General features: G+C 61.0%; 56 protein-coding genes and 1 pseudogene (2 of these 57 cut by a window edge). 32 read left to right on the top strand and 25 right to left on the bottom strand.

The annotated features are described in order from the left end of the window. On the bottom strand, positions 1-412 hold the start of the coding sequence (locus AC6I6U_RS04790; protein WP_497880897.1) for an ATP-binding cassette domain-containing protein. The gene continues 1,499 nt to the left of window position 1, outside the view; 412 of the gene's 1,911 nt are visible here — the first part of the coding sequence; the start codon lies at positions 410-412; its stop codon lies off the left edge, out of view. Between the two features lie 50 nt (positions 413-462). Here AC6I6U_RS04790 and AC6I6U_RS04785 point away from each other — a divergent pair, with 50 nt between their 5' ends. Then, a complete protein-coding gene (locus AC6I6U_RS04785) occupies positions 463-927 on the top strand; it encodes a TIGR02444 family protein (RefSeq protein ID WP_497880896.1) in 465 nt (154 codons plus the stop codon). Here AC6I6U_RS04785 and AC6I6U_RS04780 read toward each other — a convergent pair. Beyond that, positions 924-2,093 (bottom strand): AlgP family protein, encoded by a 1,170-nt coding sequence (locus tag AC6I6U_RS04780; protein ID WP_497880895.1) that lies wholly within the window; start codon positions 2,091-2,093, stop codon positions 924-926. The genes AC6I6U_RS04785 and AC6I6U_RS04780 overlap by 4 nt on opposite strands. Positions 2,094-2,285: 192 nt before the next feature. Between AC6I6U_RS04780 and AC6I6U_RS04775 the strand changes: the two genes are divergently transcribed. Beyond that, positions 2,286-2,951, top strand: coding sequence for an FKBP-type peptidyl-prolyl cis-trans isomerase (locus AC6I6U_RS04775; RefSeq protein ID WP_497880894.1), 666 nt, complete (start codon positions 2,286-2,288; stop codon positions 2,949-2,951). Between the two features lie 63 nt (positions 2,952-3,014). On the opposite strand, the gene rsd is transcribed toward AC6I6U_RS04775, so the two are convergent. The 8 genes from rsd to AC6I6U_RS04735 form a co-directional block, all read right to left on the bottom strand. After that, a complete protein-coding gene (gene rsd, locus AC6I6U_RS04770) occupies positions 3,015-3,473 on the bottom strand; it encodes a sigma D regulator (RefSeq protein WP_497880893.1) in 459 nt (152 codons plus the stop codon). 194 nt (positions 3,474-3,667) lie between these two features. Beyond that, positions 3,668-4,180, bottom strand: coding sequence for a disulfide bond formation protein B (locus AC6I6U_RS04765; RefSeq protein ID WP_497880892.1), 513 nt, complete (start codon positions 4,178-4,180; stop codon positions 3,668-3,670). Between the two features lie 225 nt (positions 4,181-4,405). Further along, positions 4,406-5,644: a heme biosynthesis HemY N-terminal domain-containing protein gene (locus AC6I6U_RS04760; RefSeq protein ID WP_497880891.1), complete on the bottom strand. Its 1,239-nt coding sequence runs from the start codon at positions 5,642-5,644 to the stop codon at positions 4,406-4,408. Continuing rightward, complete coding sequence (locus AC6I6U_RS04755) at positions 5,641-6,768, bottom strand: uroporphyrinogen-III C-methyltransferase (protein ID WP_497880890.1); 1,128 nt, start codon at positions 6,766-6,768, stop codon at positions 5,641-5,643. Before AC6I6U_RS04755 ends, AC6I6U_RS04760 begins: the two co-directional genes overlap by 4 nt. Before the next feature lie 17 nt (positions 6,769-6,785). Continuing rightward, positions 6,786-7,553 carry a uroporphyrinogen-III synthase gene (locus tag AC6I6U_RS04750; RefSeq protein ID WP_497880889.1) on the bottom strand — a complete coding sequence of 256 codons (768 nt, stop codon included), beginning with the start codon at positions 7,551-7,553 and terminating at the stop codon, positions 6,786-6,788. After that, the gene (gene hemC / locus AC6I6U_RS04745; protein ID WP_497880888.1) at positions 7,550-8,491 is read right to left on the bottom strand and encodes a hydroxymethylbilane synthase; all 942 of its coding nucleotides are present in this window, start codon (positions 8,489-8,491) and stop codon (positions 7,550-7,552) included. Before hemC ends, AC6I6U_RS04750 begins: the two co-directional genes overlap by 4 nt. A 138-nt stretch (positions 8,492-8,629) precedes the next feature. Beyond that, positions 8,630-9,376, bottom strand: a complete 747-nt coding sequence (locus AC6I6U_RS04740; RefSeq protein ID WP_497880887.1) for a LytR/AlgR family response regulator transcription factor — start codon at positions 9,374-9,376, stop codon at positions 8,630-8,632. Continuing rightward, a complete protein-coding gene (locus AC6I6U_RS04735) occupies positions 9,373-10,455 on the bottom strand; it encodes a sensor histidine kinase (RefSeq protein ID WP_497880886.1) in 1,083 nt (360 codons plus the stop codon). The genes AC6I6U_RS04740 and AC6I6U_RS04735 overlap by 4 nt, the downstream gene beginning before the upstream one ends. Positions 10,456-10,615: 160 nt before the next feature. Between AC6I6U_RS04735 and argH the strand changes: the two genes are divergently transcribed. Then, the gene (gene argH / locus AC6I6U_RS04730; protein ID WP_497880885.1) at positions 10,616-12,010 is read left to right on the top strand and encodes an argininosuccinate lyase; all 1,395 of its coding nucleotides are present in this window, start codon (positions 10,616-10,618) and stop codon (positions 12,008-12,010) included. Positions 12,011-12,231: 221 nt separating this feature from the next. Here argH and AC6I6U_RS04725 read toward each other — a convergent pair whose 3' ends face one another. After that, positions 12,232-12,891, bottom strand: coding sequence for a glutathione S-transferase family protein (locus AC6I6U_RS04725; RefSeq protein WP_497880884.1), 660 nt, complete (start codon positions 12,889-12,891; stop codon positions 12,232-12,234). A 126-nt stretch (positions 12,892-13,017) separates the two neighbouring features. Between AC6I6U_RS04725 and AC6I6U_RS04720 the strand changes: the two genes are divergently transcribed. The 3 genes from AC6I6U_RS04720 (at position 13,018) to AC6I6U_RS04710 (ending at position 16,670) form a co-directional block, all read left to right on the top strand. Continuing rightward, complete coding sequence (locus tag AC6I6U_RS04720) at positions 13,018-13,302, top strand: hypothetical protein (RefSeq protein WP_497880883.1); 285 nt, start codon at positions 13,018-13,020, stop codon at positions 13,300-13,302. A gap of 107 nt (positions 13,303-13,409) precedes the next feature. Continuing rightward, positions 13,410-13,655, top strand: coding sequence for a TIGR02647 family protein (locus AC6I6U_RS04715; RefSeq protein WP_497880882.1), 246 nt, complete (start codon positions 13,410-13,412; stop codon positions 13,653-13,655). 168 nt (positions 13,656-13,823) lie between these two features. Then, entirely contained in the window at positions 13,824-16,670 is a 2,847-nt protein-coding gene (locus tag AC6I6U_RS04710) for a class I adenylate cyclase (RefSeq protein WP_497880881.1), read from the top strand. 6 nt (positions 16,671-16,676) lie between these two features. Here AC6I6U_RS04710 and rnk read toward each other — a convergent pair whose 3' ends face one another. The 3 genes from rnk to cyaY all read right to left on the bottom strand — a co-directional run bounded on the left by rnk (position 16,677) and on the right by cyaY (position 17,789). Then, on the bottom strand, positions 16,677-17,090 hold the full coding sequence (gene rnk / locus AC6I6U_RS04705) for a nucleoside diphosphate kinase regulator (RefSeq protein ID WP_497880880.1): 414 nt from the start codon (positions 17,088-17,090) through the stop codon (positions 16,677-16,679). 142 nt (positions 17,091-17,232) lie between these two features. After that, positions 17,233-17,454, bottom strand: a complete 222-nt coding sequence (locus AC6I6U_RS04700) for a DUF1289 domain-containing protein (RefSeq protein ID WP_497882985.1) — start codon at positions 17,452-17,454, stop codon at positions 17,233-17,235. 2 nt (positions 17,455-17,456) lie between these two features. Next, on the bottom strand, positions 17,457-17,789 hold the full coding sequence (cyaY, locus tag AC6I6U_RS04695; protein WP_497880879.1) for an iron donor protein CyaY: 333 nt from the start codon (positions 17,787-17,789) through the stop codon (positions 17,457-17,459). Between the two features lie 200 nt (positions 17,790-17,989). Here cyaY and lptM point away from each other — a divergent pair, with 200 nt between their 5' ends. From lptM to AC6I6U_RS04665, 6 genes are read left to right on the top strand one after another with little or no spacing between them, the layout of a single operon-like run. Next, on the top strand, positions 17,990-18,154 hold the full coding sequence (gene lptM, locus AC6I6U_RS04690; RefSeq protein ID WP_010445633.1) for an LPS translocon maturation chaperone LptM: 165 nt from the start codon (positions 17,990-17,992) through the stop codon (positions 18,152-18,154). Between the two features lie 9 nt (positions 18,155-18,163). Next, complete coding sequence (lysA, locus tag AC6I6U_RS04685; RefSeq protein ID WP_497880878.1) at positions 18,164-19,411, top strand: diaminopimelate decarboxylase; 1,248 nt, start codon at positions 18,164-18,166, stop codon at positions 19,409-19,411. Between the two features lie 4 nt (positions 19,412-19,415). Then, positions 19,416-20,246, top strand: coding sequence for a diaminopimelate epimerase (gene dapF, locus AC6I6U_RS04680; RefSeq protein WP_497880877.1), 831 nt, complete (start codon positions 19,416-19,418; stop codon positions 20,244-20,246). A gap of 13 nt (positions 20,247-20,259) precedes the next feature. Beyond that, positions 20,260-20,985 (top strand): DUF484 family protein, encoded by a 726-nt coding sequence (locus AC6I6U_RS04675; RefSeq protein ID WP_497880876.1) that lies wholly within the window; start codon positions 20,260-20,262, stop codon positions 20,983-20,985. A 2-nt stretch (positions 20,986-20,987) separates the two neighbouring features. Further along, positions 20,988-21,887, top strand: coding sequence for a tyrosine recombinase XerC (xerC, locus tag AC6I6U_RS04670; RefSeq protein WP_497880875.1), 900 nt, complete (start codon positions 20,988-20,990; stop codon positions 21,885-21,887). Continuing rightward, on the top strand, positions 21,884-22,585 hold the full coding sequence (locus AC6I6U_RS04665; protein WP_497880874.1) for an HAD family hydrolase: 702 nt from the start codon (positions 21,884-21,886) through the stop codon (positions 22,583-22,585). The genes xerC and AC6I6U_RS04665 overlap by 4 nt, the downstream gene beginning before the upstream one ends. Before the next feature lie 397 nt (positions 22,586-22,982). Here the strand turns inward: AC6I6U_RS04665 and sutA are convergent, their stop codons facing one another. From sutA to glnK, 4 genes are all read right to left on the bottom strand, one after another. Continuing rightward, complete coding sequence (gene sutA, locus AC6I6U_RS04660; protein ID WP_186688647.1) at positions 22,983-23,312, bottom strand: dormancy-specific transcriptional regulator SutA; 330 nt, start codon at positions 23,310-23,312, stop codon at positions 22,983-22,985. Between the two features lie 102 nt (positions 23,313-23,414). Next, positions 23,415-23,840 (bottom strand): secondary thiamine-phosphate synthase enzyme YjbQ, encoded by a 426-nt coding sequence (locus tag AC6I6U_RS04655; protein ID WP_497880873.1) that lies wholly within the window; start codon positions 23,838-23,840, stop codon positions 23,415-23,417. Positions 23,841-24,053: 213 nt separating this feature from the next. Further along, the gene (locus tag AC6I6U_RS04650; RefSeq protein ID WP_497880872.1) at positions 24,054-25,394 is read right to left on the bottom strand and encodes an ammonium transporter; all 1,341 of its coding nucleotides are present in this window, start codon (positions 25,392-25,394) and stop codon (positions 24,054-24,056) included. Positions 25,395-25,430: 36 nt separating this feature from the next. Further along, positions 25,431-25,769, bottom strand: coding sequence for a P-II family nitrogen regulator (gene glnK, locus AC6I6U_RS04645; RefSeq protein WP_002555808.1), 339 nt, complete (start codon positions 25,767-25,769; stop codon positions 25,431-25,433). Between the two features lie 415 nt (positions 25,770-26,184). Between glnK and AC6I6U_RS04640 the strand changes: the two genes are divergently transcribed. Beyond that, on the top strand, positions 26,185-26,445 hold the full coding sequence (locus AC6I6U_RS04640) for an accessory factor UbiK family protein (RefSeq protein WP_017901766.1): 261 nt from the start codon (positions 26,185-26,187) through the stop codon (positions 26,443-26,445). A gap of 39 nt (positions 26,446-26,484) precedes the next feature. On the opposite strand, the gene AC6I6U_RS04635 is transcribed toward AC6I6U_RS04640, so the two are convergent. Next, positions 26,485-27,348, bottom strand: a complete 864-nt coding sequence (locus tag AC6I6U_RS04635) for a methyl-accepting chemotaxis protein (protein ID WP_497882984.1) — start codon at positions 27,346-27,348, stop codon at positions 26,485-26,487. Next, positions 27,343-28,125: pseudogene (locus AC6I6U_RS04630) on the bottom strand (MCP four helix bundle domain-containing protein); the annotation flags it as partial. The pseudogene AC6I6U_RS04630 and the gene AC6I6U_RS04635, both read right to left, overlap by 6 nt. A gap of 526 nt (positions 28,126-28,651) precedes the next feature. Between AC6I6U_RS04630 and AC6I6U_RS04625 the strand changes: the two are divergent. The 5 genes from AC6I6U_RS04625 to AC6I6U_RS04605 all read left to right on the top strand — a co-directional run bounded on the left by AC6I6U_RS04625 (position 28,652) and on the right by AC6I6U_RS04605 (position 35,020). Further along, positions 28,652-30,022 carry a cytochrome c gene (locus tag AC6I6U_RS04625; protein WP_497880871.1) on the top strand — a complete coding sequence of 457 codons (1,371 nt, stop codon included), beginning with the start codon at positions 28,652-28,654 and terminating at the stop codon, positions 30,020-30,022. 15 nt (positions 30,023-30,037) lie between these two features. After that, complete coding sequence (locus AC6I6U_RS04620; protein WP_497880870.1) at positions 30,038-30,559, top strand: sugar dehydrogenase complex small subunit; 522 nt, start codon at positions 30,038-30,040, stop codon at positions 30,557-30,559. Then, complete coding sequence (locus tag AC6I6U_RS04615; protein WP_497880869.1) at positions 30,556-32,202, top strand: GMC family oxidoreductase; 1,647 nt, start codon at positions 30,556-30,558, stop codon at positions 32,200-32,202. The genes AC6I6U_RS04620 and AC6I6U_RS04615 overlap by 4 nt, the downstream gene beginning before the upstream one ends. 276 nt (positions 32,203-32,478) lie before the next feature. Further along, positions 32,479-33,123 carry a hydrolase gene (locus AC6I6U_RS04610; protein ID WP_497880868.1) on the top strand — a complete coding sequence of 215 codons (645 nt, stop codon included), beginning with the start codon at positions 32,479-32,481 and terminating at the stop codon, positions 33,121-33,123. A 76-nt stretch (positions 33,124-33,199) separates the two neighbouring features. Further along, on the top strand, positions 33,200-35,020 hold the full coding sequence (locus tag AC6I6U_RS04605) for a monovalent cation:proton antiporter-2 (CPA2) family protein (protein WP_497880867.1): 1,821 nt from the start codon (positions 33,200-33,202) through the stop codon (positions 35,018-35,020). Here the strand turns inward: AC6I6U_RS04605 and AC6I6U_RS04600 are convergent. Together AC6I6U_RS04600 and AC6I6U_RS04595 are read right to left on the bottom strand one after the other, a co-directional pair. Further along, entirely contained in the window at positions 35,007-36,041 is a 1,035-nt protein-coding gene (locus AC6I6U_RS04600) for a helix-turn-helix transcriptional regulator (RefSeq protein ID WP_497880866.1), read from the bottom strand. The genes AC6I6U_RS04605 and AC6I6U_RS04600 overlap by 14 nt on opposite strands. Before the next feature lie 7 nt (positions 36,042-36,048). Further along, positions 36,049-37,071, bottom strand: coding sequence for an AraC family transcriptional regulator (locus AC6I6U_RS04595; RefSeq protein ID WP_497880865.1), 1,023 nt, complete (start codon positions 37,069-37,071; stop codon positions 36,049-36,051). 330 nt (positions 37,072-37,401) lie between these two features. Between AC6I6U_RS04595 and AC6I6U_RS04590 the strand changes: the two genes are divergently transcribed. From AC6I6U_RS04590 to AC6I6U_RS04530, 13 genes are all read left to right on the top strand, one after another. Then, positions 37,402-38,214, top strand: a complete 813-nt coding sequence (locus tag AC6I6U_RS04590; RefSeq protein ID WP_497880864.1) for an EAL domain-containing protein — start codon at positions 37,402-37,404, stop codon at positions 38,212-38,214. A gap of 83 nt (positions 38,215-38,297) precedes the next feature. Further along, entirely contained in the window at positions 38,298-39,908 is a 1,611-nt protein-coding gene (locus AC6I6U_RS04585; RefSeq protein WP_497880863.1) for a methyl-accepting chemotaxis protein, read from the top strand. 1,452 nt (positions 39,909-41,360) lie between these two features. Then, positions 41,361-42,434, top strand: coding sequence for an ATPase (locus AC6I6U_RS04580; RefSeq protein WP_497880862.1), 1,074 nt, complete (start codon positions 41,361-41,363; stop codon positions 42,432-42,434). A gap of 20 nt (positions 42,435-42,454) precedes the next feature. After that, positions 42,455-43,018, top strand: coding sequence for a MarR family transcriptional regulator (locus AC6I6U_RS04575; RefSeq protein WP_497880861.1), 564 nt, complete (start codon positions 42,455-42,457; stop codon positions 43,016-43,018). Positions 43,019-43,106: 88 nt separating this feature from the next. Next, complete coding sequence (locus AC6I6U_RS04570) at positions 43,107-43,508, top strand: YegP family protein (protein WP_497882983.1); 402 nt, start codon at positions 43,107-43,109, stop codon at positions 43,506-43,508. A 190-nt stretch (positions 43,509-43,698) separates the two neighbouring features. Further along, positions 43,699-44,787 (top strand): multiubiquitin domain-containing protein, encoded by a 1,089-nt coding sequence (locus tag AC6I6U_RS04565; RefSeq protein ID WP_497880860.1) that lies wholly within the window; start codon positions 43,699-43,701, stop codon positions 44,785-44,787. After that, on the top strand, positions 44,784-46,160 hold the full coding sequence (locus AC6I6U_RS04560) for a ThiF family adenylyltransferase (protein ID WP_497880859.1): 1,377 nt from the start codon (positions 44,784-44,786) through the stop codon (positions 46,158-46,160). The genes AC6I6U_RS04565 and AC6I6U_RS04560 overlap by 4 nt, the downstream gene beginning before the upstream one ends. Beyond that, positions 46,160-46,501 carry a ubiquitination-like system serine protease family protein gene (locus AC6I6U_RS04555; protein ID WP_419737262.1) on the top strand — a complete coding sequence of 114 codons (342 nt, stop codon included), beginning with the start codon at positions 46,160-46,162 and terminating at the stop codon, positions 46,499-46,501. Before AC6I6U_RS04560 ends, AC6I6U_RS04555 begins: the two co-directional genes overlap by 1 nt. 55 nt (positions 46,502-46,556) lie before the next feature. Further along, positions 46,557-47,114 (top strand): DUF6037 family protein, encoded by a 558-nt coding sequence (locus AC6I6U_RS04550; protein WP_497880858.1) that lies wholly within the window; start codon positions 46,557-46,559, stop codon positions 47,112-47,114. 282 nt (positions 47,115-47,396) lie between these two features. Then, positions 47,397-47,999 (top strand): hypothetical protein, encoded by a 603-nt coding sequence (locus AC6I6U_RS04545; RefSeq protein ID WP_497880857.1) that lies wholly within the window; start codon positions 47,397-47,399, stop codon positions 47,997-47,999. A gap of 387 nt (positions 48,000-48,386) precedes the next feature. Next, positions 48,387-48,848 (top strand): BRO-N domain-containing protein, encoded by a 462-nt coding sequence (locus AC6I6U_RS04540; RefSeq protein ID WP_497880856.1) that lies wholly within the window; start codon positions 48,387-48,389, stop codon positions 48,846-48,848. Then, complete coding sequence (locus tag AC6I6U_RS04535; RefSeq protein WP_497880855.1) at positions 48,814-49,050, top strand: YjaZ family protein; 237 nt, start codon at positions 48,814-48,816, stop codon at positions 49,048-49,050. Before AC6I6U_RS04540 ends, AC6I6U_RS04535 begins: the two co-directional genes overlap by 35 nt. Positions 49,051-49,393: 343 nt before the next feature. Continuing rightward, positions 49,394-50,887 (top strand): YifB family Mg chelatase-like AAA ATPase, encoded by a 1,494-nt coding sequence (locus AC6I6U_RS04530; protein WP_497880854.1) that lies wholly within the window; start codon positions 49,394-49,396, stop codon positions 50,885-50,887. Positions 50,888-51,043: 156 nt separating this feature from the next. On the opposite strand, the gene AC6I6U_RS04525 is transcribed toward AC6I6U_RS04530, so the two are convergent. Together AC6I6U_RS04525 and AC6I6U_RS04520 are read right to left on the bottom strand one after the other, a co-directional pair. Then, positions 51,044-53,020, bottom strand: a complete 1,977-nt coding sequence (locus AC6I6U_RS04525) for a methyl-accepting chemotaxis protein (protein WP_497880853.1) — start codon at positions 53,018-53,020, stop codon at positions 51,044-51,046. A gap of 184 nt (positions 53,021-53,204) precedes the next feature. Beyond that, positions 53,205-54,125 carry a LysR substrate-binding domain-containing protein gene (locus AC6I6U_RS04520; protein WP_497880852.1) on the bottom strand — a complete coding sequence of 307 codons (921 nt, stop codon included), beginning with the start codon at positions 54,123-54,125 and terminating at the stop codon, positions 53,205-53,207. A gap of 159 nt (positions 54,126-54,284) precedes the next feature. Between AC6I6U_RS04520 and AC6I6U_RS04515 the strand changes: the two genes are divergently transcribed. Next, positions 54,285-55,685, top strand: a complete 1,401-nt coding sequence (locus AC6I6U_RS04515) for a NorM family multidrug efflux MATE transporter (RefSeq protein ID WP_497880851.1) — start codon at positions 54,285-54,287, stop codon at positions 55,683-55,685. A 63-nt stretch (positions 55,686-55,748) separates the two neighbouring features. Here the strand turns inward: AC6I6U_RS04515 and AC6I6U_RS04510 are convergent, their stop codons facing one another. Beyond that, positions 55,749-56,000: the 3' end of a putative bifunctional diguanylate cyclase/phosphodiesterase gene (locus tag AC6I6U_RS04510; RefSeq protein ID WP_497880850.1), read on the bottom strand. 1,419 nt of this gene lie beyond the right edge of the window; the window shows 252 of its 1,671 coding nt (coding positions 1,420-1,671); the start codon falls outside the window, past its right edge; the stop codon is at positions 55,749-55,751.

Raw genomic sequence — 56,000 nt, 5'->3', positions numbered from 1 at the left:
ACCCGAGACCAGCCAACAGCTTGCGGGCTCGGGCATCGGCGGTGTAGCCATCGGCGCTGTCGAGTTCCGAATGCAGGCGGGCCAGGGCGGCGCCGTCATGGGCCGCTTCAGCGGCTGCGAGGTCGCGCTGCACCTGGCGCAGGCGCACGTCGCCGTCAAGCACATAGTCGACCGCCAGGCGTTCGAGGGTATCGACCTCCTGGCGCATGTGGGCGATACGCCAATCGGCCGGCAGGAAGCAGTCACCCGAGTCCGGGTGCAGCTCACCCCGCAACAGGGCGAACAGGCTCGATTTGCCGGCGCCGTTGGCACCGATCAGGCCGGCTTTCTGGCCGGCGTGCAGGGTCAGCTCGGCGTCTTCTAGCAGACGTTGCGGGCCACGCTGTAAAGTCAGGTTCTGAAGTCGAATCATAATGGCGGCGGAGTCTACCAGCTTCCCTCGCAACTGGCGCGGATCTCACCATGCATGCTGACCTGTGGACGTTTTCCCTGGATATTTACGCCAAGCCTGACGTGGAGCAGGCCTGCCTGACACTGCAAGAACAGGGGGCGAATGTCTGCCTGCTGCTCTGCGCGGCGTGGCTCGGAGCCCGTGGCGTCGAGTGCACGCCTGAGCGGCTGGCGAGCCTGCGTCAGGTCGCGCAACCCTGGCACGAACAGGTGGTGCAGCCACTACGGCAACTGCGCGGTCAATGGCGGGCCATGGCCTTGCAGGACAGCGAATTGAAAGTGTTGCGGGACAAGGTCAAGGCGCTCGAATTGGAGGCTGAGCAGCAATCGCTGCGGCGTCTTGAGGCGTTGAGTCGGGATTGGCCACGTGATGCTGCCGACGACCTGGCAATGTGGCTGGAAGGTACGGCCAGCGAGGCCGCCCGCCTGTGCCACGACGCGCTGCATAAGCTGCGCGTCGTGGTGAGCCAGGCTTAGGAAGCGCTGGTAGGGGTGCTGCTGGCGGCCGGGGTGGTCGCTGGGGCAGCAGGGGCTGCGGCTGGAGCAGTGGAAGCAGCTGGAGCCGAAACAGGTGCGGCTGGAGCGGCTGCCGAAGTTGCCGGCTTGGCGGCAGCAGCAGGTTTGGCTGCAGCAGGTTTCGCGGCTGGCTTGGCCGCTGGTTTCGCGGCAGCAGGTTTGGCTACGGACGGTTTGGCTGCAGGCTTGGCAGCAGCAGGTTTAGCAGCGGCTGGTTTCGCAGCTGGCTTGGCGGCAGCAGTCTTGGCAGCGGCTGGTTTCGCAGCTGGTTTGGCGGCAGCAGGTTTAGCAGCGGCTGGTTTCGCAGCTGGCTTGGCGGCAGCGGGTTTAGCAGCGGCCGGTTTGGCTGCTGGCTTGGCGGCAGCAGTTTTAGCAGCAGCTGGTTTGGCAGCAGCAGTTTTAGCAGCGGCTGGTTTCGCAGCTGGCTTGGCCGCAGCGGGTTTAGCAGAGGCCGGTTTGGCTGCTGGCTTGGCGGCAGCAGTCTTGGCAGCGGCTGGTTTGGCAGCCGGCTTGGCGGCAGCAGTCTTGGCAGCGGCTGGTTTGGCAGCCGGCTTGGCGGCAGCGGTCTTGGCAGCGGCTGGTTTCACAGCTGGCTTGGCGGCAGCAGTTTTAGCAGCGGCTGGTTTCGCAGCTGGCTTGGCGGCAGCGGTCTTGGCAGCGGCTGGTTTCGCAGCAGGTTTTGCGGCTGGCTTGGCGACCGCTTTGGCGGGTGCAGCTGGCTTGGCCTCACGGGTCGACAGTGCCTTGGTCACCGCTTCCTTCACACGGCCAATGCCTTGCGCCAACTTCAGGCTTTCCTGTGCATCGCGCTTGAGTTGCAGGATATAGGCACGAGTTTCCGACTGGCTGGTTTTCAGCTTGTCGAGCAGCTCTTCCAGCTCACCGACAGCAGCCTTGGCCTTGGCTTGCGCCTTGGCTTTGCCGGCAGTGGCGGCGTCCTGCAATTTGGTGCGGGACTTGTGCAGTTTTTCCTGGGCCTTGCCGCGTTGTTTTTCCAGTTTGGCGAGCAGTTTTTCAGCATCAGCCAGGGCTTGGGAACAAGCGTTTTCCAAATGTTCGAGCAGGCTGCCCGACAAGTTTTGAAGTAAGTGCAACGGAGTATTTACAGGCTTCTTGGTGGCCGACATGGTTTACCTCCTGGCTGACGTGAGTGCGGCTCATACTAGACCTTCTGTGACTACCGCCGCTAGGGCATGTTGACAGTATTGAGGGGCCGACGTTGCATGCGACAAAAAATGTTGTAGAGGTTCACTCGCAGAGACGAACAAGCAGCGTGCGGCACTGGCATAATCCGTCCGGTCTCAGGTCGGAGAGTTCCCATGTCGCGTTACCTAATGTTGTCGCTGTGTCTTGTCCTGCCACTGGCCCACGGCGCACCGGAAGAAAAAGCCGACGACGCCCATGACCTTGCCTACAGCCTCGGCGCCAGCCTTGGCGAACGCTTGCGCCAGGAGGTGCCGGACCTGCAGCTCAAGGCACTGGTCGACGGTTTGCAGCAGGCCTACCAGGGCAAGCCCCTGGCCCTCAAGAGTGAGCGGATCGAACAGATCCTCGCCGCTCACGAAGCGCAGAACGCCGAGCCCCCAGCGCAACCACAAAGCGAGATCGCCCTCGAGGCCGAGAGGAAATTCCTCGCTGAAGAAAAAGCCAAGCCGGGTGTGCGCGAGTTGGCCGACGGCATCCTGGTGACCGAATTGAAAACGGGCACCGGCGAAAAGGTCGCGGCCAATGGCCGAGTACAGGTGCGTTATGTGGGGCATCTGCCCAATGGGACGATCTTCGACCAGAACAATCAGCCGCAGTGGTTTCGCCTGGACAGCGTGATCAATGGCTGGCGCAGCGCCCTGCCCCAGATGCAGGTCGGAGCCCAATGGCGCCTGGTGCTGCCATCCGCCCAAGCCTATGGCGCGGACGGTGCCGGTGACTTGATCGCCCCCTACACCCCGCTGGTATTCGATATCGAACTGCTCGGCGTCGCCAACTGAACCCCAGCCGAAACGAAAAACGGTGCGCCATGCGCACCGTTTTCATGAGGAGCCCGCTAGCGCTCAAGCCTGGGCGACAACCTCTTCCTTGTGCGCATTGTGCAGCACTTCGATGAGGCAATCTTCAAGCTCGAAGCGCTCATGCAACAGGCCGCCAAGCTCCTTGAATTTTTCCGCCACGCACTTGCCGGCGTCACACAGATCGTTGAACGCCAGCAGCTTTTCGGTGATCACGTCGATACGCGGGTAGATCGTATCGGCCAGCTTCAATCCGCGCTGGTCGCCAAAGGCCTTGGCTTCGCTGGTGAGCTGCTCATAGATTTCGAAGTGCCCCGCCGACACATAGTCCACCAGGACTCCGCAGAATTCCTGCAGTGGCTGGCGACTGTCCGCCAGGGCGCCGGGCTCGGCTCCGAGAGCATCGTAGGCCCGCACGAGTTCGTGACGATCCTGCAACCAGCGATCGATCAGCAGGTGCACTCCACCCCAACGTTCCTGAGCATTCTGACAACTTTCGAGCATGGTGATTTCTTCCCTTCAGGGTCATGCCGCCCGATACCTCGCTTCCGCCGAGGCTCCTGACTTGGCCAAACAGGGCAACCTGGTTTGCGATAATGCGTGCGGGCCAGATTATGCCCGCACGACAGCTGCTTCAAGGTACGCAGGTGATAAAGTTCATACAAGCGTTTAATCCCCAGGGGCGACTGCCGGTCGCTTCAGGCGCGTCGCCTGGCCCCGACAACCGGGCCGACTATCTGACAGATCGCCACCAGGCTCATGCCGACAAAGGCCAGCAGGCTCCATTCGGGAATGCTCAGGTCAAACAGCGTCCAGTGGATTTGCGCGCATTCGGCCGTGGCCCGAAACATCAGTTGCAGTGCCTTGAATGGAGAAACCTGCTGCATCAGGCACTGCAGGCCAGGTTGGCAGATCATGAGTTCCTCCGGGGGTACCTGCTGCAACAGGACCTGGCGGGTCGCTGTGGCCGCCCCCGCCAGGGCGAACAACAATCCCAGCCCGCCATACACCCGGCGACCGATACGCGCCGGTCCGTGCAGCGCACCGAGCAGGCTCACCAGGCAGAAGCCGGCGAGAAACAACCGCTGGGCCACGCACAAGGAACAGGGCTCCAATCCGACCTGATACTCCAGGTACAACGACGCCCCCATGACCGGGACCGCTGCCAGTAAAGCCAGGGAGAACAGAGAGCGTGAGCGGGCCAAGAACATGGCTTTTCCGTAACAGGAGAGACAGGCAGTTACGGTAGAGGAAAGGCTGCGGCCCTTTCAAGGCGAGCCAGAGCAGATAATTCCTCAAGCCTGTAAGGAATTACCAATAGGAATCCGACGAAATCATTACGTGATAAGTAGGATTTCGGTATCAAGGCATTACAGGGAAATGGATCTGGAGCCCGGGACGGGTGCCTGCCACAGGCTCCCGCCCTTTTCTGGCCGCTAGGCGCTGGCCGGAGCCGGCAACGGTCGCGCGAGCAGACGTTCGTCGAGCAGCCCGAGCCCTTCCTGGAACAGCTGGTTGCTGCGGTCGGTATCACCCAACTGGGCCAGCAGCCGGGCGAGTTCGGCACAGGCTTCCGGATTGCGTTGCACCCGCAGGCTGCTTTCCAGGTAATCCCGGGCCTTGCCCCACAGGCTGCTCTGCAGGCACAGGCGGCCCAGCGTCAACAGCAGGCTGGCATCGGCCGGATGATCCTTGAGCCAGCCCTCGGCAGCCTGTAACTGACGCACCGGATCACGTCCGCGCACCAGCCCGTACAACCGCGCCAGATGGCTGTCGTACTGGCGCTTGAGCGCCGTACGCAACGCCTCCTCGGCCTCGCCATCCGCCCCCAGCTGGCGCAGTTGCTCGGCATAGGCCAGGACCAGTTGTGGTTCCTGCCGCTGGGCCGAGGACAACTGTTGCCAGGCGCGTTCGAGGGATTGCAGCCCAGCCTCGCCATCCTGTTCGCGACGTACCGCCAAACCAAGGTTTTCACCCCAGGCCCGCCGCTCCAGCTCCGCCAGTTCGGCTGGCGGCAGCGCCTTGTCCTTGCGCAGTTCCGGCAGCAGCCGAACCACCGCCGACCAATCGCCCCGCTGCTGGTGCAGGCGCTGCAATTGACGCAGCACCTGGACGCTGTGGGGATGCAGGTCATGCATGGCCTGCAGGGTACTCAAGGCACCTTCGGTATCGCCACGGTCCACTTGCAACTGCGCGTGACTCAGGGCGATCGCCAGCTCGGCCTGCGGCTGACGGGTCAGGGCACGCTCAAGCAAGCTGTCGCACTCGTCATACTTGCCCTGCTCGTTGGCCGCGCGGGCCGCGCCCAGGTAGTAGAGCAAGGGCTGGCGTTCTGCCTCGGCGGCCCGGTGCAGATGCTTCTGCGCGCTGGCCCAGCGGCCTTCGGCGAGGTCCATCTGGCCTTGTTCGATCGCCAACTGAACCCGCCGGCTGCGGTTGCGCCGGGACCAGGGATTGGCCGCAGAACTGGACGCCGTGACCAGGCCCACCAGGAACTTCAGCAGCCGGTAGACCAGCCACAGCAACAACAGCACCGCGAGGAATGCCCACAGGCTGGATTCGTAACGGAAGCTGTCGTAGGCAATCAATACGTAGCCGGCGTGCCGGTAGATCGCGTAACCCACCAGACCTGCCACGGCGGCGACCAGCAGTGCAATCGCGATGAAGCGCTTCATCGGCTGGTCTCCTGCGCCGGACTCGCCTCGTCGCGCACCGGCGTCTCGGTTTCCACATGCCGACGCTCAAGGTAGGCCTGGACTGCACCGAGGGTCGCGGCGAGGTCGGGAGTCAGCACGGTCACCGGCTTCTTGCTCAACTCGCTGAGTTGCTCGACCATGACCTTGCTCTGCGGGTTGTCCGCATTAAAGCTGCCGGTCAACACGTCACGAGCCTCGGTCAGGGCCTGGGTATACACCTCGGACTGTCCGTTCAGCGCGGCCCATTGTGCCTGTTCCAGCGCCAGGCTCAGGGCCAGGCGGACCTGGGTCAGGCTCTGCCCGGCCAGCAATGGACGAATGTTCTTGTTGGCGTTGAAGTCGATGCGGATGTAGCGCGAGATCTCATCCCACCACTGGGCCCAGCGGCTGGCCCCGTCGCCGTCGGAAGTCAGGCCCAGCAACGAATCGCCGCGATCCTTGTATTCCGGTGCCAGCTCATTGAGCTGGGTGACCTGGTCACGCAGCGCACCCAATTGCAGGAACAACCCGGTGCGGTCCGGCTGCTGGGTACTGCGCAACGCCGCCAGGCTCTTGGCCAGTTGTTCGCGGGCGGCAAACGAACCTGGATCGTTCTGCTCACGCAGGATTTCGTCCGCGCCCTGCACCAGCGCCAGTGCACTGGTCACGTCCTGCAAGGCGGACAGGCGCAGCGTCGCCAGGCGCAGCAGGTGCTCGGCCTCGGCCAGGCGCCAGTCCTTGCGGCTGGCTCCCAGCACGCTTTCCAGACGCTGGCTCAGCCGCTGCTGGTCCCCCTGCAACTGCGCCACCAGGCGACGCCGATCCTCCAGTTCGGAGGCCCCGGGCAGCTGGTCCAGGCGCGTCATCAATTGCTGCTCGCTGAGTTTGAGCGACTGCGCCTGGTTGCCCAGGTCCTGCAGTTGTCCGCTCTGTTGCTGGTGATTGGCCTGCAGGTTGCGCACCTGCCAGACGCCCCAGCCACCGGCTGCCACACCGGCGGCACCCAGCAGCAAGGCGAGGATCGCCAGGCCGTTGCCACGGCGCTCGACAGGCGCCGCCGGCGGTTTGGCCGGCGTCTCGGGCGCCGGTTGAGCTTGTTCTTTTGGCAAGGCTGTTTCGCTCACGTGTCCATCCTTTGCATTCAGAAAGCGGGTACAGGGTGCTCCTGTAGCGCCGCCAGCAAGGCCGTGGCACTGGCACCACGACAATCCACAACATATTCCGCCCCGGCAGTGCGAGCCATCTGCGCCACCCGGGGACTGGGAACAAACAACGGCAGGCGGGCCAATTCAGGCCAATTCGCCCCCGCCACCTGCCGCAGGTGTTCAAAACCCTGCCCACTGCTGACCACCAGCCCGTTCAGGCGTTCCGCATGGATCTGCCGGGCCAGGGTGCCGTCGGCGTACTCGGGCAGGAGACGGCGGTACAATTCCAGATAGTCGACACTAGCACCTTGGGCGCGTAAACGCTCGGCCAGCAACTCTCGCCCACCCTCGCCACGCAGGATCAGCACGCGCGGCTCGGGCTGGGCCAACGCCTCCTGCAAGGCCGGCAGCTCCAGCAAGGCTTCACTATCGTCACCCTCGGCCGGGTAGTACACGCGCAGGCCATAGTCGTCCAGCAGGCCCGCCGTTGCGGCGCCCACGGTAAACCAGCGCAGCATCGGCGGCTGCGGCCAGTAGCGATCGACCAGGTCCAGGCCCAGGCGCGCAGCCGGCTTGCTGACGACGATGGCCGCCGAATAGTAAGGCAGTTCGAGAATCTTGCTCAGCTCGGCCCCTTCAATGGCCAGCGGCTGGATCTCCAGCAATGGCAGGGCGCTGCTGAAGACCCCGGCTTCGGCCAATGTCGCCGACAGCGCAGCCGACTCCTCCGCCGGCCGCGTCAGCAGCAGACGCCAGCCGCTCATTCGCCGTCGGCCTCGCCATAGACCGCCTTGAGAATGGCGTCGGCGCCCTGCCCCAGCAGGTCTTCAGCAACCCGAACCCCCAGGGCCTCGGCGTCCGCCCGTGGCGCGCGGGCCTCTGCGCTCAGCAACAGGCCGCCAGCGGGTTGGCCGACCAGGCCACGCAGCCAGACCTGCTCGCCTTCCAGCACTGCGTAGCAGGCGATCGGCACCTGGCAGCCGCCATTGAGGTGCTTGTTCAAGGCGCGCTCGGCCGTGACCCGCACGGACGTGTCCGCATGATGCAAGGGTGCGAGCAGCGCATGGATCTCGCTGTCGGCGCTACGGCACTCGATGCCTACGGCGCCCTGACCGCCCGCTGGCAGGCTGTCCTCGATGCTGATGGCCGAGGTGATGCGGTCTTCGAAACCGAGGCGAATCAGCCCCGCCGCGGCCAGGATGATCGCGTCGTACTCGCCGGCGTCGAGCTTGGCCAGGCGAGTATTGACGTTGCCGCGCAGGAAGCGGATCTGCAGATCGGGCCGGCGGGTCAGCAGTTGTGCCTGGCGACGCAGGCTCGACGTGCCGACCACGGCTCCGGCCGGCAGGGCATCCAGGCTGGCATGGGTATTGGAAACGAAGGCATCGCGGGGGTCTTCGCGCTCGCAGATGCAGAACAGGCCGAGCCCCTCGGGAAAGTCCATCGGCACGTCCTTCATCGAGTGCACGGCGATATCCGCCTCGTTCTCGAGCAGGGCGGTTTCCAGCTCCTTGACGAACAGGCCCTTGCCGCCGATTTTCGAGAGGGGCGAGTCGAGCAGCTTGTCGCCACGGCTGACCATCGGCACCAGGGTCACCTGCAACCCCGGATGAGCCTGTTCCAGGCGGGCCTTGACGTATTCGGCCTGCCACAGGGCGAGCGCGCTCTTACGGGTAGCGATGCGGATTTCGCGAGAAGACATGGATCGGTCCGTACTGAATAGATACGGCAGATAATAACAGTTCGGCCCAGCCAGCTTTGACTTGTATCAGGAAGTCCGCAGCCTCCCTGGCCTGGAACAGTGGACGGGCGAACCACGGGGCCTGTTGCAAGCCCCGGGTCAAAGCTGCTGCATCATCTTGCGCACACCGGCGACATGCCGCCGGCTGACGATCAACGCATCGCCATTGAGCCCCTTGAGGAACAGCTGGAAGTGCCCCAGCGGCGTACGTTGCAGGCGCTCGATCCGGTCACGGGCCACCAGCGCGTTGCGGTGGATACGCACGAAGCGCTCGCCGAACTCGTCTTCCAGGGCCTTGAGCGGCTCATCGAGCAGCACCTCGCCCCCCTCGTGGCGCAGGGTCACGTACTTGTGGTCGGCGATGAAGTAGATGACCTGGCCGATCGGAATCAACTCGATCCCCTTGCGGGTCCGGGCGCTGATATGGGTCCGCGGCCCGGTACCGCTCTCCGCCGCCGGCCGGGTCAGTGCGGCCAGTTGCACACGATTGGGTCGCTCGGCCTTCTTCAAGGCCTCGAGCAGGTGTTCGGGACGCACCGGCTTGACCAGGTAGCCCACGGCGCTGACCTGGAACGCGTCCAGGGCGAACTCGTCATGGGCTGTGCAGAACACCACCGCGGGCGGGGTTTCGCGTTCGCACAGGCGCGCAGCCACCTGCAGGCCATCCAGGCCCGGCATGCGGATATCGAGCAAGACGATATCCGGCTTGAGGCTGTCGATCAGGGCCAATGCCTCTTCGCCATTGGTGGCGCTGGGCTCCAGTACACTGTAACCCTCGAGTTCGCCAACCAGACGGGTCAGGCGTTCGCGGGCCAGGGGTTCGTCATCAACGATCAGGACATTCATATTGCGCTGGATTCCTGAGTGAGTCTCGCACAAGGATAGCGTAGACAGGTGAAGTGACGGCCGTCACGGCGGTCCACGCTAAGACTAGCGCGAGGCCCAAAAAGTGCCGCAAGTCGAGCACCAATGTTCACCAGTGCCAGGTGAGTACCGCTGGACACCTGCTGCACGGCAGCGTCGTCATAGGGATTGCTGATACACAATACGAACTCTCCCTCTTCATAGTCGGCTTCGACCCTGACCACCCCACCTTCGACACGCGGGGCGATGCCGTGGATCAGGGCGTTTTCCAGTAAAGGTTGCAAGGTCAGTTGCGGGATCGGCAAATCCTCCGGAATTGTGCCGACCCTCCAGTCCAACTGTAGACGGTTGCCAAGACGATAGCGTTCGATCGACAAATATCGTTGCGCCAATTCCAGTTCTTCGCGCCAGGTCACCAGGTTTCCCGGCTTCGCCAGGCTGGCCCGGAACAGGTCGGACAGGTCCAGTACCGCCTGCTCGGCCTGGCGCGGATCACTGGCCACCAGGCTGGCGATGCTGTTCAGGCTGTTGAACAGGAAGTGTGGCCGAATCCGCGCCTGCAACGCCTCCAGCCGCGCCTGCAACTCTGCCTGCTGCTGGCGACGCCACTGACTCTGCAGGTAAAAATAGCGCAGCATCAGCGCCGACATGATGAGACTGATCAGCGCATGGCGCAGATAGCGACCGGCACTGCCGCTGTCGGCCTGGGTGGTCACGAGTGAGAAGTACTCGGTCAGGGCGGTGCAAATCAGCGTCAGGCCGACCACCAGGGCACAACACAACACCCCGGCCACCCCCGGCCGCAAGCGCGCCAGCCAGGCCCGGGCGGCGCACAGTACCGCTGCCGACAACAGCACGATCCACTGCACATACAGCGACGTCAGCGCCAGGCGTATCCAGTCGAAACCGGCGGGCATCGGTTCACTGAGTACCAGCACCAACACCAGCAGCTCGGCCAATACCACCAGCACCAGCAGTGCTTCTGGCAGGCAGAGCTCCGGCAGGAAGAATTCCGGTGTCACGGGCGCATCACGCCCGGTGTTCGTTCGTGAGTTCGACATGCCACCAGTGTCGACGTCTGTGCTGTCGGCGACAAGCCATGCGACCGATTCGGTCGAAATAAAAACCGCACGACCGGCGTCAGCCCCAGCCGGAGCAACCCTGCTATGATCGGCAACAATTTTTCCGGCAATCCATCTTCAGCAGATCACGAGCGAATTCATGAGCACCGACAAGACCAATCAGTCCTGGGGCGGCCGTTTCAGCGAGCCGGTCGACGCCTTCGTCGCCCGCTTCACCGCCTCCGTCACGTTCGACCAGCGCCTCTACCGCCACGACATCATGGGCTCGATCGCCCATGCGACGATGCTGGCCAAGGTCGGTGTGCTGACCGATGCCGAGCGCGACAGCATCATCGACGGACTGACCACCATCCAGGGCGAAATCGAGGCCGGCAATTTCGACTGGCGCATCGACCTGGAAGACGTGCACATGAACATCGAGGCGCGCCTGACCGACCGCATCGGCATCACCGGCAAGAAGCTGCACACCGGGCGTAGCCGCAACGACCAGGTCGCCACCGACATCCGCCTGTGGCTGCGGGACGAGATCGACCTGATTCTGGCGCAAATCACCCGCCTGCAACAGGGCCTGCTGGAACAGGCCGAACGCGAGGCCGGCAGCATCATGCCCGGCTTCACCCACCTGCAGACCGCCCAGCCGGTGACCTTCGGCCACCATCTGCTGGCCTGGTTCGAAATGCTCAGCCGTGACTACGAGCGCCTGGTCGACTGCCGCAAGCGCACCAACCGCATGCCCCTGGGCAGCGCCGCACTGGCAGGCACCACCTACCCGATCGACCGCGAGTACACCGCGCAGTTGCTGGGCTTCGAGGCCGTTGGCGGCAACTCCCTGGACAACGTCTCGGATCGTGACTTCGCCATCGAGTTCTGCTCGGCGGCCAGCATCGCGATGATGCACCTGTCGCGTTTCTCCGAAGAGCTGGTGCTGTGGACCAGCGCCCAGTTCCAGTTCATCGACCTGCCGGACCGCTTCTGCACCGGCAGCTCGATCATGCCCCAGAAGAAAAACCCCGACGTGCCGGAGCTGGTTCGCGGCAAGACCGGCCGGGTGTTCGGTTCGCTGACCGGCCTGCTGACCCTGATGAAAGGCCAGCCACTGGCCTACAACAAGGACAACCAGGAAGACAAGGAACCGCTGTTCGACGCTGCCGACACCCTGCGTGATTCGCTGCGCGCGTTCGCCGACATGATCCCGGCGATCAAGCCCAGGCACGCGGTGATGCGCGAAGCGGCCCTGCGCGGCTTCTCCACCGCCACCGACCTGGCGGACTACCTGGTACGCCGTGGCCTGCCGTTCCGTGACTGCCACGAGATCGTCGGCCATGCGGTGAAGTACGGCGTGGAAACCGGCAAGGACCTGGCGGAAATGAGCCTGGAAGAACTGCGCCAGTTCAGCGACCAAATCGAGCAGGACGTGTTCGCCGTGCTGACCCTGGAAGGCTCGGTCAACGCCCGTGACCACATCGGCGGCACCGCCCCGGCCCAGGTCAAGGCAGCGGTCGCCCGCGGCCAGGCCCTGCTCGCCAGCCGCTGACCCGCATCAGGGCCTGTGGCGACACAGGCCTTTTAATGCCGAGCCAATTCGTGGCGAGCGGGCTTGCCCGCGCTGGGCTGCGCGGCAGCCCCAATTCCTGCAATCGTGGATTTTCAGGAAAAATGCGTTCGCCGGGGCTGGGGCCGCTTTGCGCCCCAGCGCGGGCAAGCCCGCTCACCACAAGTAGCCGGGCAAGGCTCTTCAGCCGGTAAACTGCACGGCTATTTCTTCGCCGCAATCATCGCCAGGAACGCCGGCATCGCCGCCTCCTTGTCCGCCGCGATCCGCCTGGCGTGCTCGCTCTGCTGCAACCGCTCCAGCAACACCTTCGCCTCCGGCATGTCCGCCAGCAGGTCGATGCCGAACAGCTTGCCACCCACCGCACAGGCCAGGTCGACGCTGTAGAGGAAATACAGGTCCGCCACACTGAACTCGCTGCCCGCCACATAAGGCGCGAACTTGCCATGGCGCTTGAGCGCGGCAAAGCCGAGCAGCAATTCACCACGGGTCTTTTCCTTGATCGCCTCCGGTACCGGCGTGCCGAAGAACGCCTCGGCAAAACAGGCCCGCGCCGGCAGTTCGATGTACAACTCGATTTCCTTGGCCAGCGCCAGCACCTGCGCCCGCTGGAACGGCTCACGCGGCAGCAGCGGCTTGCCGCCCTGGGTGTCTTCCAGGTACTCGAGAATCACCGTGGTTTCGTTGATGTAGCCCTGCTCCACCCCCAGCACCGGTACTTTCCCGCGCGGGCTGATCAACAGGGCTTCCGGGCTTTGTCCGGGGTAGAAGGCGACTTCCTCGAAGGGCAGTCCTTTTTCCAGCAGGGCCAGCTTGACCATGTTGTAGTAGTTGCTGACCGAAAATCCATAAAGCTTGAGCATCACAGAGCCTCCAGGCCGTGCGGGGGGTTGGCGCAGGCATTTATAGTGCACTGGATAAAAATTAACCAGCAGCATGATCCCGCCCAATGCGGGTAGACTGGCGATCTTTCCCCCAAGGAGCCTGCCATGAGCGAGCCAAGCGATATCGACAACGACGACGAAGCGTTCGCCGAGACCACCCTGGTCCAGGCCATCGAGAACCAGATCGAGAGCGACAACCCGCCGGCCGCCAAGGCCACCTTCAACAAGCTGACCCTGGTCGGCTACGAGCGCGACGAGATTCTCAACCTGATGGCCCACGTGCTGGCGGTAGAGATCGATGCAATGCTCGACGAAGACCGTCCGTTCGACAGTGAGTGGTACGAAACGGCCCTGCGCAAATTGCCCGAGCTGCCACCCGAGAAGGAATGAGTTTCCCGTCTACACTGAAAACGCCTGGACACTGGACAGGCCGGGCAAGTGGGATCACCTTAGTAGTGCTGTCGCCCGATAATAATTCCTGAAAGTCTGGAGTCCTTATGTCGTATACCCCTGAGTTGGTTGCCGAACTGGAAATCCTTGCACTGTTCAACCTGGGGAGTTCCCAGGAGGGCCTGAAAATTCATCAGACTGCCGCCCCATCCGCCATTGCCGCCGCCAGACGCCTGTTCGACAAGGAACTGATCACCCAGGTCGATGGTGGCTACCTGACCAGCCTGGGCCGCGATGCTGCCGAGCACGCCCAGGGCCTGCTGACCATCCTGAGCGTCAAGGAAGCTGCCTGACCCTGCACAACGCCCACGCGGTCCTCGTCCGAATGGACTGCGCGGGCTCGTCATGACCAGCGATTTGGCAATCTGGTATCCATCGACAAATTCAGCTTAAAGCGGCGCCCGCTTAGCCTGTAAACTGCAATCCTTCAGATATTTCCTACTGTTGAGCGCCGCAAGCTGATGACGCGCACCCATGAAATACGCCCTAACCTGGACGAGGGCATCGACCGCCAGGTGCTCAACCAACTGCGTTCACGCTTCCTCAAGCTCAACCAGGGCCGCATGGAGCGTGCGCTGGAAGGCCTGTCGCCGCGCCAACAGGTGGTGCTGAACGTACTGCCGCTGTTCTTTCACGTTAATCACCCGCTGCTGCCCGGCTACGTTTCGGGCAGCACCCCGGCCGGCCTGTCGAACTACGAACCGAACGACTCGGCCCTGGCCGAAGCCCAGCGCCTGACCCGTTCCTTTTCCTACAAGACCCGCCCCGGCAGCCTGCCGCGCCCCATCCACGGCCTGTTCCTGATGGGCAGCCTGGGCACCCTGGCCCAGGCCGACCAGAGCGACATGGACTTCTGGGTCTGCCACGCCAGCGACCTGAGCCAGGGCGAATTGGCCGAACTGCGCAAGAAATGCCAGTTGCTCGAAGCCTGGGCCGCCAGCCAGGGCGCCGAGGCGCACTTCTTCCTGATCGACCCGGCGCGCTTCGTCCGCGGCGAGCGCGATGCGCAATTGAGCTCGGAAGACTGCGGCACCACCCAGCACTACCTGCTGCTGGACGAGTTCTATCGCACTGCCATCTGGCTCGCCGGGCGCACGCCGCTGTGGTGGCTGGTACCGGTGTACGAAGAATCGCGCTACGACCAGTACACCCACACCCTGCTGTCCAAGCGTTTCATCCGCGCCGACGAGTGCCTGGACCTCGGCCACCTGGCGCACATTCCACCGGGAGAATTCATCGGCGCCGGACTCTGGCAATTGTTCAAGGGCATCGAGTCGCCCTACAAGTCGGTGCTCAAGCTGCTGCTGACCGAGGTCTATGCCAGCGAGCACCCACAGGTCGAATGCCTGAGCCTGCGTTTCAAGCAGGCGGTGTTCGCCAACCGGCTGGACCTGGACGAGCTGGACCCCTATATCGTGGTCTACCGCCGGATCGAGGAATACCTCAAGGCCCGCAACGAACCGGAGCGCCTGGAACTGGTGCGACGCAGCCTGTACCTGAAGGTCAACCGCAAGCTCACCGGCGGCAATACGCGCAACAGCAGTTGGCAGCGCCTGCTGCTGGTCCGCCTGGCCGGTGAATGGGGCTGGGATCGCCGGCAATTGACGTTGCTCGACAGCCGCAGCCAGTGGAAAGTCCGCCAGGTCAGCGCCGAACGCCGCGCGCTGGTCAATGAACTGAACTACAGCTACCGCTTCCTGACCCAGTTCGCCCGTACCGAGCAGGCGGTCAGCCTGATCAACAAGCGCGACCTCAATGTACTCGGTCGCCGGCTCTACGCGGCCTTCGAACGCAAGGCCGGCAAGATCGAATTCATCAACCCCGGCATCGCCCCGGACCTGGCCGAAGACACCCTCACCCTGGTCCAGTCGCCCAACCGCAAGGAGCCGGGACAGACCCACTGGGGACTGTACAACGGCAGCCTGGGTGCCCAGGAATGGGAGCATTTCGCCCCATTCAAGCGCAGCCGCGAACTGCTCGAACTGCTCACCTGGTGCCATCGCAACGGGGTGATCGACAGCAGCACCCGCCTGGCCCTGCACCCCGGCAGCAGCGACCTGACCGAATTCGAACTGTTCAACCTGCTCGGCAGCCTGCAACAGGTGATCGCCCTGCCGCTGAACAGCGTCGACGAAGAGCAGTTGCTGCGCCCCAGCATCCCGAGCGAGGTGTTGCTGCTGGTCAACGTCGGCGTCGACCCGCTCAAGCATCACCGAGACCTGAATATCCTGATGACCACCGAGCGCACCGACTCCCTGAGTTATGCCGGTGTCCGGGAAAACCTGGTCCTGACACTCGACCAGGTCACGCTCAACAGCTGGAACGAGGTACTGATCAGCCGCTACGACGGCGCACACGCGCTGCTCGACTGCATTCGCGACTACCTCAACAACCTGCCCCTGGGCCGTGACATGCCACGACTGCGGGTGCGTTGCTTCTGCCACAACCGTGCGCAATTCATCGCCCAGCGCGTCGAGGAAGTGCTCAACACCGCCCAGGAACTGCTGCTCGGCAACCTCAATCATCGTTATCTGGTCCAGGTCCAGCAGCACTACCATGTACTGGAACTGGTGCCCGGCCATGTCAACCACATCGCCCTGGACAGTATCGCGATGCTGCTCGATTACCTGAGTACCGACCTGTCGGCCTACAGCCCGCTGCATCTGGACCTGCGGGCCATGGAAGAACACGACCTGGCCCTGATACTGCCGATGGGCCAGCCCGAATGCGTGCAGGTGTTCTACCGGATCAACGAAGACCAGGCCGACCTGTATGTGCTGGATGAATTCAATGCGCTGTGGCAGCAGCGCCTGCCATTCCACGACGAACAGAGCCTGCTGGTGCCGCTGCAACGTTTCCTGCGGTCGATTCTCTATCGTCGCGAAGCCTTGATGCCGATGGACTCGACAGCCTCGTCCAGGGCACTGGAAACCCTGTACTACCAGTTGCTGCCCTCGGCACCCGGCCGGGCCCGGCGGGTCGAGTCCCGGCCAGCGCCGCAGACGCCGGTCAACAAGCCGTTCTACGACGTCCAGGCGATCGTCGGCAAGGCCGGCCCGGACGAAGTCCAGGTCACCCTGTACTGCAACCAGCGGGAATTCTCCGAACTGGAATATGGCAACCAGCTTTACACCGCGGTTGCCCGGGAGATCGTCGACCAGCGGCGCGAAATCGAGCGCTACCGCTGCTATATAACCGACCTGGACCTCAGCGGCCTGGTTGGCGAGGGCTCCGGCTCGACCAATCTGCACCTGCGCTACAAGGCCGAACTGGAAAGCTCGCTGAATATCGCGCTGGACCTGGCCTGAAGCCGGTCAGAGGTGATAGTCGCCAGCGGCTTCCGGCTGGTATTCGACGTCGAGCAGGGCCAGTTTCAGGGTCTTGCCACCCGGCGCAGGCCAGTTGATGTGCTGGCCGACCTGCAGGCCGAGCAAGGCGCTGCCGACGGGCGCGAGAATCGAGATCTTGCCTTCGTCGGCATTCGCGTCCTGCGGGTAGACCAGGGTCAGCCGGTAGTCCTTGCCGCTGCCTTCCTCGCGGCAATGAACCCGCGAGTTCATGGTCACGACACCGGCCGGCACTTCTTCGTGGCCCACGACGCTTTCCGCGCGGTCCAGTTCGGCCTGCAGCGCGACGACACCCGGCAGCGAGTCATCGAGGCTATCGATCAGGCGCTCCAGACGCTGCACGTCGAGGCGGGTAAGAATGATGGAAGGTGCGGTGCTCATGATCCAGGCAGACTCCTTTTTTCTGCACGATAAAAGCAAAACCCCGCCACTAATAAGGCGGGGTTCTCATTCCCCACGTCAGTGCGGGGCATAGCCGGACACTACCACAGCAGCGCAAATACACAAGCCGCCCTGGAGCGGTTCAGGCCTGGGCCCTGCGCGTGCTGGCCTGCTCGCAGATCACCCGCCGACGCGCATCATCCGCCGAGCGCCATTCGCGGATGTCCTCGACATGCCGAAAACAGCCGATACAAACTTTCTGCTCATCGAGCCGGCAAAGGCTCACGCAAGGCGAAGGCACGGCCGGACTGACGTTGCTGTACAGCGGTTTTGGAGGCCTGGCGGGCGCGGCGGGCTGCGTCACCATCAGATCTCGTCGAAGTCCAGCTTGACGCCGGCCTGCTCCCAGGTCGCGCGGGCGACGATTTCGCTGAGCAACTCTTCGCTCTTGTCGCAAACCCAGCGGCTGCTCTCCGGGTCATAGTCGAAATGGTATCCACCCGAACGCGCGGCCACCCACAGCTGGCGCAGGGGCTCCTGGCGGCTGAAAATCAGCTGGCTGCCACCCTCGAACTTCACGGTCAACACACCGGCGGAGTTTTCCAGGTCCACATCCAGGTCACTCTCGTCGAAAACGTCCTCCAGGTTTTGCTGGGTACTGTCGACAAGATCGTGAAAACGGGCTTCATTCAAACTCATTGTGCGAACCTCGAAAAATGCGTGTCACTCCAGGCGACCGAAGATACGGCTGCTGCGGGACGTTTGCAAAGCATAACCAGCCCGTGGCGACGAGACATCACTCATCGGCCCGGTACAGTCCGGCTGGCAGCTCGCATAGGCAAGCCGCCGGGTGGCCGGTATACTCGGGCGCAATCAATGCTTTTACAAAGGATTTCGCCATGAAGCGCCTGATCTCTTCCCTTGCTGCGCTCCTCGCGATCGCTTGCCTGGTTTCTGCCTGTGGACAAAAAGGCCCGCTGTATCTCCCCGATGACAGCCAGAATCCCAACGACCAGGCCAAGTCGTCGCAGAGCAAGGCGCACAAGCACGACACCTACGAGTAAGGGATCACCATGGACGCTTTCAACTACCGCGACGGCGAGCTGTTCGCGGAGGGTGCGGCTTTGTCCGCCATTGCCGAGCGCTTTGGCACGCCCACCTATGTCTACTCCCGCGCGCATATCGAGGCGCAGTACCGCGCCTACGCCGACGCTCTCGAAGGCGTACCGCACCTGGTCTGCTTTGCGGTCAAGGCCAACTCGAACCTGGGCGTACTGAACCTGCTGGCCCGCCTGGGCTCGGGTTTCGACATCGTCTCCCGCGGCGAACTGGAACGCGTGCTGGCCGCCGGCGGCCGCGCCGACCGCATCGTTTTCTCCGGTGTCGGCAAGAGCCGCGAAGACATGCGTCGCGCCCTGGAAGTCGGCGTGCATTGCTTCAACGTCGAGTCCACCGAAGAGCTGGAACGCCTGCAGCAAGTGGCGGCCGAGATGGGCGTGCGTGCGCCGATCTCCCTGCGGGTCAACCCGGACGTGGACGCCGGTACCCACCCGTACATTTCCACCGGCCTCAAGGAAAACAAGTTCGGCATCGCCATCGCTGACGCCGAAGAGGCCTATGTCCGCGCCGCGCAGTCGCCGAACCTGGAAGTGCTCGGCGTCGATTGCCATATCGGCTCGCAGCTGACCAGCCTGGCGCCGTTCCTCGACGCCCTCGATCGCCTGCTGGACCTGGTCGACCGCCTCGGCGAGTGCGGCATCTACCTGCAGCACATCGACCTCGGTGGTGGTGTCGGCGTGCGTTATCGCGACGAAGAGCCGCCGCAGGTGGCCGACTACATCAAGGCCGTGCGCGAGCGTACCGCCGGGCGCGACCTGGCGCTGATGTTCGAACCGGGCCGCTTCATCGTCGCCAACGCCGGCATGCTGCTGACCCGGGTCGAATACCTCAAGCACACCGAATACAAGGATTTCGCCATCGTCGACGCGGCGATGAACGACCTGATCCGCCCGGCGCTGTACCAGGCCTGGATGAACGTCACCGCCGTCAGCCCGCGCGATTCGCAGCCACGCACCTACGACGTGGTCGGCCCGATCTGCGAGACCGGTGACTTCCTGGCCAAGGACCGTCAGTTGGCGCTGGAAGAAGGCGACCTGCTGGCCGTGCATTCGGCTGGCGCCTATGGCTTTGTCATGAGCTCCAACTACAACACTCGCGGCCGCGCCGCCGAAGTGCTGGTGGATGGCGAGCAAGTGATCGAGATCCGCCGCCGTGAAACGCTGGCCGAGTTGTATGCTGGCGAAAGCCTGCTGCCGGAGTAAGCCCATGCTGCTGCGTTTTACCAAGATGCACGGCCTGGGCAACGACTTCATGGTCCTCGACCTGGTCAGCCAGCACGCGCACATCCAACCCAAGCACGCCAAGCAATGGGGTGACCGCCACACCGGAATCGGCTTCGACCAACTGCTGATCGTCGAGGCACCGAGCAATCCCGAGGTGGATTTCCGCTACCGGATCTTCAACTCCGACGGCTCGGAAGTCGAACAGTGCGGCAACGGCGCGCGCTGCTTCGCCCGCTTCGTGCTGGACAAGCGCCTGACCGCCAAGCGCCGGATCCGCGTCGAGACCAAGAGCGGCATCATCGAACTGGATGTCCGCCAGGACGGCCAGATCAGCGTCGACATGGGTGCCCCGCGCCTGGTGCCGGCGGACATTCCGTTCCAGGCCCCGGCCCAGGCCCTCAGCTACCCGCTGGACGTCGACGGCCAGCAGGTCGAACTGGCCGCCGTGTCCATGGGCAACCCCCATGCGGTGCTGCGCGTCAACGATATCAATGCGGCGCCTGTCCACCAGTTGGGCCCGAAGATCGAACACCATCCGCGCTTCCCGGCACGGGTCAACGTCGGCTTCCTCCAGGTGATCGACCGCCACCGCGCGCAATTGCGCGTCTGGGAGCGCGGCGCCGGGGAAACCCAGGCCTGCGGAACCGGCGCCTGCGCCGCGGCAGTGGCCGCCATCAGCCAGGGCTGGATGGATTCGCCGGTGACCATCGACCTGCCCGGCGGACGCCTGTCCATCGAGTGGGCCGGCGTTGGCCAGCCGGTGTTGATGACCGGGCCGGCCGTACGGGTGTATGAAGGACAAGTGCGTCTATAAGCGAGCGAATGTCATGAGCGACCAGCCACAGGTTCCAGCCGAACAGCCCCACGAACTGCCAGAGCAGAGCCTGGAGGCGGCCGCCGTGGCCGCCTACCTGGAAGCTCATCCGGACTTCTTCGTCGATCACGAGGAACTGCTGCCGGCACTGCGTATCCCGCACCAACGTGGTGACACGGTGTCGCTGGTCGAGCGGCAAATGAAGATCCTGCGCGAGCGCAATATCGAGATGCGCCATCGGCTGTCCCAGTTGATGGATGTCGCCCGCGACAACGACCGGCTGTTCGACAAGACCCGTCGGTTGATCCTCGCCCTGATGGATGCAGCCAGCCTCGACGACCTGGTGATGGCCGTCGAGGACAGCCTGCGCCAGGACTTCCAGGTGCCCTTCGTCAGCCTGATCCTGTTCAGCGACAACGCCATGCCGGTGGGTCGCTGGGTCAGTGGCGCCGAAGCCCAGCAGGCAATCGGCGGGCTGCTCTCGGAAGGCAAGAGCGTCAGCGGCAGCCTGCGCGAGCATGAACTGGACTTCCTGTTCGGCGAAGAACAACGCCGGCAGATCGGCTCCACCGCGGTGGTCGCCATCAGCCACCTGGGCCTGCATGGCGTACTCGCCATCGCCAGCCGCGACCCGCAGCACTACAAGAGCTCGGTCGGCACCCTGTTCCTCAGCTACATCGCCGAAGTCCTCGGGCGTGTGGTTCCGCGCTTCACCCACTCCCTGCGCTCGGTACGCTAGCCATGGAACGACAGCTGGACGCCTACTGCGAGCACCTGCGCAGTGAGCGTCAGGTGTCGCCGCACACCCTGCAAGCCTATCGCCGCGACCTGGACAAGGTCCTGGCGTTCTGCGAGAAAGAACAGCTCGCCGGCTGGGCCGCCCTGGATATCCAGCGGCTGCGGCGGCTGGTCGCCCGCCTGCACCAGCAGGGACAGTCCTCGCGCAGCCTGGCTCGACTGCTGTCGGCGGTGCGCGGGCTGTACCAGTACCTCAACCGCGAGGGACTGTGCGACCACGACCCGGCTACCGGCCTGGCGCCACCCAAGAGCGAACGCCGGCTGCCCAAGACCCTCGATACCGACCGCGCCCAGCAACTGCTCGATGGCGCCGTCGAAGACGATTTTCTCGCCCACCGCGACCAGGCGATCCTCGAGCTGTTCTACTCCTCGGGCCTGCGCCTGTCGGAACTGACCGGGCTCAACCTCGACCAATTGGACCTGGCCGATGGCCTGGTGCAGGTTCACGGCAAGGGCAGCAAGACCCGCGTGCTGCCGATTGGTCGCAAGGCCCGCGAAGCGCTGCAGACCTGGCTGCCGCTGCGCGCCCTGAGCAATCCGGCGGACGATGCGGTGTTCGTCAGCCAGCAGGGGCGTCGCCTCGGGCCGCGAGCCATCCAGCTGCGGGTCAAGGCCGCCGGCGAGCGCGAACTGGGGCAGAACCTGCACCCGCACATGCTCCGCCATTCCTTTGCCAGCCATTTGCTGGAGTCGTCCCAGGACCTGCGCGGCGTGCAGGAACTGCTCGGCCACTCGGACATCAAGACCACGCAGATCTACACCCACCTGGACTTCCAGCACCTGGCCTCCGTCTATGACAGCGCCCACCCCAGGGCCAAACGCAGCAAGGACCCTTCGCAATGACGATTGAGCTGGTCACCTTCGACCTCGACGACACGCTGTGGGACACCGCCCCGGTGATCCACAGCGCGGAGAACGTGCTACGCGAGTGGCTGGCCAGCCATGCGCCGGACCTCGGCGGCATACCGATCGAACACCTGTGGGCCATCCGCGAACAGGTGCTGCTCAGGGAGCCGACGCTCAAGCACCGCATCAGCGCGCTGCGTCGCCGGGTACTGTTCCATGCCCTGGAAGAAGCCGGTTATCCACAGGCGCAGGCCACGGTACTGGCCGACGAGGCGTTCGAGGCGTTCATCCACGCCCGGCACCAGATCGAGGTATTCCCCGAAGTCGAACCGACCCTGGAAGCCCTGGCCCGCAGTTTCGCTCTCGGCGTAGTCACCAACGGCAATGCCGACGTGCACCGCCTGGGCCTGGCCGACTACTTCCGCTTTGCGCTGTGCGCCGAAGACATCGGCATCGCCAAGCCGGATTCGCGACTGTTCCACGAAGCCCTGGTGCGCGGCGGCAATATCGCGGCCAGTGCTGCGGTACACATCGGCGACCATCCCGGCGACGACATCGCCGGAGCCCAGCAGGCGGGCCTGCGGGCCATCTGGTACAACCCCCTGGGCAAGGCCTGGGAAGCCGAGCGTCAACCGGACGCCGAAATTCGCAGCCTTACCGAACTACCGGCCCTGCTCGTCGCCTGGAACAGCTAGCCAACAGCATCACACTCCTTGTGGCGAGGGGGCTTGCCCCCCGCTCGGCTGCAGAGCAGCCGCAGAACCGGTATATGCGATCTGCCTGAAAGCTCGAGCCGGCTGGGCCTGGGGCCGCGCTGTCTGGAACGCCTAGCCAGACAGCAACACACTTCTTGTGGCGAGGGGGCTTGCCCCCGCTCGGCTGCAGAGCAGCCGCAGAACCGGTACATGCGATCTGCCTGAAAGTTCGAGCCGGCTGGGCTTGGGGCCGCTTTGCGGCCCAGCGGGGGCAAGCCCCCTCGCCACGGCTTCTGCTCCAGTCTCTACTTCTGCGTTCGCTACTGTTCCAGCCATCCAGCGGGCATGAAAAAGCCCGCAGCGACGGCGGGCTTTTTCAGCAAGCAGGAAGCGCCACTCAGATAGGGCGGCTGCCGTACTTGTTATCCGGCTTCTTGGGCGGATCGGCGACCACGTTGGCCTCCACTTCCTGCACCTTGCCGCCACGCGCCAGGAACTCTTCCATGGCCCGTGCCAGAGCATCGCGCTCCTTGTTCTTGGTCTCGACGCTTGGCAGCTCATCGACCGATACCGCCGCCTTGGCCTTGCCCTTGGACGTCGGGGCAGGTGCATCGCCACCGTCGTCGTCGGCTACGTCCACGTCTTCTGCAGACGCTTCCAGACCTTCTTCGTTCTCGTCTTCGTCGCCTACTTCGAGGTCATCATTTTCCAGATCATCGTCGCTCATGTTCTACCTCATGACTTGCGAAAAGCAGATTAGTTATAGCCCAGCTATGCCGACTGTCGAAGGCTGCCGGAAAAAAATCAACATCCGCTGGTACCCAGCGGCTTATGCCCCATCACCCTGGAGGGTGGCGAGGACTTTACGGGCACCGCCATGATCGCGGTGCTCGCCAAGATAGACGCCTTGCCAGCTACCCAGTGCCAACCGCCCCGCCGTTACCGGCAAAGTCAGCTGACAGCCTAGCAAACTGGCCTTGAAGTGCGCCGGCAAGTCATCCGCGCCTTCGTCGTTATGTTCATAGTCGAGGTCGCCTTGCGGGACCAGTCGATTGAAAAAACGCTCGAAATCGCGGCGAACCGCCGGATCGGCATTCTCGTTGATGGTCAACGAGGCCGAGGTATGCTGCAGCCACAAATGCAACAGACCGACGCGACATGCCCGGAGTTCAGGCAAACCGTCGAGCAACTCCTGGGTCACCAAATGAAAGCCCCGGGGCCTGGCCCGCAAGGTAATCAGTGTCTGTTGCCACATACAGTTCTCCGCCCATCGGCGCGCATTCTAGCGCGCTGTGGAAAAAAGCAAAGCGCCTAATACGCCTGCCATGCTGTAAGCCATCGTCCCATGGCGGCGGACTCTGATGTTTTGTCCGCCATGCCTCTGGATAAATCCTTTCAGCCCTCTTCACGTTGACAAAATCCAGGCGAAAAAATGCCCGGCAAGCCGGGCAGATTTTTTTCAACGCGCTCAGAGGTTATAGCCGCGCTCGTTATGTTGTGCCAGGTCCAGGCCCACCGACTCTTCTTCGTCGGTCACCCGCAGGCCCATCACCACATCCAGCACTTTCAGGATCACGTAGGTGACGATGGTGGTGTAGATGATGGTGAAACCAACACCCTTGCACTGCACCCAGACCTGGGCAGCGACATCGGTGGTCGCGGCGTTGAAGCCACCCATCGACGGTGCGGCGAACACGCCGGTCAGGATCGCACCGAGGATACCGCCCACACCGTGCACGCCGAAGGCATCCAGAGAGTCGTCATAGCCCAGCTTGCGTTTCAGCGAAGTGGCGCAGAAGAAGCACACCACACCGGCAGCCAGGCCGATCACCAGGGCGCCCATCGGGCCGACGGTACCGGCGGCCGGAGTAATGGCAACCAGGCCGGCGACCACGCCCGAAGCGATACCCAGGGCGCTTGGCTTGCCGTGGGCCAGCCACTCGGCAAACATCCAGCCCAGTGCGGCGGCGGCGGTAGCGATCTGGGTGACCAGCATCGCCATGCCGGCGGTGCCGTTGGCGGCGGCGGCGGAACCGGCGTTGAAGCCGAACCAGCCGATCCACAGCATGGCGGCGCCGATCAGGGTGTAGCCGAGGTTATGCGGCGCCATTGGCGTGGTCGGGAAGCCCTTGCGCTTGCCCAGCACCAGGCAGGCAACCAGGCCTGCGATACCGGCGTTGATGTGCACCACGGTACCACCGGCGAAGTCCAGCACGCCCCAGTCGCCCAGCAGCGAACCCGCACCGCCCCAGACCATGTGTGCGATCGGCGCATAGACCAGGGTGAACCAGACGCCCATGAAGATCAGCATCGCGGAGAATTTCATGCGCTCGGCGAAGGCACCGACGATCAGCGCCGGGGTGATGATCGCAAAGGTCATCTGGAAGGTGACGAACACCGCCTCGGGGAACAACGCCGCCGGGCCGGTGATGCTGGCAGGGGTGATGCCGGCCAGGAAGGCCTTGCTCAGGCCGCCGATGAAGGAATTGAGATTGACGACGCCGGCTTCCATCCCGGTGCTGTCGAACGCCAGGCTGTAGCCATAGACGAACCACAGGATGGTGATCAGGCCGGTGATGGCGAAGCACTGCATCATCACCGAAAGAATGTTTTTCGAACGCACCATGCCGCCGTAGAACAGCGCCAGGCCCGGAATGGTCATGAACAGGACGAGGGCCGTGGAGGTCAGCATCCAGGCAGTGTCACCGGAATTGAGCACGGGAGCGGGCGCTGGGTCCGCCGCCATGGCCATGGCCGGCATTATTAGGGACAACAGGGCTCCTAGCCCTGCGAATTTACGCAGAGTCATATTGTTTTCTCCTGGGGCGTTGGGGTTTGGGGCGGCTTAGATCGCGTCGGTATCGGTTTCGCCGGTACGGATGCGAATCGCCTGTTCCAGATTGACCACGAAGATCTTGCCGTCACCGATCTTGCCGGTGTTGGCGGCCTTGGTTATCGCCTCGATGACCCGGTCGAGATCCTTGTCGTCGATGGCGACATCGATCTTCACCTTGGGCAGGAAGTCGACCACGTACTCCGCGCCGCGATACAGCTCGGTATGACCCTTCTGCCGACCGAAGCCCTTGACCTCAGTGACGGTAATGCCCTGCACGCCGATCTCGGACAACGATTCGCGCACATCGTCCAACTTGAACGGCTTGATGATGGCAGTGACTAGCTTCATGAAACTCTCTCCCGAATTGGTGGACTTGCCCCAGGAAAACAAACCCGACTCAAGTCTAAGCGCAGTGCCTGGCTTTGTAACGCATCGTCGGCCTCGATCGACCTGTCGATGTCCGCTAACCGTGGCCGGTGCAGCCTTCCCGCTGCGCCTGCCGCACTGCCTGGTCACAGCGACTGCATCAGTGCATGGGTCACGAGTGTCTAAGCAGAAACCTTGCCATCTCTGCAAAACCCAAGCATTTCAAGCTCTTGGCCACCCATGCGGAGGAAAGGCCGCCCAGCACCCGCAAGCGACGCACAACAACGGTGCGCCAGCGCACGACGCATTGCGCAAAAAGCGTGCATCGCCGCCCCCGAAAATCACTATAGACACCGCGTGGTACACTGCGACGACCCTGTATCCGGAAAACCACACCATGCTCGCGCCCAAAGACTTCCTCGACGCCCTGAGCGGCCAAGCCTCCCGCCTGTTCAATGGCGAAAGCCCGTTGCCGCGCAACGAAATCGAAAGCCAGTTCAAGGCCCTGCTGCAGAGCGGTTTCAGCAAGCTGGATCTGGTCAGCCGGGAAGAGTTCGATAGCCAGATGGTGGTATTGGCCCGTACCCGTGCGCGCCTGGAGAGCCTGGAGGCGAAGGTCGCCGAGCTGGAAGCGCGACTGGCCCCCACCCAGGAATGAACCGCCTGGCGCCGCAATGGCGCCAGGCGACACGCGGGCTCAGAGCCGGAAACGGCTGACCAGCGAGTTGAAGGACAGCGCCAGGTTCGACAGTTCCTGGCTTGAAGCGTTGGTCTGGTTCGCCCCGGCCGCCGTCTGGGTCGAGAGATCCTGGATGTTCACCAGGTTGCGATCCACTTCACGGGCCACATGGGCCTGCTCCTCGGAAGCCGTGGCGATCACCAGGTTACGGTCGTTGATCTGCGAGATGCCGTCGGCGATCTGCTCCAGTGCCTCGCCGGTCGCGCGGGCCAGGTCCTGGGTTTCGGTCACCAGTGCCTGGCTCTTGCCCATCGCGTCGACCGCGCTGTCGGCACGGTCCTGCACCGCATGAATCATCGTCTCGATTTCACCGGTGGACGCCTGGGTCCGTGCCGCCAGGGCCCGTACCTCATCGGCGACCACGGCAAAACCCCGGCCCTGCTCGCCGGCACGGGCCGCCTCGATGGCCGCGTTGAGCGCCAGCAGGTTGGTCTGCTCGGCAATACCGCGGATCACGTCCAGCACCTGGCCGATGTCACGAACCTGCACCGCAAGATCCTTGACCAGCCCGGTGGACGAGGTGATTTCCCGCGTGGCGTTGTTGATCGCCTGCACCGCGCTGCGGGCCTGGTCGCGGCCACTGCTGGCCTGCGTGCTGGTCGATTGCGAAGCCTGCGAGGTCGAGACGGCATTGCGCGCCACTTCCTCGACCGCCGAGGTCATTTCCGTCACCGCCGTGGCGGCCTGCTGGATCTCGTCATTCTGACGAGTCAGGGCACGGCTGCCGTCGTCGGTGACCGCCGTCAGCTCCTCGGCCGCGGAGGCCAGTTGGTCGGCGGCGCTGGCGATCTGCTGGATGGTGGTCTTGAGGCTGTCCTGCATGCCGCCCAAGGCGTCCAGCAACTGGCCGGCCTCGTCACGACCGTGACTGGTGATGCGCTGGGTCAGATCGCCCTCGGCGATGCGTTGCGCACAGACGACGGCCGTGGCAATCGGCCGGCTGATCAGGCGGCTGATGAAAAAGCCCAGCAGCAGGGCCGCGATGAAGGCGATGACAATACCGCTGTACAGCACCGTCTTGGCCGTTGCTTCCTGCTGCGTGGCCGCCTTGGCGTCTTCGCTGATCTGGCGATCATTGGAATCGATCATGATGGTGAGCTGATCCATCACCTTGCGATAGGCCTGTTGCAGGTCGCCCAGCAGCAGGATGCGACCATTCTCCAGGTCGCCCGCCGCCATCAACGCCACATAGCGCTGTACCAGCGCCTGGTAGACCGGCCAGTCGCGCGCCATCTGGTCGCCGGCAATGCGCTCGTCCTCGGCAAGCGGGCCCTTGCGATAGGCGGCAAATGCCTGCTCGCTGGCCAGTTGGTTGGCTTTCATCGAAGCCAGGAACTCATCCTTGACGCTCTGCGGTGAGTTGCCGGCGGTAGCGACGTACAACCGATACATGTCACGGGTCTGGCCGACCGCCTTGGTCTTGGTCTGGGACGTGTTGGCGACCGACACCAGGTTGTTGCTGAACACTGCCTGCAGGCGCGCCGACAACGCGGAGACGCCACTGATACCCAGCATGCCCACGGCAAGCGTGATCAGGGCGCAGAGGAAAAAGGAGGTGATCAGTTTGGTCGAGAGTTTTGCGTCATTGAGCCAATTCATCGGTGAATCCTTGTGGGCACTGGTCGAGTGACCCTTTCATGTATGCATTTCCCTGCCCCCGCGTGTTGCCAGGTGACGGGCCTGTGTAGGGGTTCCATGGCTATGGGCGCCCGCCTGGCAAAAGCACGGACACCCTTCGCACATGGCGAGGTTTTTCGGTGATTGAGGTCGTACCACAGCACAAACGCACAAGCCGAATTGCTCTTTTTCCCTCAAGCTTGATCGGATCACTTCCCTTCTTGCCCCCCATCGCGCACACGATATCGGCGGGCTATCAAACTTCTGAAACATACGTTCCAGAGCCATCGATTGAAATAAACGCGTAATGGCTTTTTGCCATAATCGTTGTTAAATGTTACAGCATGTGAAATATTAACCGCAAACATACGACGTCGTACGACGACTCTGTTCGGTCATGAAAATGGCACGGGCCGGTTGTCACGCGCGCAAGTCAAACCGTGAGGAGTTACACATGCATCCGCAAAGGATGGGTCGGCTATTGCCTGGCGTGCAGAAGGCAAGACCCATGAGGAATACCCTGGCAGGGTGGCTGGCCCTGATGACCATCAGCCTGGGGGCCCATGCCGAGGCGCTCGACGCCAACGCATCGGCGGGCAAGCGCCTGGCGGTGGCCGCCGACTGCGTGGCCTGCCATACCAGCGCCGGCGGCAAGGCGTTCGCTGGCGGCTACCCGTTGAGCTCGCCGATGGGGGTGATCTACTCGACCAACATCACCCCGTCCAAGACCGCCGGGATCGGCAACTACAGCGAAGCGGACTTCGCCCGTGCCGTGCGCGACGGCGTGACGCCGGACGGTACCCACCTGTACCCGGCGATGCCGTACACCTCCTACGCGAAGATGACCGACAGCGATATCGCCGAGCTGTACAAGTACTTCATGCAGGAAGTGCAGCCGGTGGATGCGCCGAGCCCCAAGACCAAGCTGGACTTCCCGTTCAACATCCGCGCCTCGATGCTCGGCTGGAATGCCCTGTTCCACAGCGACAAGCGCTTCATCCCGGACCCGGCCAAGTCGGCCCAGGTCAACCGTGGCGACTACCTGGTCAACGCGCTGGCCCACTGCGACACCTGCCACACCCCGCGCAACGTGCTGATGGCCGCCAACAACGACAAGGCACTCGCCGGTGGTTCGCTGGGCGCCTGGTACGCGCCGAACATCACTTCGGACAAGGTCAGCGGCATCGGCGCCTGGTCGAGCGACGAGATCGTCGCCTACCTGCGCACCGGCCATGTCGAGGGCAAGGCCCAGGCTGCCGGGCCGATGGCCGAAGCCGTCGAGCACAGCCTGCAATACCTGGGCGAGGATGACCTCAAGGCCATCGCCGCCTACCTGCTGCAAACCACGCCGGTCGCCAGCGGCGAGCGCCAGGCCCGCCATACCTTCGGCCAGGCGTCCAGCGACGAGCTGACACTGCGCGGCGGCAACCCGCAGGACAATCCCGGCTGGCACATCTTCAGCGGCACCTGCGCCAACTGCCACCAGGCCAACGGCCAGGGCAACCGCGAGTACCCGTCGCTGTTCCACAACACCGCCACCAGCCGTGCCGACAACCTGATCGCGACCATCGTCAACGGCGTACACCGCACGGTCGACGGCGTCGCCATCGACATGCCAGGCTTTGGCCCCGACGCGCTGTACACCGACCGTCTCAACGACCAGGAAATCGCCGATGTCAGCAATTACGTGCTGACCCACTACGGCAACCCTGAAACCACCGTGACCGCCGCCGACGTGGCGCGCGTACGCGAAGGCGGCCCCAAGGCGCCGCTCGCTGTCCTGGCGCAGTACAGCGTGCCGGGCCTGATCATTCTCGGCCTGCTGGTCATCCTGGCGCTGTTCAGGTTCAAGGCTCGTCGTCGGCGCCTGGAGGCCTGAACCATGGAAACTTCGATGACTGACAAGCAAATGCCCGCCCATACCCTGTCCCGCCGCAGCCTGCTGCGCGGCTCGGTGACCCTGGGCCTGGCCGCCATGGTCGGCAGCCTCGCGCCATGGCAATCGGTGCTGGCCGCCGATGACCAGGAATTCATCGCGCTGTCGCAGTTCCTCGTCAGCCGCCCGGTCAACCCGGTGCTGGCGGCACGTTACTACCGCGCCCTGAGCAAGCGTGCACCGAACTTCAGCGGCAACGTCGGCGCCCTGCGCCAACTGATCGCCAGCCAGGGTTTCAAGCACGTCGACGAATACCTGGCCCAGCCCAACCCGGACGCGTCGCTGAAAGCCACCGCCACCAGCATCATTTCGGCCTGGTACCTGGGCATCGTCGGCGAACTGGCCGACGCCGAGCTGATCAGCTACTCCGAAGCGCTGATGTACAGCCCGACCCACGGCATCCTCGCCATTCCGACCTACGGCGGTGGCCCCGACTCCTGGGGCAACAAGCCAACCGATAAACAGGACTTCAAACTATGAGCAGCGCTGCCTACGACGCCGACGTCGTCATCATCGGCTCCGGCGTGATGGGCGGCCTGATCGCCGCCGAAATGGCCAAGGCCAACAAATCCGTGATCGTGCTCGAAGCCGGTCCTCGGGTGAACCGTCGCGAGGTCGTCGAGACCTTCCGCAATGCGCCGGTCAAGCTGTCGCTGGCCAACGCCAAGCTGCAGGGCGCCGGCTCGCCGTACCCGAGCCTGCCACACGCACCGTCGACCTATGGCGACTACCTGCAACAGGTCGGCCCCGTCAAATACAACACCTCCTACCTGCGTGTGGTCGGCGGTACCACCTGGCACTTCGGTTCGTCGCTGTGGCGCATGCTGCCCAACGACTTCCGCCTCAACAGCCTGTACGGGCGCGGCCGTGACTGGCCGATCAGCTACGACGAACTGGAGCCTTTCTACGCCCGTGCCGAAACCGAGCTGGGCGTGTCCGGCGTCGACGGCCAGGACGAAAGCGGCCAGGGTGGCGCAGCCTTCCCGCCGCGCTCGATCCCCTACCCGATGGAAGGCCTGAAGCCGAGCTACATGTTCAAGCGCCTGTCGGGCATGCTGAGCAAGGGCGGCTACAACCCGATCCTCGAACCCAACGGCCGGGCCACCCGTCCCTACGGCAAGCGTCCACCGTGCGCCGGCAACAACAACTGCAACCCGGTCTGCCCGATTGCCGCCAAGTACGACGGCTCGATGCACATCGACGAAGCCGAACGCCATGGCGCCAAGCTGCTGGACAACTCGGTGGTGTACAAGATCGAGGCCGGCGACGACGGCAAGATCACCGCGATCTGGTACATGCGCCCGGACAAGACCCAGCACCGCCTGACCGCCCGCTACTTCGTGCTGGCGGCCTACGGTATCGAGTCGCCGAAACTGCTGCTGATGTCGACCTCGGACAAGTACCCGAACGGCATTGCCAACTCCTCCGACCAGGTTGGCCGCAATCTGATGGACCACACCGGCATCAGCATGAACGTGATGACCAAGGAAGACATGTGGCCCGGCGAAGGTCCGACCCAGTTGCTGGTGTACCTGAACAGCCGTGACGGCGGGTTCCGCAAGGACTACCCGAGCTACAAGATCAAGGTGCGCAACACCGTGCCGACCTCGCAGATCACCAGCAACCTGATCGCAAAGGGCGTGCTCGGCTCGAAACTCGACGAGCAGATCCGCCTGCAATCGGCGCGCTCGCTGAACTGGGCGGTGGACTTCGAAACCCTGCCGCTGCCGGAAAACCGCGTGACGCCAAGCAAGACCAAGTTCGACGCCATCGGCCTGCCGGTGCCGGAGATCTACTACAGCGTCCCGGACTACTGGCATGCCGGCAAGGAAAAGGCCCTGGAGGACTTCAAGCAGTTCGCCAAGCTGCTCGACGCCGACATCCTCAGCACCGACGTGGGCTTCCAGAACCGCCAGCACATCATGGGCACCACCATCATGGGCGACGATCCGAAGAACTCGGTGGTCAACCGTGATTGCCGCACCCATGACCACGGCAACCTGTTCATCGCCGGCACCAGCGTGATGCCATCGTCGTCCTGCGTGAACCCGACGCTGACCGGCGCCGCGCTGAGCATCCGTATCGCCGACCAACTGCTCAAGGATTTCCAGGCTAACGCCTGATCCCGCAGCAACCGACGTGACAGGCCGCCCTGGCCTGTCACGCTCCCCTCCGACGCCTCTCCCCCTCCCTTTCCACGCCACCCGAAGCCATTCCAGCGCTCACTCGAGCCTTGAGCATATTGTCCCTTATTTAGAATCAATCATTCTCATTTTTGCTGGATTGTCTCGAACATGGATCAAGCCCAAAATACACCCATACCGCAGCCACTGAGCGAAACGCCAGGCCGGTGCCGAATTCGCTTCACACACTTTATCGACTTAAAAAGGAACTCAATCATGTCCAACCGCGAACTGCTGAACCCAACCAACTCCGCCCTGATCCTGATCGACCACCAGCCACAAATGGCCTTCGGCGTGCAGTCGATCGACCGCCAGACCCTGAAGAACAACACCGTCGGCCTGGCCAAGGCCGCCAAGATCTTCAACGTGCCAACTATCTACACCTCGGTCGAAACCGAAAGCTTCAGCGGCTACATCTGGCCGGAACTGCTGGCCGTGAACCCGGGCGCCAAGCCGATCGAGCGGACCTCGATGAACTCCTGGGAAGACAAGAAACTGGTGGAAGCGGTGAAGGCCACCGGTCGCAAGAAACTGATCATGGCGGCCCTGTGGACCGAGGTCTGCCTGACCTTCCCGGCCCTGGAAGCCCTGGCTGAAGGCTACGAGGTGTACATCGTCACCGACGCCTCCGGTGGCACCACCCAGGAAGCCCACGACATGTCCGTGCAGCGGATGATCCAGGCCGGCGCAATTCCGGTGACCTGGCAGCAGGTCCTGCTCGAATACCAGCGCGACTGGGCCCACAAGGACACTTACAATGCGGTGATGGACCTGGTGCGCGAGCACAGCGGCGCCTACGGCATGGGCGTGGACTACGCCTACACCATGGTGCACAAGGCCCCACAACGCACCCTGGGCTGATCCCTCCGAATACAAGCCCGCCAGGCTGCACTGCTGGCGGGTTTCCACCGTCTTACTGAAGAAAGGGAATTCTCCCATGCCACATGAAGGCAGCCTGCTACAGGCCTCGGTTATTTTCCTGATGGCCGCCGTCATCATCGTTCCCCTGGCCAAGCGCCTCCAACTCGGTGCCGTACTCGGCTACCTGCTGGCCGGGGTACTCATCGGCCCGCAAGTGCTGAAACTGATGGGCAATGCCGAGCATGTCGCGCATTTCTCCGAGATGGGCGTGGTGTTCCTGCTGTTCATCATCGGCCTGGAACTGTCGCCCAAGCGCCTCTGGCTGATGCGCAAGGCGGTGTTCGGTGTCGGCCTGGCCCAGGTGCTGCTCACCGGCCTGGTGATCGGCACCGTGGCCATGGTCGCCTTCGGCCAGAGCCTGCAGGCGGCGGTCGTGCTCGGCCTGGGCCTGGCATTGTCGTCGACCGCCCTGGGCCTGCAGAGCCTGGCCGAGAGCCGCCAGCTGAACAGCCCCCATGGCCGACTCGCCTTCGCCATCCTGCTGTTCCAGGACATCGCCGCCATCCCGTTGATCGCCCTGGTTCCGTTGCTGGCCGTCACCGGCGCCCAGGAAGCCGGCGAAAGCGGCCTGGTCCATGGCCTGAAAGTACTCGGCAGCATCGCCGTGGTGGTGGTCGGTGGGCGTTACCTGCTGCGCCCGCTGTTCCGCGCCGTGGCCCGCACCGGCCTGCCGGAAGTCGCCACCGCCACCGCACTGCTGGTGGTGATCGGTACTGCCTGGCTGATGGAACTGGCTGGCGTGTCGATGGCCCTGGGTGCATTCCTCGCCGGCCTGCTGCTGGCCGACTCGGAATATCGCCACGAACTGGAGTCGCAGATCGAGCCGTTCAAGGGCCTGCTGCTGGGCCTGTTCTTCATGAGCGTCGGCATGGGTGCAAACCTGCCGCTGCTGTTCGAAAACCCTGGCCTGATCATCGGCCTGACCCTGCTGCTGATCGCCATCAAGCTGCCGCTGCTGATGTTCGTCGGACGCATGGCCGGCGGCCTGTCGCGTATCGCTGCGCTACGCCTGGGCATGGTGCTGGCCGCCGGCGGTGAATTCGCCTTCGTGGTGTTCAAGCTCGGCCAGAACCTCGGCCTGTTCGATACCCGTACCTACGACACGCTGATCATGACCATCACCCTGTCGATGGCGGTCACTCCGCTGCTGCTGATGGCCTGCGCCCGCTTCATCAAGACGCCGCCACAGCCGACCCGCGAGGTACCGGAAGAACTCAAGACCATCAAGAGCGACGGCCCGCGCGTGGTCATCGCCGGCATGGGCCGCGTCGGCCAGGTGGTCGCACGGATCCTGCATGCCCAGGGCATCCCGTTCATCGGCCTGGACACCTCGGTCGACACCATCGAGATGACCCGCAACTTCGAGCACGTGCCGGTGTTCTACGGCGACCCGATGCGTCCGGAGATTCTCAGCGCCGCCAAGGTGGGCGAAGCCGAGTACTTCATCGTCGCGCTGGATGACCCGGAGAAGGCAGTGAAGACCGCGCAAACCGTGCAGCGCCTGTACCCGCAGGTCAAGGTCCTGGCCCGCGCCCGTAACCGCCAGCATGTGCACCAACTGCTCGATGCCGGTGCCGAGCCGGTCCGTGAGACCTACTACTCGAGCCTGGAAATGACCCGTCGTGCCCTGGAAGGCCTGGGTCTTGGCTCGGCCCAGGCGGAGCGGCGGATCCAGCAGTTCATGGCCCACGACGAAGAGACACTGGCGGCCCAGCACCTGGTGCGTGGCGACCGGTCGAAGGTCATGGAGACTGCGCAGGAAGCGCGGGTAGAGCTGGCGCGGTTGTTTGCCAGTGATACGGATGAAGCAGACCAGTCGGTGGTCAAAGGGCGCTGACCGATTCAGCCCGAGGCGAATGGACTCGGGCTGACTTCAGGCGATAGGCGCCGGGCGAACAACCGAACCACCGATTGCAGGCGCGATAAAAGCTACTGGTCTCATTGAAGCCCAGGCTGTGGGCAATCGTTGCCGAACTCTGATCCGTCGAGCCGATCAAGTGACTGGCTAGCTGGAAGCGGCACTCGTCCAGAAGCTCCCGGAAGCCGGTCAGCTCTTCATCCAGTCGATTGCGAAGCATTCGTGGGCTCAAGCCCAGGGCACCCGCGATACTTTCAAGGGAAACGACCATGCCCTTTGCCAAGCCCACGACAATATGGTTTTTCACTACTGACGATATCTTCACCGGAAAATTCTGGAGTTCCGAATTGACCACACTCTCATGGTGCAGCTTCAACTCCAGGGACCCGGTCGGCAGTCTCTGGTGCCAGTCCCTCGCGGAGAAGGTGACCTTGTTGACCAGATTGGAAAATTTCAGATTTCTGCCGAACAGCGCTTTCAATTCGCTGCGCTCGGACGGTGCGTCATAACTGACAGCTGTCTCGATGGGCACCACGCGGTGCAAGGGAAGGAGCCAGTGAACGATTCCCATGATGGTCGACAGATAACAATCGATGTAGGACCGGCAGAGGCCCAGCAACTCCAACCTCAGGAAGACGACGCTATAGCCTTCGGACTCTTCCACGATCAGCAGCGGAACCCCATCCGACAACAGTGATGAATACCGCGAAAGCACCGTCAGCGCTTCACCCAGGGTGGCGCTGGACATCATGGGGTAGAGCTGGGACTGGAGCTGGCCGGGATGGAACAGGTCGTAGCAACCCAGACCGATATCAGGACTCTTCGAATCTGCCTGAAGAACATCCATGAACATCGAAATATCTTCTATCGGCACCCGATGCCCGCTTGTCACCCTATCGCTCAAGCAAGCATGCAGTCCATCGACCCGATGGGAAGTGGAATGCGCCAGGTCCCTCAGTCTCAGTATCACTTGGGCGCAGGTGGGAGCGATGGTCGACATGGATAACTCAATAGGCCTGCGGGTTGTGGGATTTTCTTGTCCTGAGCTGGCCGGGAGACGAGCCGAACCAACGCCGACAGGCCTTATGCAGGCTGCTCGGCTGGCAGAATCCGAGTATCGAGGAGATTTGCTTCAGGCTCAATGTAGAGATGGACAACAGATTGCCGGCAATTTCCTTGCGCAGATCCTCCTGCAATTCAGAGAAGGTCACACCTTCGCGCTCAAGGGACTTTTGCAGCGTCCGTATACTCATGCGCAGTTCGAGCGCCACCTCCTGAAGCGAGGGTAATCTTCCCTCGGCAACGCCTGCGGAAAACACTGAGCGAACCTTTTCAACCAATGACCCGTTTATCTGCTCTTCAAGCAGCGCATCCGCGTACCTGCAGTGAATGTCCTCAAAGGCGGGATTGCCGCTGAACACCGGCACGTTTTTTATGTCCTGGCTGAACGACAGGCTGAGGTGCGGGGCGTCGAAATTGATACGACTACCAAACAGACGATGCAGACTCGTCGTTTCAACAGGTTTGGGATATGGCAGTTCCACCCGATTCGGCTGGATCTTCAACGGATGAGCGAGCCAATGAATGAGGCCGAGAATGACAGCCGCGGCGGCATCCATGATGTACCGGGGAGCCTGGACGTCGGACGAGCGACAGGTATGCGCCGTAATCACAAGATTTGCGCAACTTTCCTCCAGGTTGATGCGTGATGCATCGGTGAGCAATGGATAGTATTTCACCAGACGTTCCAGTGCGACGCCAATGGAAGGACTGGACATTACCGAGTAACCCGGAACCCCAAAAAAGTACGGCCTGGCATATTGGTAGGCCATAAGCCCAATATCGAGATCTTCGGTGCATTCGTAGGCTTCATCAAGAAAACGATAGACCAGAGAAAAATCCAACTTTTCGGGTTCAGCCGATCTGGCAATTTCCTCCTTATAGGTTTCGAACAGTTTTTTGATCTTGAGATTATTCACCGAAATCGTCTGGGCAATGTTATTGAATGCGCTAGCCGAAACTTTCAACATTGCTCACCCTGGAGATATTTATTGATCACATACTGCCCGCACCAAAACTATCAAGGAGTGCCCTGCACGAGCGGACATAATAAAAGGAGTTCAAGACACTAGGCAAGATAATGTACCAATGTGATCATTTCCGAACGATGGCCCATAGCCATGTCATATCGTTCCCTGTCGTATCGTGTTCCGCCCAAGGGGTAGCCAAAACCGCTCCAGCCGCTTGAGGAGCAATACAACGGGGAGCCGCCTGATTGTCACTGCAAAAGCTCGAATGCGCTTTTGAATATCCCGCTCCATCAAGTCCCCGGGCGCCTGTAGCTGGCGGAGGTAATGCTAATGGTCTCTTACACGGACACTCATTCCGACTTGGAGTTCTGCAGCGTTTCGTCCGAGGAAACGCCAGACTTCGTTGACTGGTTTTACGAGGAGCTTGCACTCGGTCACTTCTTCCTCGCCTTCCAACCGATCACGGCTGTTGCAGAGAACACAGTTTTGTACTTCGAGGGCCTGCTGAGACATTGCGATGGGCCAATGAAGCTCAACCCATTTCCAGTCCTGGAAGGAAGGAAATGCATAAGGGCGCTGGATCACTGCGTAGTATCGAGCGTCGTCAACAGGCTGCGAGATCATCCAGAGCTACGACTGGGTTGTAATATATCCGCGCAAAGTGCCGTGCTAGACGAAAAATGGCACTGCATAATTTCACAACTGAAGGCCGAGCCCAGCCTGGCGGAAAGACTCGTTATCGAAATAACGGAAAGTGCCTCTTCAAATCACGACGTTGCAGCGGAATTTGTCATTCGCATGCGCAGCCTAGGTTGCATGCTGGCTGTTGACGACTTTGGTTCCGGATTCAGCACGCTTGAATTTATCCGCACGGCAGCTCCAGACATTATAAAAATTGACAAGGGTTACTTGCAACGCGCCAGGAGTTGCCAAGTAGCCGGCGAAGCCTTCAACCATCTGGTTGGACTTTGCAAGACATTGGCACCCTATGTAATCGCCGAGGGAGTGGAGTTTGATCGTGATACCGAGCGCCTGGTGAGTTGCGCTGCGGCATGGATGCAGGGGTTCCTAGTAAGCCGGCCTCAACGTTTTTTGCCTGGAGTGTCCAGGCAGTGTGTCATCGAGAATCATCTGACTGGATGAAACACCTGCCCGGATATTTCGATGACCTTGCCCCTATCCGATCACCCACTATTGAATCGAGGTAATGAATCTTGCTGCGGAAAATGAAAATCGCCAATCGGGTCCTGGTGTGTTTCTGCTCGATTGTCCTGATCGTCCTGATGCTGGGTATCTTTGGCTTGATGCAGATCGCCAAGGTGAGGGAAGAAGGGCTGAAGATCGAAAATGATGCGCTGCCCGGCATCGCACTGGGCGACGATATAGCGTTGGCGTTTTCAAACACCAGGACCGACGTCGTTCGCCTGTTGTCGGTAGGCCCGAAAGAACTGCCCGAAGCGTATGCCAAGGTTCAGGAAAAGCAGAAGCTGTTCAGTGCAGCCGTCGAACTCTACCGCCCCCTCATCGGCACCGAGGTGGAAAAATCGGCGATCGCCAGCATTGTCGCGCTGTATGCCACGTACAGCGCAGACACGGCAACGAGCTATAACCTGCTCAAGGATGACAAGCACGAAGAGGCCCAGGACATCATCATGGGCAAAATGGTGACGCTCGCCGGGCAAATCAAGGAACAGCTGAAAACACTCGAAACGATCAACGACGACGCCAAGGCGCAAGCATCCGCTGCCGCTGAAGCCGCCTACACCAGCGCTCGACTGGTGATCGGTGTGGTACTGGTCATGTCGCTCCTGTATACGCTGATCCTCGCCTGGCGACTGATTGCCAGCCTGGCAGGACCGATCAGCCTGGCATTGGGCAGTTCGGAAAAAATCGCCTCCGGCGACCTGCGGCCGTTCGCGACGGACATCGAAGGTGCCGACGAAGCCGCCTTGCTGCTCCAGTCAATGGAGCGTATGCGCGACAACCTGCACACGATGCTGCAGCAGATTGGTGCTGCTGCCAACCAGTTGGGCTCCGCGGCCGAAGAGCTGAATGCGTTGATGCGCGATAGCCATGCCGACTTGAACTCACAGAATATTGAAATCGAGATGGCGGTAACTGCCGTCACGGAGATGACCCAGGCGGTGGAGGAAGTGGCGCGAAACGCGGCCTCGACCTCCGAAGCCTCCCGCTCCTCGAACAGCGCCGCCCGTTCAGGGCAGGAAGAACTCAATGTGACCCTGGGCTCGATCACCCACCTGGTGCGCAACGTGGGTGATGCCGCCACACAGGCGCAGTTGCTTTCGGACCACACGCAAGCGATCAGCACGGTACTGGAAGTCATTCGCGCCGTGTCCGAACAGACCAACCTGCTGGCGTTGAACGCAGCAATCGAAGCGGCACGGGCGGGTGAAGCGGGCCGCGGTTTCGCCGTGGTGGCCGACGAGGTTCGCGGCCTCGCGCACCGCACGGGCGAGTCCACCCGGGAAATCGAAAGCATGATCGAGCAGGTTCATGTCGGTACGCACAACACGGTAAAGGCCCTCGAACTCAGCACCTCACAGGCCGAGCAGACCCACAGCCAGGCGGCCTCCGCCAACCAGGCGCTGTCGACCATCGTCAAATCGGTGGCCGAGATCGACGAACGCAACCTGGTCATCGCCAGCGCGTCGGAAGAACAGGCCCAGGTGGCCCGGGAAGTCGACCAGAACCTGGTCCGCATTCGCGACCTCTCCGCCCAGTCCGCCGTGCGTGCGAGCCAGACCACCGGGGCCAGCCAGGCACTGGCGCAACTGGCCGGCGAACTCAATGGTACGATCGGGCGGTTTACGCTCTGAGTGATTTGGAAATTCGGGAGCACAAGGACGGGTACGAATCCTCAAGCACCGCTCTCAAAGAAATGGGGCAGAAAGTAATGAACGCATGCGGAGCTCAAAATCCTCTTTCTGAGCAGGAGCTTATGACAATCATGCAGGAAACGCGCGAGTCCCACGCCGACCGATGGTATGAACAGATCCGAAACCAGCATGTATTTCCGCTTTCAAATATTATAAATTCGCTTCCCCTTCCAGACATGGCGGGCTTGGCAAGAAGCTTGATTGAGCTAGAGTCACTCAAGGAACGCGTAACACGGCCCAGTGAGTGAGTCCGTTTCAGGTCCCATCGACGTAGCTGTCATTAGCAAGCATGATGGGTTCGTATGGATCGATAGAAAGCATTACTTCAAGCCTGAGCTAAACCCCCGGTTTTTCAAAAGAGCAGAATGATGGAGTCCGATATGAGCTTCTCAGCCCCCCACCCTTTGGAACCATCCGCATCGGTTACCGCAAAGGAAGCGCTGCGCGTTGAGAACCAACAGATTCGCCCAGCCCGCCAAGTCGCCGATGCTAGCCGTTATGACTTAATGATTCGTCAACTGGACAGAAAGCCAAGCCCCCGTGAAACGCTCCTTGCGTTCACGAATTGTTGATAAAAAACCGCGCTAGACGCGGTTTTTTTGATGCGGCGTGCTGCAAATGATGACCACAGATGTGTGGTTCAACTAATCCAAGACAGCTCGATAGCTGGGGTAGAGCCCTCTGGAGCCCGAAATGGACCAGGAGGCAGTCGAACATGCCAAGCGACTGAAGAGCGCCCTGCATACCGCGATTGATGCTGGTGTGATTCGCAATCACTGCAACGCCATTCTCCTGCCGGGCATTCGTCAACAATGGCGAGGCTCTTCTAATCAGCCCCCCTTTACTGAGCCTCTCCGACTGATCTGCATACCGCAAGTCAGCGCTGTCCTTTTCAGCAGGCGGACCATAGCGGATACAGCTCTCAGCAAGGCTGCGATGAATCCCGCCCTAATAGAACCTCTATGTTTGGCCGTACCGGCAACGCTTTTCTTCGTGGGTAGGAAAGGGCTTGCGGCTCCTAGCCCTCCTCATGTACTGTACATCCATACAGCATTAATAATTGAACTTGTTAACCGCCTGCACCGTCACTACCTGTGCAAGCTGAGGCTCCTGCCTCTACGCTCTTTAAAAATTTGCCTCTTAGCAGAGTCGTGAAACCCGAGCTGCTGCTCAATGCCGAACTCCTGATGCAGCCTCTACCCCAAGCCCGCATCAGGAATCAGATATGGCTAAAGCGACTGATGGCGTTTCGATCTCACCAGTCTGCCTGTATAATTTCGCCCCCACCTGGCAACGTCCCAGGTGCAGGAAGGACCAAATGGTATTGGCTTCTTCGAAAACATCGACTACCACTGAGCTAAGCGAACACCCATGCGGAAAAGGATTGTCCAGTTGTTGAGTGATAACCGAGCGCTTAAGGCTAGGGAGATCGCAAAGCTTTTAGATATCGAACGCAGGGATGTCACAAGATTTCTTTACGACAACCTCGAGGAGTTCGTACAGAATGAACATTCTGCGTGGTTACTGAAGAAAAATATTTTCTTTCAAATTGAGTTTTCCGCAAGCAGCACCTGGATTACACAAGATCATTTTGAGCGTTCCCTTGCCAAGCACGGCTCACCTCTAGATTGTGGCTACGGCCATATTATTTTAAAGATCCCGAAAGAGCGCAAAGTGCTTTTTTGTGCTGCGGCTAGAATTCTTGCATTGGCCAATCAGCTAGCCAAAGCAAAAAAGATAGTTGAGCTCGACTTTAGCGAAAACACTGAAACACTTTCATATTTGAAACGAGCATATTTCTTTGAACGGCTCGACAAAAGCATCAAAGTATTACCGCGCCGCCCTGCTAGCCTCAAGGCTGTTGAGCTGACAGCAAATAACAAGAAGCTCGTTGAACTTCTTCCTATAGTTGCAGGAGGCGAAGAAAACGTACCTGAACGCTTCAAGCTTAGCTTTGCTGAGGCTTTTGGCGACCTACACGCCAATAAATTGCATACGGTACTTGGCGAGCTAATTGGCAATGTGGAGGAGCACTCCGAGACCATTGTCCCCGGGTTTGCTGGGCTTCAGAGCTACAACAGAAAAGGCTCAACATATATTGTCGCTGTGGTTTCTGACTCTGGACGAGGAATCTGCTCGACACTTAGACCTGCACTAACCGAGCACTACCCAGATGTCGCAGCACAATTTCCAGAAACCCTTGAGGCATCCAACGCAAAACTAATCATACATGCCATGCGCAAAGGTGGATTGAGCCAACGCGGCAAAGGTGCAGGTGGTGCTGGATTAAATAGAAGTTCAGGGCAAGCTGAAAGCCTCGACGCTACAGTTAGCATTAGACAAGAAGACTTTTCAGTTACTCTGACCTATCAGAATCAAGACTTATATAAACATAGCTGGCGCTTAGGCTTGCCTAAACTTTTAGGCACACACATCGTATTTGAATTCAACTTGACAGATAAATAGATTCTGGTTAAACTAAGGCCATGAACGAGAAAACTTACATAATCGCCCTTCGCGACTTCACGGATGGAAGCAGCAACCCCTATGGTACGATTAGGGGTAGAAAGGCTCATGCCCAATTGTTGGAACATATTGCCAAATTGATTGGCACTAAAACAATTGGCATATCCCTCAAAAATATTGATGGAGCCGATGTTTCTTTTCTCCGTGAGTCACTCATTTTCACTTTTAAACTCTACGCAAAGAAAATCTCTTTCTATATCCTTGACTTACTTGACGAAGATATTATCGCCAATCTGGAAGGTGCAGCGATCTCTGGAGATTTTCGAGTTACCTGCTGGGTGAATGGCAAATGCCGCTTCGTGGGTCCCGAACCCTCACCCTCAAGTATTCCACTCCTCAACGTAGTTCTATCTAATCATTCCGTAACCACCACACAGGTTGCTCAAGCGCTTGAAATGAGCGTTCAGAACGCCAGTACACGCCTCAAACGACTATCTGAAGAAGGCTTCATCACTCGCGTAGAGATGTCTGCCGAGAGTGGTGGCAAGGAGTTCGTTTACAAGGTCATCGGCACCTCTGCTTAAAGGGCTTGCTTTATCGAGAAATGGGGGTATGCTTTGCGCATGCCTCCATTTTTTTGGCTCGCGATAAACAGAATCATTGAACGAGATCATGGACACGAGGAGTTCAGAGATGAAAGCGAGGTTCGAGGTTCACAGATCAGAGGGAGAAAATTGGTTCTACCAGTTTGTGACAGCACAGAATCTGGTGATATTGCAAAGCGAAGCCCATAGGACCTTCGCTAGCTGCATCAAAGGCGTCGAGTCATGCCGAGAGCACTCGCCTTACGACAGATTCTACAGCAGATCGGACGACTCCACAGGCTTCACATTTCACCTGAGGGCTTCGAACAATAGGGCCATCAGTCAGGGGCTGGGATGCGCTTCTGCTGAGGAAAGGGAAAAAATCATCAGCACTGTGAAGCGATACGCGTCATCGGCTCAAATCAAAGACAGCAGAAAGGAGGTAATGAAGAAACAGATAGTGCCCTTAGAGAAGGACCATACAACGTAGGCGAGAAACCTAACGCAACGCCAATTGCGCGAAGTTTGAGTCGAGATGCCTCTAGACGAATCAAGAGTATCTCCGCGTGTTCCGCACCAGTCAAGAACTGATTGGGACTCTCCTCCCCTACGGCTAAGTCTGGCTTCCATCCAGGAAGCTAATAGCCGCCTGTGTGCGGAAAATACTTGGAGATTTACCAATGCATACTGAACAATCGTGCCAGCCACTCAACTTCACCGTAGAAGTGGCAGGAGATGATCTGGAGTTCCGCCAGATCCGCCTTGATGACCGCACACCAACTGGGGCCCAAATTGCGGCGGCAGCTCATTTCAAGCCCGACCAGTTGCCGATCGTGCTGCAGCTTCTGGATTCTGGCGCTCAAGAAGATATCCGGCCAGAGGAGTCGGTTACGCTGCATGATGGAGTAAACCGCTTCATCGTGATCGAGTCTGATCGCAAGTACCTACTGACCGTTGACGGCCTTCGCCTAGACTGGCCGTGTAAGCAGATCTCTGGCCATACCGTCCGTAAGCTCGCCGAAGTTGGCCCTGGCCAGCGCCTGCTACTGGAGCGGGAGGACGAGGCAGATCTGGAAGTCGAAGACACCACATTCATCAACCTGGATGCTGCCGGGATTGAGCGCTTCATCACCCGCAAGGCCGTCTGGAAGCTCAATATTCAAGGGGAAGTGTACGAATTTCCGAAGCCCATCGTTTCGGTACGTGAGGCCATCTCGGCCGCTAGCCTGGACCCCAACCGGGACTGGCAGATTTTCCTGATTGTCCGTGATCACCCCAAGCGTGAGCTGACCATCAACGATGAAATCGATCTGCGCCCAGATGGGATCGAAAAACTGCGTCTGACGCAAAAAGATGTGAGCAATGGTGAGGCAACCCTGCCAATTCGCCGCGAGTTCAAACTGCTCGAGCGCGACGAACAGCATCTGGATGCCATCGGTCATCACTGGGAAACCCGGCTGACCAGCGGAGGCCGGTGGTTGTTGATCCACAACTACCAACTACCGCCTGGCTACTCCGAGCAGGTTGTTCAACTGGCGCTGAACATCCCATTGGCCTATCCCAACAGCGCCATGGACATGTTCTATCTATACCCGGCTGTCCAGTTGGTCGGCGGCGCAGTGATTCCACAGACGGAGGCTACGGTGGAAGTCGACGGGGTCCCATTCCAACGCTGGTCTCGCCATCGCTCCTGGAACCCAACGACCGATAACGTAATGACCCAGCTGGCCATGGCCGATGGTTGCCTTTACAAAGAGGTTGGCCTGTGAAAAACGGATCTCGCCTCGTACTGACGGCCGAGATCTATACCTCCCTCCGGGAACACCTGTACCCGGGGGACGGTAAAGAGGCCGCAGCTATTCTTATCTGTACCCGCACACCTGGCTCTGTTCTCAAGCTCCTTTCGAAGGAACTGATCTTGGTGCCTTATGAGGAGTGCGCGATCAGGCAACCACACGCCATCACCTGGCCAGGAGCCTACCTCGAAAAAGCGATTGATGAAGCGCTTCCCCAATCGCACTCGATCATTCTCGTGCATTCTCACCCTGGGGGATTGTTCCAGTTCTCTCGTGTCGATGATGATAGTGACTCGGACACCATGGTCTCCCTGTTTCAAGGAGTGGAGGCAGTACACGGCTCGGCCATCATGACACCCAATGGTGCAATGCGGGCTCGGTTCTACCAGAAAGGCAGAGTTCCTGAGGACATCACCATGGTGACTGTGCCAGGCCATGACATCCATTACTGGCTCCCCCACTCCCATGAGCAGCAAAAAGCTCTGGCCTTCACCTCTGACATGACTGCCACCCTAAGCCGACTCACCGCAGCCGTGATTGGCGTCTCAGGAACCGGCTCGATTGTTGCTGAGCAGCTTACTCGCCTAGGATTCGGTAACCTGATTCTGATCGATCATGATCAGGTAGAACCCAAAAACCTCAACCGTATCCTCAACTCCACACTAAAGGATGCGCAGGAATCGCGCGCCAAAGTCGACGTCTTCGCTGAAGCCATAGAAAAGATTCGCGGCTCGAAAATCGCCCACGCAATCAACAAGACTGTGTTCAGCAGGGAGGCAGTAGTGGCCGTGGCTGATGCCGATGTCATCTTCTGTTGTGTCGACTCTCATCAGGGAAGGCTGATATGCGACCTGATGGCATCAAGCTTCCTGATCCCATTGTTCGACGTCGGTGTAACCATCCCAACACGCCTATCCAGTAAAGGCGTTCGCCAGATCCATGATGTACAAGGGCGGATCGACTATGTTCGGCCAGGCGGACCAACGCTTTCTGACCGCAAGGTTTACACCGCAGACTCGCTAGGAGCTGAAGAGCTGAGAAACACAGATCCCAAAGCTCACAATGAACAGGTGAAACAGGGCTATATCTCAGGCCTTCCAGAAGAAGCCCCCTCCGTTATTACTTTGAATATGCGAGCAGCCAGCGCGTGCGTGAATGAATTCATCGCTCGCGCCTTTCCGTTCCGTGAAGACCCCAACCAGAACTACGCGCGTAGCAAGTTTTCCCTTTCCAGCTGCTACGAAGAATACGAATCGGAAACGGTCCAGCCAAAAAGTGTGAACCCTGTGCTGGCTCAAGGAGCGCGGGAGCCATTGTTGGGACTCCCGTCCCTGGGGGGCGTGTAATGAGCGGGTTCAAAAAGCTATTCCGCAAGCTCATTTTCAGGTTTGAGCACCTGCTTCCTCCTCGGAGGATTATTGTCGTCGAGGGCGACTCGCTCCCCTCCAAGATGCCAATACGCGCGATCGTTCTCGCGAAAGATGCACACGAGGATTGGTGTATTGGACTCCAGTGCCCATGCGGGTGCGGCCGAACGATTGAGCTTCTAGTGATTGATGAAGCAAAGCCGAGGTGGGACTACAGCCTCAATGCTGACGGTTACCCATCGCTTCACCCGTCGGTATGGCTTAACAACGGTTGCCGCTCCCACTTCTGGCTCAAGAACGGCCGAATTCATTGGTGCTGATCAGTAGCTACACCCTCAACAGCAGCTGGGTCCTATACAACGAGAGGTAAATTTTATGCGCATGAATGGATTGGCACGACTGGCTCACAGCATGAGCGCTCAGGATATCGATATACAGCAATTTCTTTTCACAGATGGCGCAGCAAGCTTTGATTGCCTGTTTTCCATGAGGGGAGACTATGAGCTTTCACTTACTTCCAGGGGTGCAAACCCCAAATTTTTTCTCTTCGCTATCTCCGATGACTTTCAACTTTCGACCTACTTGGACGGCAACCACTTCGCTAATCTCATGAGCGTACTGAAAACTCATGAGATTTCGACCCAAGGATTCAGTACCTCCCGCTTCATTCAATCCCTGGACGCGGCGGTGCCGCCTGAGGCCACCAAAGACAGCGTACCCACAGCATCGCAAATCTTAACCCTTCGTCATGATCTGGAAGAACGAGATCGTCCGTTTTTCGATACCTGGATTTACTGGAAAGAACGGGGTCCACAGAAAGAAAACCTGAAAAAAACGCACATAGTGTTGGGCGCAGAAGCGTACGCATTCAGCGTCAAGAACCGAGCTTCATCCAAATGGAACGCGGTTGACCTTGGAAGGTCATGGGGATAGACAGCGCCAGCTAAAAGAACGCAGGTAAGCTTCACGTTTCTCTTGCGACCAAAACAGTGTAGCGGCCTAATTCCCCTAGACATTTCGACATGGAATAATGCATCTTTCGAGGAGCTCACCCATAATGGAAGCAGATTTTAACGAAAAAATCTCTCAGAAAACCATTCTAAATTCCAGAGTTTTCTCGACAGTATTCGCCGCAAATAATATCGAGCAAGCTTCTTACCCCCTATGCATCAGCGCTAGCTATTAATATTAGACAACCAAGAGAAGGGCAATGGATTGAATCTGAAAACCATTTATTTAGCCTCCAAGCGCCATTTCGCCGTGCTGCTGTTTTTGTCTATGAGTTACGCTAGTGCAGTGGTGTACCTTTGGGACCAATATAGAGGTATTCAAATACAACTGAGTGAGATCAATCAGGCACAGCTGAAACTGAGTGAAGATAAAATTCAGTTCGAGAAATATAGATCCGAAGAGCTTCAGGCGCGTTTCAGCCGAGAGTCGGCGTTACAAAAGCGAGAGTTGATCGCCGATCAGCTTGCAGAAAGAAATTCGGCTGCGGAAGAGGACCTCAAGCGCCGGGAGGCCACGTATCTCGAACTAGTTGGCAGGCTGAATAGCGAACAACAAAAATTAGGTGCGTCAGCAGAGAGACAAGCGGCTGAAATGAAACTGCAATCTCTGATGTCAGAGTTCGCTGCTCTGGGCGTTAGTCTTAGCTCCAAACCATGTGGAGATGCAGAAGCTCTCAAAAAATACAACACCGCGAAAGCAAAATATGACGAAATATATTCATGGGCGGAAGCACACTCACTAGATGAGAAGTATCGCAATTTTCTTTTTCACAATCAGCAAACCGCGCTCAGATTCTGCGGAGATTAAGACTAATAACGAGCTACTAAACTAATTCCATCAACTAGAAAAGGGGACGAAAAGGGGACGCATTTATTTTCTCCAAACTCAGTACCTACGAAACATCTAGCCACCTCCTCCCTCTTGCGAACCCTCCATTACCACTCTAACCTGACAACTGCCGACCACCTCGGCACTGGGTTTGGCGACCCTGAAAGCATAAGGCGCACGACGCCCACCACCATCCGATAGCGGGCGTTTTTTCATGCTCGTCGATTCGTGTCATGGCGGCTGTGCGTGGGAGACCTCCGGGTCTGCCGGGTTCCTTTTGCTCCGGTTCGCCAACCCGCGTACAGCTGCCACCCAATCGTTTGGCGACGGTTTTCGGCAGCCCTGCAAGCAAAAGGAGCTGTCTCGATGAATAACGCTGAAACTCACCTGGTTCCTCACGTCTTCACTCGTAACAAACTCAACCTCCACGCGCTCCTGCTGGAGAACCAGGCATGGTTCAGCGCTCGGGACCTTGGACGATTGCTTGGGCTTCACCTTGATGAACGCGCGCTCCGCAAGCTTGATGCCGACCAACATCAAAGCCTGTGGATACTCAGCCACGGCCTGGTCGAGCATGCGCTCATGATCAGCGAGTCTGGGGTCTATGCACTGCTCATTTACCACTACTGCCCCGAATACCGCGATCTGCGTAGTTGGCTGACTCATGAAGTGGTGCCAACACTCAGGGACGCCACACAACCCGACTCAGCCGAACGCCCTTTCCTCAGCCTGCTGAAGTGGCCCGAAATGTCAACTGCCCGACATCATCGCCACCTTGAGAACACGCAGGTGCATGCACACTGGCCGAGAGGAGTTCGTGACCGTTGAGGTCGTCCATGAAGGGCGCACATTCGACTACGCAGTCTTCTTCACCGTCAGCAGGGCCAAGAGAGCCGAAGGTGCTCACCTGAACCTTTTCGTGAACAGCGCACACGAGCGCTACGATCCGTTGAAGTACACGAAGCCGATCAGGTTCGACTTCATCCTACTGAACCGGTTTCAGGGGAAAGAGATCAAAGTGCCACGCTGAAAAAGAAAAGCCCCCGCAAATGCGAGGGCCTTCTTTAAATCCGGAATCTCTTGGTTATCCCACTCTAGGGTGCGGACCTCTTGCGAGGTGGATGGACGCTTTCACCGGTCGGCGCTACCTTTTCAGTGGGCCCATTATTCAACTATTGGTTGAGAAGTTAAAGGGCCGCTGATCATTTTCCATCATCCTGAATCACTTCTCCCCACCGGCCTCATCAAGGCTGATTTCCACAGCACGCAATAGACAGCGAATCGTCTCGACACACAAAGGCACCCAGCCCCCTCCTCCACTCGGCTAGCCTTCCAGAACCGCAAAAACCCCGCGCCACGTTCAAGGAAGAAACATGTCCCTGGCCATCGTCCACAGCCGCGCCCAGGTCGGTGTGGAAGCCCCTGCCGTCACCGTCGAAACCCATCTCGCCAATGGCCTGCCGAGCCTGACCCTGGTCGGTCTGCCGGAAACCGCCGTGAAGGAAAGCAAGGACCGGGTGCGCAGTGCGATTCTCAATTCGGCCCTGGAGTTTCCCGCCCGGCGCATCACCCTGAACCTGGCCCCGGCGGACCTTCCCAAGGATGGCGGACGCTTCGACCTGGCCATCGCACTGGGCATTCTCGCCGCCAGCGTACAGGTACCGGCGCTGGCGCTGGACAACATCGAGTGCCTGGGCGAGCTGGCGCTCTCCGGTGCCATTCGCCCGGTACAAGGAGTGTTGCCGGCAGCGCTGGCGGCCCGTGCCGCCGGACGAACGCTGGTGGTGCCGCTGACCAATGCCGAGGAAGCCTCGTTGGCCTGCGGGCTGACGGTGATTGCCGTCGATCATCTGTTGCAGCTGGTCGCCCACCTCAACGGCCACGCGCCAATCGCGCCCTTCGAGTCCAATGGCCTGCTACATCAGGCCAAGCCCTACCCGGACCTGAGCGAAGTGCAGGGCCAACTCGCCGCCAAGCGCGCCTTGCTGATCGCCGCTGCCGGCGCGCACAACCTCTTGTTCAGCGGCCCACCCGGCACCGGCAAGACGCTGCTGGCCAGCCGGCTGCCAGGGCTGTTGCCGCCGCTGGATGAACATGAGGCCCTGGAAGTGGCGGCGATCCAGTCGGTCGCCAGTCATGTGCCCTTGACCCGTTGGCCGCAGCGTCCGTTTCGTCAACCCCACCACTCCGCCTCCGGGCCGGCGCTGGTGGGTGGCGGATCAAGGCCACGGCCTGGCGAGATCACCCTCGCCCATCATGGCGTGCTATTTCTCGATGAACTGCCGGAGTTTGATCGCAAGGTGCTGGAGGTACTGCGCGAGCCATTGGAATCGGGCCATATCGTGATTGCCCGCGCCCGCGACCGGGTACGTTTTCCCGCGCGGTTCCAGTTGGTGGCGGCGATGAATCCGTGCCCCTGTGGATATCTTGGCGACCCGACTAGTCGTTGTCGATGCACACCGGAGCAGATCCAGCGTTATCGCAACAAGCTGTCCGGCCCGTTGCTGGACCGCATCGACCTGCACCTGACCGTGGCCCGCGAGGCCACGGCGCTGAGCCCGGTCAAGGAGCCGGGAAACACCACGGCCAAGGCGGCCGAGTTGGTTGCGCAGGCTCGCCAGTGCCAGCAACAACGCCAGGGTTGTGCCAATGCCTTTCTCGATCTGGAGGGTTTGCGCCAGCACTGCAAGTTATCCACAGCCGACGAAACCTGGCTGGAAACAGCCTGTGAGCGCTTGACGTTATCACTGCGGGCAGCGCATCGGTTGCTGAAGGTAGCAAGGACGTTGGCGGATCTGGAACAGATGGAGGGAATCAGCCGTGAGCATCTGGCCGAGGCGTTGCAGTATCGGCCCAGTAGCGCCTGATATGGCCAGGATAAGCTGGTACTGCGCTGAGGTTGAGGGCCTATTCGCGGGCAAGCCACGCTCCTACAGTGCAGTGTCGCACATGTATCCTGTGCACTGTAGGAGCGACCGGCCAACGCTCGGTTACCCCGAATGAATCTGAAGACCAGCGACTCCTCACCGGAACCGATCAACCTCCTGCCGCAACTCCGCAGCCAGCATCTCCAGCTCGCGTGCGGTCTGCGCCAGGTTGGAGACCACTTCACGCTGTTCACTGTTGGCCAGGGCGATGCTTTGCAGGTTGCTGCTGAGCAGCGTGGCGGTGCTGCTCTGCTCCTGGGTGGCGGTGGTGATGGCGGCGAATTGCTGGCCGGCCGAGCGGCTCTGTTCATCGATGCGCTGCAATGCCGAGGCGACGTTGGCGTTGCGCGACAGGCCTTCCTGCATCAACGCGTTGCCCTGCTCCATGGTCTGGATGGCATGGCCGGTTTCCTGCTGGATACTGTGGATCATGCTGGAGATCTCGTCCGTCGCCTCGCGGGTACGGCCCGCCAGGCTACGCACTTCATCGGCGACCACGGCAAAACCACGGCCCTGTTCGCCAGCACGGGCCGCCTCGATGGCCGCGTTGAGCGCCAGCAGGTTGGTCTGTTCGGCAATCGAGGTGATCACGCCGACGATGCCGCCAATCTCCTGGGAACGTTGACCCAGGGTGTTGATGACCGTGGCCGTGCTGTTCAACGCCGCGGCGATCTGTTCCAGGGAGGATGAGGCTTCGTCCATGGATGTCCGGCCAATACGGGTCTGCTGGGCATTTTCCTGGGCCAGGCGCTCGGTGTTGCCCATGTTGTCGGCAATGTTCAGCGAGGTCGCGCTGAATTCCTCGACCGCACCGGCCATGCTGGTGATTTCACCGGACTGCTGTTCCATACCCTCGTAGGCCCCGCTCGACAGGCCGGACAGGGCCTGGGCACGACCGTTGACCTCCTGGGCCGCCTTGCGGATGTGCTCGACCATGGTCGACAGCGCCTGGCCCATCTGGTTGAAGCTGCTGGCCAGTTGGCCGATCTCGTCGTGGCTCGACACGTTGAGGCGTACGCTCAGATCGCCCGCCCCAAGGGCCTGGGCCTGACGCACCAGGTCACCCAGAGGACGCAGCTTGCTGCGCAACAGCCAGACCGCCGCACCCACCGCCAGCAGCATCGCCAGCAAACTGCCCAGCACCAGGCGAATGCCGACGCTCCAGGTCACTTCGCTGATCTCGGCCTTGGGCATGCTCGCCACCACCGACCACGGGCCATCCGCGAAAGGCACCGCGACGCTGTAGATCTCGTCGCTCTTGTCGCTCCAGAAACGACCCTGCCCTGGCTGCTTGGCCAGGTCGACAATGGTCGGGATCGCCTGCTCGACATCCTTCACGCCAGCCGGCGGCACCAGCCAGCGTTTCTGTTCGTCGAGCAGCGCCAGCGAACCGGTGGTGCCGATGCGGAAGCGCTTGAGGTTGTCGAACTGCGCCTTCTGCGCGTCGGTGTAGTCGAAACCGACGAACAGCACCGCGAACACCTTGCCGCTGCTGTCACGCACCGGGGTGTACTGGGTCATGTAGTAGCGGTCGAAGAGCAAGGCGCGGCCGACATAGCTCTGGCCCGCCATCAGCTTGGCGTAGGCCGGATGCTGGTGGTCGAGCAGGGTGCCGATGGCACGGCTGCCGTCCTGCTTGGTCAGGGAGGTGCTGACGCGGATGAAATCGTCGCCGCTACGCACGAACAGTGTCGCGACACCGGCGGTCATCTGCTTGAATTCGTCGACTTCACTGAAGTCGTTGTTGAGCAGGTTGTCGCGCAGATACAGTCCCGGCGCCTGGGTCCCGGCCACGCTGACCGGTGCATCCGCACGCACGCTCAGGCCGTTGCTGAAGCGCTTCTCGAACAGCCCGCTGAGGCGCTGGGTACTCTCGCGCAGGGTGCTGTGGAAGGTATTCAACTGGTCGGCCAGCAGTCGCGCCTCACTGGCCAGGTGTTCTTCACGGGTATCGAGGTTGGCCGAATCCAGTGAGCGCAGGGCGAATACGGTACTGCCACTGATGACCACCGCGAGGATGACGGAGAGCGCGAGGCCGAGTTGCGTGGCGATTCGGGCACGGGATTGAGGCATGAAATGCTCCTGACCAAGCAGCCGGATCATCCCTATCCCATGGCGCTACCCGGTTCTTTTTTGAATTGAGTCGTGAGAGGCCTTTCTGAACGAAGGTTCCATGTCGCTACAGTCGGCTGCTCCTACAGATACTTGAGCAAATCGGAGGGATATTTGCCAGAAATCTGACCGGAGGGTTGTGCGCTCAGCCCAGGCGTTCGACCTGGGGCAGTTCCATGGCCGCGACTTCGCCTTGCAGAAAGTCGCTCAGGCGGCGCAGGCGCTCGCCGCCGGGGCGGGTTTTCGGCCACACCATGTAATAGTTTTCGCCACTGGCCACGGCGGTTGGCCAGGGTAGGCTCAGGCGTCCCTGGGCGACGTCTTCGGCGACCATCAAGAGATCCCCCATGGACACGCCATAACCGCGGGCCGCGGCAATCATCCCCAGTTCGAGGGTGTCGAACACCTGACCGCCCTTCAGTGAGATGCGCTCGGACAGGCCCATGCGTTCCAGCCAGTTGCGCCAGTCGCGGCGGTCCGGTGTCGGGTGCAGCAACTCGGTGGCGGCCAGTCGCTCGATATCCCAGGGCTGGTCGTTGAGCAGGGTCGGCGCCCCGACCGGAATCAGCCATTCGGAGAACAGGTAGCTGGACTCCCAATCCGGCGGGAAATGGCCGTTGCCGAGCAGCACCGCGCAGTCGAACGGTTCCTGGTTGAAGTCGACATTATCGACATCCATCCAGGCGCTGGTCAGTTGCACCTCGTTGCCCTTCTGCAGGTGCCGGAAGCGGCTGATACGGGCCAGCAGCCAGCGCATGGTCAGGGTCGACGGCGCCTTCATGCGCAGGATGTCATCTTCGCCACGCAGGGTGTCGCAGGCCCGCTCCAGCGCACCGAAGCCTTCACGGATGCCCGGCAACAGCAGCCGCGCGGCTTCCGTCAGTTGCAGGTTGCGGCCGTTGCGCTGGAACAACCGGCAGGCAAAGTGCTCCTCCAGGGTGCGGATGTGCCGGCTGACCGCGCTCTGGGTGATCGACAGCTCTTGCGCCGCCCGGGTAAACGAGCTGTAGCGCGCCGCCGCTTCGAAAGCGCGCAAGGCATAGAGTGGGGGCAGGCGACGAGACATTCATGACCTATCGAGGGCGGGAGGGAGCAGCCAGCTGGCAGAACTGCCATGCATGAGTATTTATCATGCGAGCAATCGTTTTTATCCCTTTGTGCAAACCCTTGCAAGCGCCGAGAATCAATCCTTCAACCCTCCTGTCACTCTGTGAGTCCGATGATCATGCAGCATCCAGCACGTACCGAACTGTGGGCCATCCTGCGGCTGTCAGGGCCGTTGATTGCCTCGCAGTTGGCACACATGCTCATGGTGCTGACCGACACCCTGATGATGGCCCGGCTCAGCCCCGAGGCCTTGGCCGGCGGTGGCCTGGGCGCGGCGAGCTATTCGTTCGTGTCGATCTTCTGCCTCGGGGTGATCGCTGCGGTCGGTACCCTGGTGGCGATTCGTCACGGTGCCGGCGATGTCGAGGGCGTTGCTCGCCTGGCCCAGGCCGGGCTGTGGCTGGCCTGGGCCATGGCGCTGGTTGCCGGGCTGCTGTTGTGGAACCTCAAGCCACTCCTGCTGCTGTTCGGCCAGACACCCAATAACGTGCAGGCCGCCGGCCAGTTCCTGCTGCTGCTGCCGTTCGCCCTGCCCGGCTACCTGAGCTTCATGGCCCTGCGCGGTTTCACCAGTGCGCTGGGGCGGGCCACGCCGGTAATGGTGATCAGCCTGTGCGGGACCGTGGCCAACTTCCTGCTCAACTATGCACTGATCACCGGCATGTTCGGCCTGCCGCACCTGGGCCTGACGGGGATCGGCCTGGTCACGGCCATCGTCGCCAACTGCATGGCGCTGGCCCTGGCCTGGCATATCCGTCGGCATGTAGCGTATCGCGGCTATCCGCTGCTGCGGGGGCTGTCGCGGCCGAACTGGCAGTACCTGCGCGAACTGTGGCGGCTGGGCCTGCCGATTGGTGGCACCTATGCGGTGGAAGTCGGGCTGTTCGCCTTCGCCGCCTTGTGCATGGGCACCATGGGCAGCACGCAATTGGCGGCACACCAGATCGCCCTGCAGATCGTTTCGGTGGCGTTCATGATTCCGGCGGGGATCTCCTACGCCATCACCCTGCGGATCGGCCAGCACTACGGTGCTGGGCAACTGCTGGATGCGCGGCGGGCCGGACGGGTCGGTATCGCCTTTGGCGCGGCGACCATGCTGGCCTTCGCCATGCTGTTCTGGTTGGCGCCGAACCAGTTGATCGGGCTGTTCCTGGATCACAACGACCCGGCGTTCCACCCGGTCATCGAACTGGCGGTCAGCCTGCTGGCGGTGGCTGCATGGTTCGAGCTGTTCGATGGCACCCAGACCATCGCCATGGGCGCGATTCGTGGGCTCAAGGATGCCAAGACCACCTTCCTGGTCGGATTGGGCTGCTACTGGCTGATTGGTGCACCGTCGGCCTGGCTGCTGGCGTTCAATCTTGGCTGGGGACCAACCGGCGTGTGGTGGGGACTGGCGTTGGGACTGGCCTGTGCAGCCACCGGGCTGACCCTGGCGTTCGAATGGCGGATGAAGCGGATGCTGGGGAAAAAACAAGAGAGGGCATCGGTTCAGGCAGCCATGAACCCAGCTCCGTAAGGGGGGGATTTTGTGGGAGATGCCGATGGTGGTGAACACAAACCCTGTGTTCACCACTCCACATCAGCAGACGGCCTGAACCTCAGGCTGGCCGGCGCTGGTCACCAGGTACCGGGCCAGCTCCTCCAGCGGCAGCGGCTTGCTGATCAGGTAGCCTTGCACCTGGTCGCAGCCAAAACCATGCAGCAAGGCCAGTTGCTCCGGCGTCTCGACCCCCTCGGCCACCACTTCCAGGTTGAGGTTATGGGCCAGGTTGATCATGGCGTGGACCAGCTTGCGATTCTCCTCCCGCTGCTCCATGCCACCGACGAAGCT

This window comes from Pseudomonas sp. UTLPPB19802 (genome assembly GCF_059730225.1).
Note: the sequence above shows the minus strand (reverse complement) of the source record. Positions and strands in the feature narration are given on the sequence as shown.

Bases quoted from the DNA above. Each gene is read 5' to 3' on its own strand.
- AC6I6U_RS04785 (WP_497880896.1), top strand. From the start codon at position 463: ATGCATGCTGACCTGTGGACGTTTTCCCTGGATATTTACGCCAAGCCT.
- AC6I6U_RS04780 (WP_497880895.1), bottom strand. From the start codon at position 2,093: ATGTCGGCCACCAAGAAGCCTGTAAATACTCCGTTGCACTTACTTCAA.
- AC6I6U_RS04775 (WP_497880894.1), top strand. From the start codon at position 2,286: ATGTCGCGTTACCTAATGTTGTCGCTGTGTCTTGTCCTGCCACTGGCC.
- rsd (WP_497880893.1), bottom strand. From the start codon at position 3,473: ATGCTCGAAAGTTGTCAGAATGCTCAGGAACGTTGGGGTGGAGTGCAC.
- AC6I6U_RS04765 (WP_497880892.1), bottom strand. From the start codon at position 4,180: ATGTTCTTGGCCCGCTCACGCTCTCTGTTCTCCCTGGCTTTACTGGCA.
- AC6I6U_RS04760 (WP_497880891.1), bottom strand. From the start codon at position 5,644: ATGAAGCGCTTCATCGCGATTGCACTGCTGGTCGCCGCCGTGGCAGGT.
- AC6I6U_RS04750 (WP_497880889.1), bottom strand. From the start codon at position 7,553: ATGAGCGGCTGGCGTCTGCTGCTGACGCGGCCGGCGGAGGAGTCGGCT.
- hemC (WP_497880888.1), bottom strand. From the start codon at position 8,491: ATGTCTTCTCGCGAAATCCGCATCGCTACCCGTAAGAGCGCGCTCGCC.
- AC6I6U_RS04740 (WP_497880887.1), bottom strand. From the start codon at position 9,376: ATGAATGTCCTGATCGTTGATGACGAACCCCTGGCCCGCGAACGCCTG.
- AC6I6U_RS04735 (WP_497880886.1), bottom strand. From the start codon at position 10,455: ATGTCGAACTCACGAACGAACACCGGGCGTGATGCGCCCGTGACACCG.
- argH (WP_497880885.1), top strand. From the start codon at position 10,616: ATGAGCACCGACAAGACCAATCAGTCCTGGGGCGGCCGTTTCAGCGAG.
- AC6I6U_RS04725 (WP_497880884.1), bottom strand. From the start codon at position 12,891: ATGCTCAAGCTTTATGGATTTTCGGTCAGCAACTACTACAACATGGTC.
- AC6I6U_RS04720 (WP_497880883.1), top strand. From the start codon at position 13,018: ATGAGCGAGCCAAGCGATATCGACAACGACGACGAAGCGTTCGCCGAG.
- AC6I6U_RS04715 (WP_497880882.1), top strand. From the start codon at position 13,410: ATGTCGTATACCCCTGAGTTGGTTGCCGAACTGGAAATCCTTGCACTG.
- AC6I6U_RS04710 (WP_497880881.1), top strand. From the start codon at position 13,824: ATGACGCGCACCCATGAAATACGCCCTAACCTGGACGAGGGCATCGAC.
- rnk (WP_497880880.1), bottom strand. From the start codon at position 17,090: ATGAGCACCGCACCTTCCATCATTCTTACCCGCCTCGACGTGCAGCGT.
- cyaY (WP_497880879.1), bottom strand. From the start codon at position 17,789: ATGAGTTTGAATGAAGCCCGTTTTCACGATCTTGTCGACAGTACCCAG.
- lptM (WP_010445633.1), top strand. From the start codon at position 17,990: ATGAAGCGCCTGATCTCTTCCCTTGCTGCGCTCCTCGCGATCGCTTGC.
- lysA (WP_497880878.1), top strand. From the start codon at position 18,164: ATGGACGCTTTCAACTACCGCGACGGCGAGCTGTTCGCGGAGGGTGCG.
- dapF (WP_497880877.1), top strand. From the start codon at position 19,416: ATGCTGCTGCGTTTTACCAAGATGCACGGCCTGGGCAACGACTTCATG.
- AC6I6U_RS04675 (WP_497880876.1), top strand. From the start codon at position 20,260: ATGAGCGACCAGCCACAGGTTCCAGCCGAACAGCCCCACGAACTGCCA.
- xerC (WP_497880875.1), top strand. From the start codon at position 20,988: ATGGAACGACAGCTGGACGCCTACTGCGAGCACCTGCGCAGTGAGCGT.
- AC6I6U_RS04665 (WP_497880874.1), top strand. From the start codon at position 21,884: ATGACGATTGAGCTGGTCACCTTCGACCTCGACGACACGCTGTGGGAC.
- sutA (WP_186688647.1), bottom strand. From the start codon at position 23,312: ATGAGCGACGATGATCTGGAAAATGATGACCTCGAAGTAGGCGACGAA.
- AC6I6U_RS04655 (WP_497880873.1), bottom strand. From the start codon at position 23,840: ATGTGGCAACAGACACTGATTACCTTGCGGGCCAGGCCCCGGGGCTTT.
- AC6I6U_RS04650 (WP_497880872.1), bottom strand. From the start codon at position 25,394: ATGACTCTGCGTAAATTCGCAGGGCTAGGAGCCCTGTTGTCCCTAATA.
- glnK (WP_002555808.1), bottom strand. From the start codon at position 25,769: ATGAAGCTAGTCACTGCCATCATCAAGCCGTTCAAGTTGGACGATGTG.
- AC6I6U_RS04640 (WP_017901766.1), top strand. From the start codon at position 26,185: ATGCTCGCGCCCAAAGACTTCCTCGACGCCCTGAGCGGCCAAGCCTCC.
- AC6I6U_RS04635 (WP_497882984.1), bottom strand. From the start codon at position 27,348: ATGCAGGACAGCCTCAAGACCACCATCCAGCAGATCGCCAGCGCCGCC.
- AC6I6U_RS04625 (WP_497880871.1), top strand. From the start codon at position 28,652: ATGAGGAATACCCTGGCAGGGTGGCTGGCCCTGATGACCATCAGCCTG.
- AC6I6U_RS04620 (WP_497880870.1), top strand. From the start codon at position 30,038: ATGACTGACAAGCAAATGCCCGCCCATACCCTGTCCCGCCGCAGCCTG.
- AC6I6U_RS04615 (WP_497880869.1), top strand. From the start codon at position 30,556: ATGAGCAGCGCTGCCTACGACGCCGACGTCGTCATCATCGGCTCCGGC.
- AC6I6U_RS04610 (WP_497880868.1), top strand. From the start codon at position 32,479: ATGTCCAACCGCGAACTGCTGAACCCAACCAACTCCGCCCTGATCCTG.
- AC6I6U_RS04605 (WP_497880867.1), top strand. From the start codon at position 33,200: ATGCCACATGAAGGCAGCCTGCTACAGGCCTCGGTTATTTTCCTGATG.
- AC6I6U_RS04600 (WP_497880866.1), bottom strand. From the start codon at position 36,041: ATGTCGACCATCGCTCCCACCTGCGCCCAAGTGATACTGAGACTGAGG.
- AC6I6U_RS04595 (WP_497880865.1), bottom strand. From the start codon at position 37,071: ATGTTGAAAGTTTCGGCTAGCGCATTCAATAACATTGCCCAGACGATT.
- AC6I6U_RS04590 (WP_497880864.1), top strand. From the start codon at position 37,402: ATGGTCTCTTACACGGACACTCATTCCGACTTGGAGTTCTGCAGCGTT.
- AC6I6U_RS04585 (WP_497880863.1), top strand. From the start codon at position 38,298: ATGAAAATCGCCAATCGGGTCCTGGTGTGTTTCTGCTCGATTGTCCTG.
- AC6I6U_RS04575 (WP_497880861.1), top strand. From the start codon at position 42,455: ATGAACGAGAAAACTTACATAATCGCCCTTCGCGACTTCACGGATGGA.
- AC6I6U_RS04570 (WP_497882983.1), top strand. From the start codon at position 43,107: ATGGACACGAGGAGTTCAGAGATGAAAGCGAGGTTCGAGGTTCACAGA.
- AC6I6U_RS04565 (WP_497880860.1), top strand. From the start codon at position 43,699: ATGCATACTGAACAATCGTGCCAGCCACTCAACTTCACCGTAGAAGTG.
- AC6I6U_RS04555 (WP_419737262.1), top strand. From the start codon at position 46,160: ATGAGCGGGTTCAAAAAGCTATTCCGCAAGCTCATTTTCAGGTTTGAG.
- AC6I6U_RS04550 (WP_497880858.1), top strand. From the start codon at position 46,557: ATGCGCATGAATGGATTGGCACGACTGGCTCACAGCATGAGCGCTCAG.
- AC6I6U_RS04540 (WP_497880856.1), top strand. From the start codon at position 48,387: ATGAATAACGCTGAAACTCACCTGGTTCCTCACGTCTTCACTCGTAAC.
- AC6I6U_RS04535 (WP_497880855.1), top strand. From the start codon at position 48,814: ATGCACACTGGCCGAGAGGAGTTCGTGACCGTTGAGGTCGTCCATGAA.
- AC6I6U_RS04530 (WP_497880854.1), top strand. From the start codon at position 49,394: ATGTCCCTGGCCATCGTCCACAGCCGCGCCCAGGTCGGTGTGGAAGCC.
- AC6I6U_RS04525 (WP_497880853.1), bottom strand. From the start codon at position 53,020: ATGCCTCAATCCCGTGCCCGAATCGCCACGCAACTCGGCCTCGCGCTC.
- AC6I6U_RS04520 (WP_497880852.1), bottom strand. From the start codon at position 54,125: ATGTCTCGTCGCCTGCCCCCACTCTATGCCTTGCGCGCTTTCGAAGCG.
- AC6I6U_RS04515 (WP_497880851.1), top strand. From the start codon at position 54,285: ATGCAGCATCCAGCACGTACCGAACTGTGGGCCATCCTGCGGCTGTCA.